Below are 57,671 nucleotides of genomic sequence, written 5' to 3'. Positions count from 1 at the left end.
TTCTGATTCCTAATCGCTACATTGCTAACTTTATAGCGATCGCAGTCGCAACTATTTGGAATTTCTGGGTGAACCTGCAATTAAGCTGGCGGGTAACTGAAGTTAAATAAACAGTAAATCAATCAGCCTGAATTCTGCTGTATCAGTTATTGATTCTGACTTTCTAAACTTCTCCTGGCCAATTTCCCTATAATGGTGATGGGCATTGTATCATGGGGGATGGTGTCTTTAATTAGATTAGGGAATTCATGGCAAAGAAGAGCATGATTGAGCGCGAGAAAAAACGCGCTAAGTTGGTGGAACAGTATGCTGACAAGCGAGAAGCACTACTAGACGAGTTCAAAAGTGCTGACTCTCCCCTAGATAAGCTGGAAATCCACCGCAAAATTCAACAACTACCTCGTAACAGTGCGCCTAACCGCCGTCGTAATCGTTGCTGGGTAACAGGTCGTCCTAGAGGAGTATACCGGGATTTTGGACTATCTCGGAACGTACTGCGCGAATGGGCGCACGAAGGTCTTTTACCTGGTGTTGTTAAGTCTAGCTGGTAGCCAGTGGTCAGTAGTCATTAGTCCTTAGTCATTTACTGTCAACTAATGACCAACGACCAATGACCAATGACCAAATCAATTATTGACCACAACAACGATCAATTCCCAGACTTTCTAAGAGTAGATCGCTAACGGCGTTGGCGATCGCAAACTCTCCATAGAAGCTTTTAGAAAAATCAAATAACTGCATCTCTGTGACAATAGCAATTACCAGAGATCCCAAGTCATTTTCTCCTTCCATCCTTTGTCGCACAAAAATTTGTGCTGCACGCTGGGCAATATTTTGATTAACTACTTCTGGAAGAAATTCTGCATCTAACCACCCTAGTAGTCGTTGTTGTAACCATTCCCCTTCTAGCTGGGGATTTTTAGACGGTGGCAGAGTAATAGCTGGAATTGGCTCAGTCATCTTTGTATATCTTAATATAGATTTTGTTATCTAGGGTAATCTCAGAAAAACGCAAACAGGGCTGATTGCAGCAATTTGCGGTTTTCTGAGTCTTTTTGTGATGATTTTTTGAACTATGGAATATGATGTCGCTGCTATTATTCGAGGTTATGCTCAAGGTTATTTTCTCATGGCTGATGAGAGTGATAACTTAGGATGGTATGGAAGTAAAGAACGAACGTTGATTCCCTTGAATGAGAACTTCCGCTACCCCAAGTCATTGCAGCGGGTTCTCAACCAAGAGAGGTTCACAGTGGCAGTTAACCGTGACTTTCTGGGTGTAGTAGCTGGATGTGCTAACCGCGAAACCACTTGGATTTCCCCAGAATTACAAAAGATTTATTGGCTACTTTACCAGACTGGTTATGCTTATAGTTTTGAAACTTGGCAAGGTGATGAACTAGCAGGAGGAATTTTAGGGATTGCGATTGGTGGCCTGTTTATTGGTGAATCGATGTTTTACCAAATTCCCGAAGGTTCTAAGGTAGCGATGGTTAAGTTGGTAGAAAGATTGCGCCAAAAAAAATTTATGTTGTTCGATGCACAAATGATGAATCCCCATTTGGCCAGATTTGGTGCTTATATAGTCAGTAATAAAGAATATGAGATATTACTCCAGCAGGCTTTACAACTTCCCTGTTCCTTTGAGTAATATCCTATCTGATTAAATGCTGATCATTAGGGACAACGCGGGGACGCGGAAGAAGACACGGAGACACGGAGACACGGAGACGCGGAGAGATTTTAATAATAAATATTTGATGTTTGAAATATATGTAGGGTGGGCAATGCCCACCTTAAGAGGATGTTTGACAAGTATTGCATGAAACCAATCAACCCCAAAAACCTAACCCCCCTTCCCTGACAAGGGTAGGTTTTTAATATTATCTGTTAAGGCAGGACTAGGAAGACAAGGAGGGAAAGTAGACAAGGAAGATTTTCTCCGCACAATGGTCTTTTTGTTACTAAAAAAATATGATTTTGTACGTGTTTCCTCCCTTGTCCACTGTCCTTCCTTGTCCCCCAAGTCTTGCCCTCACGACAATGTAAAATACCTACCCTTGTGAGACCCCCCTTCCCCCCTCTCACAAGGGTAGGTTTTTAATATTATCTGTGAAGGCAGGACTTGGAAGACAAGGAGGGAAGGTAGACAAGGAAGATTTTATACGCACAATGGTCTTTTGACGGACTGTTCTTGTTACCAAGAGAATATGATTTTGTACGGTTTTCCTCCCTTGTCCACTGTCCTTCCTTGTCCACCAAGTCTAGCCCTCACGACAATGTAAAATACCTACCCTTGTGAGAGGGGTAGGAGAGAGGTTTGGAGAGAGGTTTTTCAGTAAATTTTTAGACTTCTCAAACAACCTCTAAGAGAATTAAAATCTTTCACAGATATCATTGATGATTTTTACATAACCAATTAAACAATTGAAACTTCAAAATATGAATTCCGCAGAAAAACTTATAGAAGCGGGGAACGTAAACCCCCTGAATTAGTTAAATTCTCAATGAAAAGTAACGCGATTTTCTGTCACCAGGGTGAGGCTAATCCATGCACCTTTATCATCATAGTTACGGATTAAACGTTGGCGTAAGGTTGGTGTAATTAACCAACCAACTTCTAAAAATAAAGGTTGACGTAACTGTGCTTGTAAAGGGAAAGTTGCAGAAGCACCATTAGGTAAAAGTAATACTTGCACTTGCTTTTGGGGATTTTGATCAAAGAGGATAATTGAATCTTTGATAGTAGCAGTGGAGGTAATATTTTGTTCGCCAAAATTTATATTTTGAATTAATTTCCCAGTGGCATTAAGTTGTAGTTTTAAGGTTGTAGAAAAGGTAATGGGTGAACGCCAATCAGGGTAGATAGTAACGGCTTCACCCTGCCATTCTCCCAATAAATCATTTATGTGCAAGGGTGGATTTTCTACTGCTTCCGTACCAGCTAAATGCTCACGAATCAAGGTGAGACTTTCTATTTTTCCATTTTTATCAAACAATTCCACTAAACGTAAGCGACGATTTTCATGAATTAAACCGAGTTCTGCACCAAATTCAGAAAATGGACCTAGCTGCATGGAACCTTGAGAAAATGCCCCATTTTCAAAAAACAGTACACTTCTTGCTAGAGAACTATATTCTAAAACTTGTTCAGTGTTTCCTTGGCGAATTGTTTGACGCACTGTTTGATTATTGTTCAAGCCTTCTATAGAAACTACACTTTTGATATCTTCTAAAAGTGTACCTTGAGGTGAATAACGAGTAAATGAACCTTGCCATTCACCGAGATTTTGCAATAAGCATTCCCATTGTTTAGTCATTTTTAAATTTTTTATTGTTTAATTATTTGATTATTTAGCAAATCGGTGAACAGCGAATAAACTACCCATTAATCCGACAATTGCACCAAAGCCTAAAAGGATAAGAGGTAAGAGTAAAGTTTGCGCTGTTGTGAGTTGTACACCGTGGCTAATAAATTTGATCAACTCAGGTTGATTAGCTAGTAAACGGTTGAGAAATTGTTGAGTTAGAGAAATGAAACTCCAAGCGATCGCACCACCCAGCAAACCAAAAGAAATTCCTTGTAAAATAAATGGTAGGTAAATCCAAGCAGAAGTGGCTCCCACCAGTTGCATGATTTCAATTTCCCGCCGTCGTGCCATGACAATTAGACGAATGGTGGTGGTTGTCACAGCGATCGCTGTTAAAGTCAGAATGATCGTAATTGTTAAAGTAATCCAGTTTAGCCCTTGGTGCAACTGAGCGATGCGTTTTACAGCTTCATCTACGTACTGCACCACATCCACTCCCTGCAACTTCGCTAACTCTGTCGCTAAAGAAGGTACAACTTGGGGATTTAAAGCTTTTACTTTCATTTCGTCAACTAGCGGATTATCCCCTAGCTGCTGAGTAGCAGAGTCAATATCAGCAATACCCAGTTCTTTAACTAACTTGATCCAAGCTTGTTCTTTGGTAATTACTTGCACCCCAACCACTGCTGGTATTTTCGCCACCAGAGGTTCAATGTTCACAGCTTGAATACCAGATTCCAGATAAACCGATAATTCCAACTGACTACCAAACTGGTTGAGGAGTTTTTCTACTTGCCAAGAAGTTTGCAGACTTAAGCCAAACAGAAATAATAACACTGTCACCGTACTAACAGCCGCCCAATTCATCCATCCTCCCCGCAGCAATCCCAGGAAAGTTTCTTTGAGCAGGTAGTCTAGTTTTGTGAAAAACTTAAACATTAGAAATAGTCATTGCTGATTGGTAATGGGTACAAACTAAAATTATTACCACTTTCTGTCAACTGTTTTCTATAGTCTGTTCTCTGTCACCTCCCAACTGACGATAGAATTGAATTAGTAAGACATTAATCATCAAGCCGTCAACAATCATGCCCTCTGACATTGCTGTAGAGAAGAAAAAGTTAAAAAATCCACCTTTGCGACTTCATTATTTAGGCGATCGCGTTTTGCGTCAACCCGCAAAGCGTGTCACCAAAATAGATGACGAACTCCGTCAACTGGTGCGCGAAATGCTGCAAACTATGTACAGTGAGGATGGCATTGGTTTAGCTGCGCCCCAAGTTGGAATTAATAAACAACTCATTGTCATCGATTGTGAACCAGACAAACCAGAGCATCCTCCACTTGTATTAATTAACCCTGTCATTAAACAGGTTAGCAGTGAACTCTGCGTTGCTCAAGAAGGTTGTCTGAGCATTCCTAAAGTTTATCTAGATGTCAAACGCCCCCAAGTGGTAGAAATTGCCTATAAAGATGAATATGGCCGTCCCCAGACATTAAAAGCTGGTGACTTACTCGGACGCTGTATTCTACACGAAATGGATCACCTCAACGGTGTGGTATTTGTAGACAGAGTAGAAAATTCCTTGACTTTAGCCCAGGAGCTATCTAAAAATGGCTTCTCGTATCAAGCAGTGAAACCAGTAGCATAGGGTGACAGATTCGTGTATTTAACTCCAAAAAGCGGTTTGTTTTTAGGCGGTGCTTGTGTAAGTGCGATCGCAGCGGTAGGTTCTGTATTTGAACTCAGTTATGGACAACCAGATTTAGGTGTCCAAACCACCGCAATTATCCTAGCTTTGAGTATTCCCATCACCGTATTATTTTTCTTGGCCGCAGTGAGAGATGCACGGGCTAACATGAAATAAGCATCAAGGATACAAAGAAAGGTAGAGGGATGAAAAAAAAATGCAAAATTCATTCTTTTACCTTTTATTTTTCCCAATATGTCAGTAATAGAAGAATGCTATCAACTTCTACTCAACTATTGCGACTTTCCCAAGGACATCTCAACTTACTTGCAGCTTGTCCCCGCAAATTTCAGCATACCTATTTAGAACAACTCACCACGCCCGCAGATCCCCAACATGAAGAATATCAAACTTTAGGTAGTCGCTTTCACCTGCTCATGCAGCAGCAAGAAATGGGTTTACCAATTAATAGTTTTCTGCAAACAGATGCTCAACTGCAAAATTGGATGACTGCTTTTGCTAAAGTTGCACCTGAAATTCTCACACCTGACACAAATAACCAAACCTTTCGGGAAAGTGAACACTATCGCACTTTACAAATTCAAGATTTTTTATTGACAGTAATTTATGATTTATTAATTGCCGATCATCAGCAAGCACAAATTCTCGACTGGAAAACCTATCGCCAACCACCCAATAAAACCTCTTTAGCTAAAAATTGGCAAACACGTCTTTATCTATATGTTCTGGCAGAAACAAGCGAATATTTACCCGAAAACATATCTATGACTTATTGGTTTGTCCAAGCTCAAGGAAAACCACAAAATATTAAATTCAACTATAATCAACAACAACATCAAAAAACAGAACAGGATTTAAATCAACTATTAAATTATTTAAATGATTGGTTACAAAAATATCAACAAAACCAGCCATTTCCCCAAGTAGCCGAATTTAAAAAAGCTTGTAAATTTTGTCAGTATGCTGTTAAATGTGAACGTCAAAAAAATAATCAAACAGAGATAATTACAAATTCTTTGCCAAAGTTTGAGAACATTCAAGAAATATCAATTTGATATTTATAGCAATTATGAAAACCTTTGATGAAACAGATGCTATTTATGTCCGGGAATTAGGAATTGATGATATCGCTCCTGTTTATCACCTAGGTGAACAACTATTTACTAGCGAGTTATATCCTTACTTATACCGCACCTGGGATGAATGGGAAGTAATTGGACTTTACAACACAGATCCAGAATATTGCCTAGTTGCGGAAACAGAAGGTGAACTTTCAGGATTTATTTTGGGAACTATTATTACTAAAGCATCTTGGAATTACGGTTACATTTTGTGGTTAGGTGTAAATCCCAAATTTCAACGTCGAGGTGTAGCAGATATATTAGTTGATAAAGTCGTTGCTAGAATGATTGAAGATGGAGCGCGGTTTATGTTAGTAGATACAGATCCTACTAATACCCCAGCCGTGAAATTTTTTAACCGCAAGGGTTTTGGTAATATCCGCCAGCATATTTTCCTATCAATGAATTTAAGTAAGCATCCATATTATGGCAAACTAATTGATTATGAACATCAAAAAGCAGAAAGAGCAGGTTATAGACGTACACGCCCTGCTATTCGTCCTCGCAAATCAGAAGGAGTTGCCGGTGAAGTAGTTCTTAATCCCTTAGTTAGTGAATCTACAAATGATGTAATTAGCGATAATGATTTATAAACTTTGAATTTAGAATTTGGAATTTTGAATTGATAAAATGCAGTGGATTCTGGCAACAACTGAACAACCCCCTGAATGGTTCATCCAGACAGTTAAACATTATACACCCCTATCTAGTGGAATTTTTGCCGCCCAATTACTTTGGCAACGAGGTATACAAACTGAATTACAACTAGCAGCATTTGTAAACTATCAAACTTATCAACCAGCTAGTGCCTTTGAATTTGGGCAAGAAATGTATTTAGCGGTAAACCGTCTCAAAAAAGCCGCCCAAGCTGCTGAAAAAGTAGCCATTTGGGGAGATTTTGACGCTGACGGTATTACCTCAACTGCTGTATTGTGGGATGGTTTAGGACAGTTTTTTGAACAAGATAAAAAATTAACTTATTACATTCCCAACCGCTTAAAAGAATCCCACGGACTAAATCAATCAGGAATTGATAATTTAGCTCAACAAGGTTGTAAATTAATTGTCACTTGTGACACAGGTAGCACAAATATTGCAGAAATTATTTATGCACAACAATTAGGTATAGATGTCATCGTTACAGACCATCATACTTTACCTCCCGAACGTCCTCCAGTCAATGCAATTATTAACCCGCGTTATTTACCCAAAGAACATCCATTATTTCATCTTTCTGGAGTTGCAGTAGCTTACAAACTGGTGGAAGCATTATATGAAACTTTGCCAGATGTACCCCAACATCCATTAACTGATTTATTAGATTTAGTAGCGATAGGTTTAATTGCAGATTTGGTACAATTAACTGGTGACTGTCGTTATTTAGCACAATTGGGAATTCAACAATTACACAGAGATCATAAAAAAACAGTTACAGAAAAACGACGACCAGGAGTAGGAAAATTATTAGAATTATGTCAGAAAAATGGCGACCGTCCCACAGATATCTCCTTCGGTTTAGGTCCAAGAATCAACGCTGTTAGTCGCATTCATGGTGATGCTAGTTTTTGTGTAGAATTACTAACTAGTCGAGATATTCAACGCTGTCATCAATTAGCAGAAGAAACAGAATTAGCCAATTCTCGTCGTAAGTCTTTACAAAAAGATGTCCAAGCCCAAGTAGCAAAAAAACTGACTCAATTAGACTTATCAACTACCAACGTCATTGTTTTAGAAGATCCGCAATGGGCTGTAGGTGTCTTGGGTTTAGTTGCTGGACAGATAGCACAGGAAACAGGCCGCCCGACAATTTTGTTAAGTACAGAAAACGCACTTTCTGACTCAGAAACTTCTGACAACTCAGCACTTTTAGCCCGTGGTTCAGCACGTTCGATTAATTCTGTTGATTTATATCAATTAGTTAAAGAACAAGCACATTTATTACATCGTTTTGGTGGACATCCTTTTGCAGCAGGTTTGAGTTTGTTAGTTGAAAATATTCCTTTATTTACAGATGCAATTAATCAAAAGTTACGACAATCTTTAGGAGGAACAAATCTCGTACCCACAGTCCAAGCAGATTTAGTAGTAACTGTTGCAGATTTGGGGAAAGATTTATTTTTAGAACTCAAAGTTTTAGAACCATGTGGAATGGGAAATCCAATTCCTAAATTATTAATTAAAAACTGTTGGTTTGAAAATTCTTGGCATCGCAATCAGCAAGATTTCCAAGGTAATAAAATACAATATATTAAAGCGGAGTTCGATATTCGGGATGATTCGAGTAACAGTCCTTTTCCTGGTATTTGGTGGGGACATTATAAAGACGATTTACCTATAGGTAAATGTGATTGTATAGCCGAAATAGATTACAACAGCTATAAAAAACGCTATGAAATTAGATTAATCGCTGTGCGTCCCTGTGTTGATTCAGAACTGAAAACTCAAAACTCAGCAATTATTTTAGACTGGCGTAATCAAGATTATTCAGAATTCAGTAATAAAAACTCAGCGCTGATTATTAAAGATTGTCCCACTAATTGGGATGATTTGCGTGCATGGTTGAGAAAGTCGGTTTATAATCAACAACAATTAGTTATTGCTTGGTCGAAACCCCACAACCCGCCACCTAGTGAAGTTTGGCTGAATCTGGTAGGAATTGCTAAATATCTCAGCCGCACAAATCAACCAGTTACCCGCATACAACTTTTAGAAAAACTCAGGGTTAGCGACCAAACATTACATTTAGGATTTAAAGCTTTAAAATATTTAGGGTTTACAATTCAACGTCAAGATCGTAATTTCCAAATTACCTGGAATACTAATAACGCTTCAGAAACTCTTGTTGATAATGCGGTTAAGCAATTTTTATCCGCTGTCAAAGAAGAACAATTTCAGCGAGAATATTTCGCCACAGTTCCTCTATCTATTATTCAAAACAACGCCTTTTAAAATAATTCGTAATTCGTAATTCGTAATTCGTAATTCGTAATTCGTAATTCGGTTATTTATCTCCGTGTTTCCGCGTCTCCGTGTCCCCGCGTCCCCCTGCACTAATGATCACTTCCAGACACGATATTGCTTCTTTTATTAGTCTGCATATGTCTGTAAATAGCGGCAATATTCCTAGCATCATCAATACCCCGGTGATGTGTACCTTGTAATTCCATGTTTAAATGTTTAAGGGCTTGTGCCATACCAAACTTATGAGATACACCCAAATATTCTGAAAATTCATTTTTAATATTTCTGTGTTCAGAACCAAACGGATAGGGAACATGATGAAATTTACAATCTTGTAAAAATTGGGATTTGTCGTAATTACCCCAAGAACAGAAGATATAATTAGGAAAAGAATTCATCCATTCTATCAATTTTGACATCACCTCTGGAAAATGAGGTGCTGCGTCAACTTGTTGCTGAGAAATACTAGTTAATTCTGTACAAAAAGCTGTAAGTTGAGGATTTATTACAGGTTGAATAAAGTGTTGAAACTCAGAATCAAGTTCCCAGGTTTTTCTATTCAACATTACCGCCCCAATTTCGATAATTTCCATTTCGTGACGGGGAATGCTACGTTCATTACAACAAGTAGCTTCAAGATCAATGATGAGAAAATAGTGATTCATAAATAATTTAAAATTCAAAATTCAAAATTCAAAAGTAATTAGTGAATTTCTGGTTATGGCAAAGACTTTAAGTTGAAGAAAAAGGTTTAAGCCAACCAAGTAGGATAGCAGTATCGAGAACAAAAGCAGCAACAGCAAAGGATAATATACTTTCTCCCGATAATGTTAAAAAAGGCAGAATCGTACCAGTATAATTCCAACCAACTTCTATCTGAGTTAATCCCCGCACCAAGCCAAAAGCAAAGATACCACCAGTATTAAGGTGAGGATTTGTATCAGTGCGGATAATATAGCGATATGTTATACCAAATAGCAAACCAGAAAAGCCCGCTATGGCGCTACTCAGTAAAAATTGTAAATTAACTAGATTAGATTTATCCAGAATCAGTATGGGAAAATACTTACCCAGCACCAAACTATTAATAACACTGCTGAAGAGAAAAGCTACTCCCACAGATAAACCGCCGATAATGCCTGCTTTTACCGATTCTACGCGTTCCGCCATTAGTTCCATAAACTTAGCAAGTTCCTCAAAATATAGTTAACAAATCAACTGCCTTTTCCCGGTATGATAGGTATTAGAGACGTTTTGTAATTATTTGAAAAGTGGAACTATGATTTTGACACTGGGTTGGGTATCACTGTTAGTTGTGTTCACTTGGTCGATTTCAATGGTAGTTTGGGGACGCAACGGACTATAGAGGAATCGTGGAAAATCCATTCCTGAGTATTTTGGCTTTGGTTGCCGTAGTGCTGCTAGTATCAGTTACAGGCGGTGTCGTTTATTTAACACTCGCTGATTGGCGCGATCGCCGTCGTCGAGAAGACGAAACACGCGAACTCCGACGCAGCACTGCCAAGCGAAGATGATTCTATTGCAGCCCATAGAGCGCTGTTTTCTGCTGTCATAAATATTTCGGTAGGGATGCGATCATATCGTGTCCCTATACTATATGAGTACTTCAGCAAAGTTAATTATACATTTTGCCAAAAAATAAAAATCTCTGTATTCCTTTACTGTTCCCTATTTCCTATTCCCTCCCCTAAATATGCAATTTATTTTGCACGATTACTTGTATACACTTAACAGATACCAACATTTATTGTTACCTTAGAGAAGATAGTGGACTATATTTAAGAATCATGTGGGAAATGGAGAATTTTTTGATCATGGAACTGATACAACCAACTTCCCAAACAGAATATCAGCTAGATATGAAATTTTCTCTGGATCAAGGAGAAAAACAAAAAGCTTTGTCTAGAGTAATTGCCCACATTCGTGAATCTCTAGATATAGATACTATCTTTAAAATTACAGTTACCGAAGTACGTCAGTTGCTCAATACAGATCGGGTTGGGGTGTTTCGGTTTCATCCTGAATCGGCATGGGAAGGGGAATTTATCTATGAGGATGTAGGAACAGAATGGGTTCCAGCCTTGGCTACCAAACTGAGAGATTGCTGCTTTGCAGTAAATTTTGCTGATATCTCTCAGGAAGAGAAAATCAGGGCAATATTTGACATTTGTCAAGATAATACCACTGATTGCCATCTTCAGATGTTAGAAAAATTTCAAGTCCGTGCAAATATAGCTGTCCCCTTAATCAAATGCAAGGATTTATGGGGATTGCTGTGTATTCATCATTGTAGTAGACCCCGACAATGGGAAGCATCAGAAATTGAATTTGTACAATTAATTGCCGAACATTTAGGAGTTGCTTTACAGCAAGCAGATTACATAGAACAAATGAAACTACAATCTGCACAACTTGCACAAGCGAAAGCTAGAGAAAAAGCAGCAGAATGGCAAAAAACCATAGCTAGAACTATCGAAAAAATTCGCCAGTCCCTTGATTTAGAAAGCATTTTCCGCACCACCACAGAAGAACTCAGACAACTACTGAATAGCGATCGCGCCGCTATTTATCGCTTCAATCCCGATTGGAGTGGTGAATTCGTGTTTGAATCTGTAACTCAAGGTTGGGTTACACTCATGCAAGAACAGTTACAACGACCAGAGTTAGGTGACAACATCAGCGAATGTAAATTAAAAGAAATAGTGGAACCTCTCACCGATACCTATCTACAAGATACAGGAGGTGGTCGCTTCGCTAAAGGTGAAGTATACCGTGTTTGTAATGATATTTATAATGCCGGATTTAGCGATTGTTACATCAAAGTTTTAGAAAGTTATCAAGCCAGGGCTTATGTAATCGTGGCTATTCTTTATAATCATAAAATTTGGGGTTTATTGGCAGTTTACCAAAACACAGGAACCCGCGATTGGCAAGAAGATGAAGTCTACTTACTCACCCAAGTTGGTTCACAATTGGGTGTAGCTTTGCAGCAAGCCGAATATTTGCAAAAAATGCAGAAACAAGCCGCAGAAATTAGCAAAGCAGCAGAACGGCAACGGGCATTAGTGAATACTGTCGATAAAATTCGTCAGTCTTTGGATATTGACACCATCTTTAAAACCACTACTCAAGAAGTTAGAGGACTCTTAGAAGTAGAAAGAGTGGCAATTTATCGCTTCTACCCTGACTGGAGTGGGGAATTTGTAGCTGATTCCATTTTAGATGACTGGACACCAATCATTAAGCCTCAACCTGTGAATGAAGGTGTTTTCTTACAAGGAACACAAGCTGGAAAGTATGCGCGAAATGAAGTTTTTGTCCCCATTTCCCAAGGTGAAAAGCTGTGGGGATTATTGGTAGCTTATCAAAATTCTCAACCCCGTTATTGGCAAGATGAAGAAATTAACTTGCTGGCACAAGTTGGTGTGCAATTAGGTGTGGCATTACAGCAAGCTGAGTCTTTACAACAGGTGCAAATTCAAGCCGAGAAATTGGCTAAAGCTGCCGAACGAGAACGGAAAGCGGCAGAAAGGGAAAAAGCTTTAGCCGCAACGGTGGAGAAAATTCGCCAATCTCTTGATCTGAATACTATTTTTGCTACTAGTACTCAAGAAGTTCTACGACTATTAGAAGTTGATCGAGTGACAATTTACCGCTTTCAGCCTGATGGAAGTGGCGAATTTGTAGCGGAATCCTTGGCTTATGGTTGGACACCAATATGGGAACTTGTGCCTGTAATTACCGATAATTTCCTGCAAAAAACCCAAGGAGGAGAATACATTAATGGTAAAATTATTGTTGTTAAAGATACCTCTAACATAACTGATTCTAACCGTCATCTTGCCCTAATTACACCTACAGAAGCCAGAGCATATATGATTGTGCCAATTTTTCAAGGAGAGCAACTCTGGGGATTATTGGCAGCTTATCAAAATACTGAACCTCGTGATTGGCAAGAAGATGAAGTAGATTTGTTGGTGCAGATTGGCTCTCAATTAGGGGTAGGACTCCAGCAAGCTGAATTACTCGAACGGACACAACGTCAAAAAGAAGAAATTACCCAAACTCTCAAGGAATTGCAGCAAACTCAGAGCCAGTTAATTCAAAGTGAAAAAATGGCTGGCTTAGGGCAGTTAGTTGCTGGAGTCGCTCATGAAATTAATAACCCAATTAGTTTTATTTACGGTAATATACCCTACGTTTCTAACCACACCGAAGATTTATTAACATTGCTGCGCCTTTATCAAAAAAACTATCCCCAGCCCATAGAAGAAATTCAAAACCAAGTAGCAGATGTAGATTTAGATTTTATCGCTGATGATTTGCCTAAAATTCTCAGTTCCATGATGAGCGGAGCAGATCGTATTCGTCAATTAGTGCTTTCTTTACGGACTTTTTCTCGCCTTGATGAAGCCGAAAAAAAGCCAATTAATTTGCATGAAGGCATCGATAGCACGCTTTTAATTTTGCAAAATCGGCTGCAACCACAGACTAATTTTCCAGCTATTGAGATAGTTAAAAAATATGGTAATTTGCCTCCGGTATTTTGCTATGCAGCCCAGATGAATCAGGTGTTTATGAATATTATTAATAACGCGATTTGGGGGATAGAACAATCATTAGCAGCGGGAAAATTAACTGACAATCCTAAAATTTGCATTTGTACAGAAGTGACAAATAAAAATTCTGTTGTGATTCGTATTGCTGATAATGGTTGTGGGATTCCTCAAGGTATGGAATCGCGTATTTTTGACCCTTTCTTTACTACTAAGGAACCTGGACAAGGTACTGGTTTAGGATTATCTGTCAGTTATCAAATTATTGTGGAAAAGCACGGTGGTCAAATTAAGTGTTCTTCTGAACCTGGTAATGGTGCTGAGTTTTGCATTGAAATTCCCATGAATCGCTAGGTATGAATCCTAGCTCAGGATCTTCTGGTACTTTAGTGCGTATCAAAAAAATTCTGCTATTCCTAAGTAGTTAACTAGCTAAAAAATTATATTTTGTATAATTTAAAAACAAGTACCTCAGCAAAATTATTTACACATTTTGCCAAAAAATAGAAACCCTTGTAATCTTGTTCTGTTCCCTGTTAAGAATTCCCTTCTCAAAATGTGCAATTTATTTTGCACCACTACTTATCTATATCAATTAGCATTTGCGAGTATTTTGTTACTATACTGAATATTGACGAGTAACTTATTTTTTTATATAAATGAACTAAATAAGAAAGAATTAATGTAGCTCACTGGAAGTATCGCTTGTTAGCTTTTAGAAAGCTTTAGCATGAGGGAGTTTAAAGATGAAACGGTATATGCCTTTTATACTCATTGGCTTTTTGTTGTTTGTGGCGGCAGGAGATAAAGTGTTTACTGGTTCATTAGGGCAAGCCAGCACTCATACGCGCCTAGCCATGAACAAATTTTTTATTGGCTTGTTTCCTTCTTGGAGGCCGAAGACAGACCCCTACGCACGGACAGAGAAGCAACTGCGAGAAACGGAAGAAAAAAAGTAGCTTGTTGGCTTAAAATGGGGTTCGATTATTCTGACTCATTAGGTAACAAAAGTACAAATTTTGATAAACTTCACTATCACCTATTGATGCAGGAAATTTTTAGTTTATTAGCTTCACAACTAAAATCGCAAAATGAAGCAGGTATTAACAATAAATTTCGCCTCGTGATAAATGTAATATCTCTCTGATAAACCTCTACCCTAACAGTAGAGAGGCTTTGATTCACCGTTTCCTACTAGAAAAGGGAGTTGGGTCTATTTGATGTTTTTTAAGCTTGACTTACTTATAGCAGGTGACAGAGCTAAAAGTCTTTTGGTGTCTAAGTTTTAGCATTGGTTGATGTCCTAACAGCCTTGTCCGTTGCTATACCTTAATTCTGTCTTCTTTAGACATCAACCTTTCTTTAAATATGCTTTATTCAGAAACCTTGTAGCCCACCTTCCATGTTCCCTGTTAAGAGTTCCCTGCTGTAGAAAGGCTATAGTTTTGGTAAACTGCTGCCTTTTATTTCACCTGAATCGTAAAAGTAAGATAATTAGAGCAAAAGCCGCATAGTCCTGAAAGTTTGACTATCGGCTGATGTGCTGACAAATATTAGATTTTTTAAATGGCTCAGGTCAGATTTGAACTGACGACCCCAGGCTTATGAGTCCCGTACTCTAACCAACTGAGCTACTGAGCCGTGTTGTTTCATCAACTTCTATTAAGATAGCATACAATTTTAGCGATCGCAATTCCTATTTATAAAAATCTCCTCTCAAAAAATCAAAGAGGGAGTATATCTCCCTCAACGAACAAGGCAATGCCTGAGTTAAAAACAGCTAGTCATTACAGCCGTGCTGGTAAGAAAGCAATGGGGTTAACTGCACCTTTACCTGATGGATGAACTTCAAAGTGGCTGTGAGGGCCAGTGCTGAAACCAGTGCTGCCCATAGCGGCGATTGTTTGCCCTTGTTCTACTTGTTGACCGACTTGTACCAAAACTCGGCTGTTGTGAGCATAACGAGTCATGCTACCATCGGCATGGCGGATTTCAACTAAAATGCCATAACCACCGTTATTCCAGCCTGCTTTTTCTACTACACCAGGAGCCGATGCGTAGATTGGTGTACCAACGCCGTTAGCAATATCAATACCCCTGTGCATTCTACCCCAACGCCAGCCATAACCAGAGGAAAGAACTCCCTTTGCTGGCCAAATATAACCTGTGGAAGAAGTAGATGGGGAATTAGTATTTGGGTCAACAGATCTAGGTAAGTATATATCCACAGATGCCAAAGGTGGCAAGGTGGGAGACACCCTAGTTCCTCGCAATTTACCTAAAGACTCAGTAGCGGTAACACCTGCGGGAGGTACTGCTAACCTAATGCCAGATGAATTACGATTGGAATATTTCGGGGCTGCTGTTTGATTTGACAGAAATTCTGGGTTAATTGGCTCGTTAGTGGGACGAGTAGCACGGAATAGAGGCTTAACAGGTTTTTCGCTGTAACTGGGTAGTATGGGTTGAGGTACAGGAATCGCCACTGAATTGAGTTGGGAATTAACCGTTACAGCGGAGACATTCTTGTTTCTCTGCACAGCAATCGGTCGGGCTGAATTATCAGTTTCCGTGACTGTTGGCACAGTTACAGTAGACTCTTGAGACATACCTGATTGTTGAGCGCGGTATTTTTCGCGTAGTCTCTCAATTTCTGCTTGTAAACTGGTGAGACGCTCATTACCTTTAGCCTTGGCTAACTTTCGAGGTGGTTTTTGAGCAGTTTGAGTTGTCGTCGCACGATTGCGTATTGGAGTATCACCACCCACACCATAAGATCTGGGGGGAGTAGCTTCAGTATCTGGAGTTGGAAGCTGATTCTCCCTAGCTGCTGGTACGGGGATGGTAATACTGTTGGTGATAGCAGGAGTGTTTACCGACAGCTGATTCTCCCTAGCTGCTGGAATGGGAATAGCAACGCTGTTGTTGTTAGCAAATACTGGTGATTGTGAACCAACAGTCAGATTGGTATCTAATTTAGGCTTACTCACAGGAGAACTAGCAACTGTGGGCATACTGCTAGGCTGGACAAAATTGGGCTGAATTGCTACAGTCGGCTGGTCAAAGAGGCTACGCTCCGCTTTAACAGCAGGGATAATCAGTTTTTGACTGATTTGCAGTTCATTGGGATTGTTGAGATTATTAGCTTTGACTAGTTCTGAGACTGATGTACCGTAATTGGTAGCAATTTCGGCTAATGTATCTCCTGGTTTAACCTCGTAGGTGAAGAGAGGTAATTGAGCGACAACTGTAGGTGCTGCTGGTGCAGGTGTCATTACCTTCTGCTCTAGCGCACTTGTGTTTTTATCCTCTTTTAGCTTGGATATCAGATCGACTTGCTTGGGTTTAGTCAAATCTTCTGACTGTACTGCCACAGTTTGATCAGCTACGGTTGTTGGCTGTGCCTGTTCAATACCCGATTGTGATAAATTGTTGGCCTCCTCAGACCGCAACTCCGCCAGACTATTTCTTAAACGGTTCGATTTTTCCTGTAAGCGGTTGAGAGCAAACTCTTGCTGCGCTTTCAGTTGGACATTCACATCATTACTGATTGTGTTCTCTGTTTGTACAGTTACAGGTGTAGGTTGGCTGCCAACAACACTGGGATTGGCTGCAAATTGTTGTGATGTCTGAGGCAGCTGGTTAGCTGTTTGTAATGTGGATTGAACTGAGTTATTTCTCAATTCCGGTGCTATTTGGGGTTGTAAGTAGATAGCATTTTTGTCGGCTTCTGAGACCGGAATTTTGACAGCCTTTTCTTTGGCTGTAATTGGCCATTTAGCTTCAAGCCCAGGCACTTGCGAAACTGCTGTTGGTTCCACGATGACAGGATTTTCAGGCACGCTCGCTGATGAGACGGCTTGGGACTCCAGCTTTGTGGCTACAAACTTTATCTCAGTCTCAGCAGCAGCCGGAATTGTTGAGGCTGCTTTTTGACTGCCAACAGGAGCCGCTGCTTGGGCTTGATCGCTTTGTCGAGTCACCAAAAGGCTGGTTGCGCCCATTGAGATTGCCAAGCCAATCATAGCGGCTTGGGTTCGCGTCCGGCGGGTTGCTTTGGGGTTAGCCTCATTTAACTGCTCTACCGGGGCATCATCACTGTTAGGGGTATTGTTCAACACAGCCTTTACTCTCTTTTTCAATGCTCGTTTCAAAGACGACCTCCTATGATCACGCTTCGCTTAACTGACCTTGATTTTTCAAGTTGGATATTAATCCATGATTGAGATCACATCAAACGATATATCAAGATCACATTCATCAGAGATACTTAGGCAAGATTAACCTGCTTCTCTGATTTAAACAAGTTCATACTTGTTAGTAAACCTTAAAATTTGTGTGCTGACTTGTTTGTTACCACTCCTCCTAAACCCAGGAATGTTCATTCTTGACAGTTATCTTGCTGATTTTGCTATGGCGGGGGCTAGACAAATTATGATAGCTTTGCTGAGTCCACGAGCGCTGTTAGCGGTTGATCTGCTGCGACTTCTGGAAAGACGATTATCCTGCTGTAGATATTTTCAAGATTTTTTTATCCAATCAGTCTTATCAACACGAGACTTTACGTCGTTTATTCCCTAAAAAACAACCGTACAAATTCGCAGCAAGATAGGAGTTATATGATTGTGTCACCTGATACAAATAGCTAAGATGCTCTCTAGTAAATGGTTTTGCCAATTTTATCTTTCATATTGATGTAATTTAAATTTACTAAAATCTATCATTGAGAATGGGTAAGGACTCAAAGTTAATATACAAATTTCTTATATTAGCTTTGCTAATCTGAAAGACATTTTTTTTATATGGGTTGAGAGATGATTTAAATTTTGATTTAACTGCTTATTTTTTAAGTAAATTCACGCATTTAATTACTTTATGACGCTCTTTTTTTTTGAAAAAAGTCAGTTTTTATACTTAAAAATTCATTAACTATTGTAAATAGCCTAACTGACGGCGGGATTCAAACAAGCTGATAGCTACACTTACGGATAAATTCAAGCTACGAACTCCAGGTTCAGTCATGGGAATGTGGAGAATGGAGTCACAGGTGGAGAGAACAGTTGGTGGTAAGCCTTGGGTTTCACTACCAAACAGCAGCCAATCATCGGCTTGAAATTGGAACTGGGTATAGTTAACACTGCCACGAACGCTAAAACCTAAGAGTCTGCCCCCACGCTGATTATGGATGATTTGGAATGCTTCTAAGGATTCGTGATAGTGGAGTTTGACATAAGGCCAGTAATCTAAACCGGCTCTTTTGAGGTAGCGATCGCTAATTTCAAATCCTAAAGGTCCTACTAAGTGTAATTCTGTGGCTGTAGCGGCGCAAGTACGGGCAATATTACCTGTATTAGGAGGAATTTGTGGGTTAACTAGAACTACCTGAGGCATGGTCACGAAAAGTTAAGAATTCTATAGGATACTGTAGCGCAGGTAGGAAATCTACCGATAGATAGAGATAGATTACCTATAGGTTTTGTTAATACCCCGGAAACAATCACCAAGGATTAGATTTTTAAAACGAAGAAAATGGGGGATTGGGGAGATGGGGAGATGGGGAGATGGGGAGACGCGGTGAGAAAGAGAGATTATCTTCTGACAGTCAACTCTTTCCCCCTATTCCCGTGTTTTCTTTTCCCATATCTCCATATCTCCGTGTCTCCGTGTCTCCGTGTCCTCTTGTCCCTGTTCCCTGAGAAATCAAGCCAATAGAGAAGAACACAACTTGTTTTCTAGTTCCTGTTCCCGTTCTTGGGTGGCAATAATTGCCTGGGTTATGACTTGCTGAGAATCAACACCGACTTTGTGTAACTGTAACCACTGTTGGGCTTCATTACCTTCGCGGAGGATTTTTTGCAAAGGGGAAAGGAAACAGCTGAAGCCTTGTTGTTTAGCTATTCCCCAAACTCCTTGATATAGTTTCGCAATCCAATCTCTAGCGAGAATGTTACTACCATCTTGCCAATGTTGCAACTGAGCATCAAGACTCGCTGTGGCGGCTGCCATTTCATTTTTGGCAGTTAGGGCGATCAATTCTACAGGGGATAAGCTGCTTTGGGTTAAAGGATCGATGTTGGGGTTGTCGATGATTTGTAACAATCGGGCTTCCAGTAAAGCGGTAATTGCTAACAAGGAAATGGGATCTGTGACTAAATCACAAATTCGCAGTTCTAGACGATTTAAATCGTAAGGACGGCGATCGCCATTTGGCCGCACTGATGTCCACAAATGCCGCACGTTTTGCATTGTCCCCGCTGCTAGTTGTTCACCCACCCACTGAATGTGATGGGCGTGGCTGGAAAATAAGGGTACATAAGCAGGGGTTTGGGGGAAGAGTCCCCAACGGGTGGAATGATAGCCTGTGGCTTTCCCATTTAGGAAAGGAGAGGAGGCGCTGAGGGCAAGGAAGAGGGGTGCTTCGAGGCGGATGACTCGACAGGCACGCATTAATATTTCTGGGTCACTGATGCCAATATTGATGTGTACGCTGGCGGTGACTACTTTTGTGCCATAGGTTTGCTCAATGTAGTCATGATAGGGGTTGGTGGGGTCGGAACGGTAAAAGCGATCGCTCCCACTCAAAGATAGAGTGCTTCCTGGAATTAAGGTATAGTCGCCTAGGCGTTGCAGGTAGTTACGCAAATCTCGTCGGGGACGCAGCAAGCCACACAATTGATTTTCGTAATTACTGGATGGTTGGGTTATGTATTCTACGTTGCGGCTATCTGGCTCCCGCATAAATCCATCTAAGTCTCTGATAATTTGGTCGGAGAGTCCGACGATCTTACCTTGAGGTGTGCCAGTGTATATCTCAATCTCAAAGCCTTTTGTTAAGACCATTTTTTTTCCTCGGCTCTCCTAACTTTGGATAAATTGTATCAAATTTGACGGTTTTGTGCATCGCTGTAATTGGTGAAGTTAAGGATGAGATTTATTAACAGCAGATCAACGCAGATAAGCTTTGGTGATTAGTTGGGGTCTATTTTTTGGGTTTTGGGTGATTTCTTTTCTGGATTTTGAGGTGTTATCTGTGGCAATATAGCTGTTTCTAATAAATCTTGATTTTGGAATTTTTTGAGAAATTCTTCACGTTTTATCTTGATGGCTTCATCTGATAATCCACATAAGGTTTCTAAGGATAATTTACTTTCTTTTATTAGTGATTCTATTTTGTTAGTAGCTGCTTCTAAAATTTGCTTACCACTACTGATTTGAATAATGAATTTATCTTCTAAGGCATTGAATATAACAAATAGTGAGATTGGTTTCCAAATTATTTTACTTGCAGCTAGTACCCGAAAATCAGTAATCATTTTTCCCGCTTCTGGTACATGAATTGCTAAACCTGAATCCTGAAGCATTTGCTGTATTTCTTCAAGTGAGAATGTAGAAATTTTGTGAATATTATGATCAATATTTACAAATTTTCCTAAATCAGGTAAATTAATTGTAACATCATCTAAAGTTTCAGATTGAAAGGTAATTGTTTCAGCTAAAGAGTCGCTAATAGCATAAATTTGGATGGTATAAGGCGGTTTGGGTACGGTTCCTTTTTCATAGAATAAACGCCCTTCTGTAGTAACTGTAATTGGTGTTGTTACCGCCAAGGTTTGTAATGTCTGAAGAGTTGAAATTGTACTTTTTACAAATACAGCATCAAGCCCAAGTACCGAGGCTAATTCATCTGCGGTAGGTGGTGGTTCAAATTCAATAGCCGCACGGATAATAAATTCTTCTAGGACATTAAATTGTCGTGGTTCTTTGATAGTTAATTCTACAATACTTTGACGCAAACTATAGCGAAATTGACGGGCTGTGAAAACTGCTAAATTAGCATTTTGGGCTTCAATTTTTTCTACCGCATTTTTAAGAATTTCATCAATAGGTTTAGACGTGGAAGCAAGAAACATCAATAAAACCTCTATAACAACTGACAATATTTGCAACTTCAGAATACATACCGCCGACTGTACCTGATTTACTGGTAAATAAATCGTGACAACCAACAATTACTAGTAATTCTTGAGCGCGGGAAAAAGCAACATTAACCCGTTCTGGTTTTTTTGCAAATCCCACATCTCCTTGACTATTATTGCGAACCATACTCACAATTACAACTGCTCGTTCCATTCCTTGAAATCTATCAACTGTACCTGTTCTAATTTGCAAAGAAGGGAAAAGCTCAGATTGTAAACGTTCATCAATTTTTCTCAATTGAGCGCCATAAAATGTAATTACAGCTATTTCTTTTTTGGGTTCACCATTAGCAACTTTCTCAGCCCAAGCCTTCTCAAATTGCAGACATATATTTTCTATGACATCAATTTCGGGAATATTTAAAAATGAAGTTCCCTGACGTTCTTCTTGAAACTCTTTTTCTCTGGGCATTTTTACCCAAATTAAATGCTGATTTTCTTGAATTATTTCCCCCGCTAAATTATGAGCGCGTTTTGTATCAGGTTCTAAAATACCACATTCTAATTTACCATCATAAAATTGATTAATTGCTCCCATGATGTTTGGGTGCATTCGATATTGGGTATTGAGCATTTCTTTAATGCTTTTATCCGCAGTTTCAAACTGAATTTTAAATAATGATTCTTCTAAAAATTGCAATTCTTCTCTGGTATTGCCAATTTTTTTAGCAACTTCTTCAACAGTGCTAGTGTCAAGCATTGGTGGTAACTGTCGATGATCTCCTACCATGACTAATTTTTTACCCTTCAAAGCTGGTATTAGTAATTCTGGTGGAGTACATTTACTAACTTCATCAATAATCACAACATCAAAAGATTGAAATTCTTCAGAAAAATTGTAATTTGCAGCTTGAACACAGGTAATACCAACAACGTTAGCGTTATCTAAATAAATTTTTCTTAAATCATTACTATCTCTTTCTGAAGGTTGACGTAATTTTGTAATCCAATCTTGAACAAAGTTTTGATATTTATGGAGATAATTTTCTTCATTCTGTCGTTGTTTTGTCCAACTTTTAAACTTCTTTCTAAAGTTGCGTAAAAAATCTAAATTAAATAATTCATTTTCAGTAATTTCTAGTTTAAATTTATCCGGTATATTTTGCCATTCTTGTGTCCACCAATGGCGATATGTGATTAACTCTTCTGATATCTTTAATTCTTGTCTTTGTTCTAATTCCTGTAGCTTTGCTTGCAAGGTTTCCAGTTTTTGCAGAGAAATGGCAGTTTCTGCTTGTAATGTTGAAAGTTTTTCATCTAAAGAATTTTTAATTATTTCTAGTATCACCAGAGGTTTTAATGATGGAATTAAAGTCTCAAGTTGAATTATGCGACTTTCACAAAAACTTACTTGATTGGCAAATTCTTGGGTTTGTTCCCAAATATTTGATTGTTTAGCTAAATATTTGTCTGCTAAAATCCGTAATGAATTAGGTATATTTATTTTTTTACTAATTTCCTCCAAGCCATTTACAACTTGTACAAGTTTCACATTAGCATCTTGGCTATATTTTTCTACCTGAAATTGAACTTCCGATATTTGTTCTTTAGTAATTCCATTATTGGGTAGTTCATTTAATTGCTTTTGTTGTTTTTTTAAAATAGTCAGCTGTTGTTCAGCTTCTGTTTTAATTTTCACAACACACTGACGGGCATTTGCAAGAATTATGTCTAGTAATTCTTGGGTAATGCGGCTAAGAGTAGAGTTGATGTGATCCAATTCATAAGATGCACCATAAGTTTTTTGGAGTTTAATTAAAAAAGATTGCGTATTTTCAACCAGTGTTTTACGCTGTTTAGGGTTCAGAAGTTGATAATCATTTAACTCTTGATAAGTTACTTGCCATTGAGTGCGATCGCTTTTTGATAGTACTATGGGAATTTGACTAAAATGTTCCTGTAAGAAATAACTAAAATTATGTTCTTTCCCCCGTCTGTCAGTAAATTTGCCTTGAATTTCGTAAGATATTGCTTTTGTCAATAACTTCCAATCTGGTAAACTAATTTTATAATTTTTTGGTACAAGTGGTAATTTTAAATTTTTGGCAAACATCAATAAACCTAGTGGTAAATCTACCATATTATCTGTTAATGGTAAATCTGATTGCTGACAATTTTTCAATACTTGATATAGATGGTTATAAGCTGTAGATTTCCATTCTATAACTGCTTCAATAATATAATCTATTTCGCGTTGGCGATTTTCCCATATTTGAATTGTTGGTTGTAGACTTTGATCTTTATTTATAAATTGCTCATACCCTGTTTGTAACTGGTGTAAATATGTAGAACTCTGTTTGAAAGCCTGTACCAATGTAGATAATTCTGACATGGCTATATTCACATCATTAGCATAATTTAATCCTGTTTTAAATTCAGAAATTTCCGGTGCTACTGTTTCACGTAACCAAACTGCTAAACCAAATGCACCACGGTTAGGACGAACCAAGCCCAGTTCATCTGTATAAGCTATGGCTTGACGAACATTTTCACGAAAATTTTCTACTTGATGATTATCTTTTATATATGGTTGAAGACAGGGTAAAAAATCTTTGACTTCTGCTAAATCCCAATTTATTGGTAGATTTTTGAGGAGATTATTCAATCCAGAAAATAGATTTTCTATTTTATTTTGATTGGCTAATGTTTCATGATAATATATTTCTTGATTTTTACATATTTCCTTTAATTTCTCTATTTCTGCTTTTGATTCAGTTTGTTTTTGATTAAATTCTTCCTCTAATTTGAAATAAGCTACAAAACGTGGTAATAATGCTAATAATTGATTAATAAGTGTAATATTTTCCTGACGTTGAGCAAGATTATTTTCGCAGTCATTGGCAGTATTTTCTAACCATGTGCCAATTACTTGATCTTCTAAAAATGGCTGTCCTTCTTCTCCAACTTTTTCGGATCTGCCCTTTCTCACAGCCCGAATTACTGGGTTATGAACTAATCGACTCAGAGCGTTATCAACTGCTAAATTGGCTTGAGAGGTAATTAATGTGCGTCCACCTCGCAAAGCAACCTGATAGCAAATTTCCGCAATTACGGTAGTTTTACCAGTACCTGGTGGCCCTTGAATTAAAACTAAATCTTCGGCTGCAAGTACCATTTCCACAGATGCTTTTTGTCCTGCATTTGCAGAAGATAATAATAAATCTTTTGCTTGCAGTTTGATTGTTTTTTTAATCGGTCTTGCTTGGGAAGCATCAAATAAAAAGTTACCTAAATATGGATTTTGAGTGCGTCCTTGTTTTAATTGTTCTAAAGCTTTTTCTTTACGTTCAATCTGTTTAATATCCCCAGCAGCATCAAAAAACAAATATCCAGTCGTGGGAAGTTGATAATTTCCTGCTGCTATATATTCAACTAAATCGCGTTCTAATCTAATTTGAATAATATTAGATTTTGGTTCGATTTTATCAATGGTTCCTAATTGACGACTGCTGCGACGATTTTTCTCTGTAGGTACAGTATCAGAAAACTTAATATCTTGGTTTTTTGCCTGTTTTACCCGTTCCCAAAAGTTTTCTACATTTAAGTGATGTTCATCATAACCATCAAGTGTAGCTGAATTGATATTAATTTCAAAAATAATTTGTTTATGATTAAGACTATATTTATAATTTATAAAAAGCACACAAAACTGACGTGCTTTAGCTATACGTTCTTCAACTTTCAAAAAGGCTTTCCATGCTTGCAGTTGATCTTCTGTAGGTACATGATTACCACAAACTGGCATGGTTGCTATCTGTGCTAATGCCTTTGGAGGAATACCAATACGGTGTTCATGATTAGGTAATAAACATAAACAATAAGGTGCAGCATAGGCATCAGATTGTCCACGTGAAGGCTGTAGTAAATAAACTGAAAGTAGCTTTAAACCGCCAGAGCCATTTTTTTGTACTGCTGCTCTAAATCCTAAAATTTTATTCAATTCTTTAAGTCTTTTAGGTAATAAAAAATCACTTTTATCTGTAGCTATTGTCAAATCCCAAATTTCTTCTCCTGCTTCTTTTCCATTACCATGACGACGAATATAAAACCAGCAAGGTTTTTGACCAAAGCATTCAAACATTAACTCATGAGCGCGTTCTCTTCTTTCTCGAAATTCTGGATATAATTCAGCGGCTGATTGACCTTCAAAATTCTTGATTAAACTATCAATTGTGGAATTTATGAAAGTATAACCCCAAGTTTCTGATTTGGTTTTATTTGCTAATTTTGGCATAGATACTCCTGAATTTTTGAGCGAAAAGACGCGCAGATCAACACATGAAAGTATTCTTGAGTTAAAGTCGAAATTGTTGATAAACTTGACTTGCGGCTCGATGTAATAGAGAGTGTCTCCAAACGAGGGATTTCATATCATCTGCATAACCTCCACCGATGACGCACGCAACTGGATAGCCTGCACTTACACAGGTATTTAAAACCAGCATTTCTCTGCGGAAAATGCCTGTGTCAGTTAAGGCTAATTTACCAAGTTTATCAGCTATATGGGTGTCCACTCCTGCATCATAAAAAACTAAATCTGGCTTGACTTGTGATAGTACGTCTGGTAAGTAGTGAGCTAGTACTTGCAAATAAATATCATCTTCTATTCCTACTGGTAAAGGAATATCTAAATCACTTTTTTGTTTTGTATCCGGAAAGTTGACTTCGCAATGCATGGAAAATGTGAAAACGCTATCGTCATTTTGAAAAATAAATGCTGTTCCATCTCCTTGATGTACGTCTAAATCTACAATCAAGATTTTTTGAGCAAGTCCTAATTTCTGCACAACGCGAGATGCAACTGCTAAATCGTTGAAAATACAAAAACCAGATCCATAACTTGGAAAGGCATGATGAGTTCCACCAGCAGTATTGCAAGCTAAACCATGACTTATTGCTAATTTGGCGGTGAGGATGGTTCCACCGACTGCGACACAGGTACGATTTGCTAAAGCTGGACTCCAAGGTAAACCAATGCGTCGCTGTGCTTTGGGTTCTAAGGTTCCGTCACAGTAACTTTGGACGTAGCTGGGGGTGTGAATTAATTCAATTAATTCTTGCGGTGGACGTTCAGGAATGTGAATCTGTTCTGAGTATGCTACCTCGTCTGCTAACAGTAATTCATACAGCTGTCGAAATTTTGACATCGGGAAGCGATGCCCTGGGGGTAGAGGAGCAATATAATCTTTATGATAAATAATTGGCAAATTCATTGTTTATCGGCAAATTTTCAAGTCAATCATTACTCAAGATAAGTAAGAAAAATCTGTCTTACGCTAGATTGATATCCAGTGGAACTTACTTGTTAGATTTTTTCAGTCATTAACATAATCTAATCAGATAAGTAATCCTACTATCGCAAATGCGTCAAAATTTTCTTGTAAATTACTAGTATATATAAATTCTAGTGGAAACTTGAAATTTTTCCCATCTGATTTGATACAATGTCTAAAAAATTGTCTCCATCAAATTCTACGCCTAATAACAAGGTAAAATTTAGCCAGCATCATTCACTAATTCTAAATAGGCACATTTAAAGTTCTTAATTCTCGAATAGTTATGACACAATGGATTATACCAATTGTATTTGTTTTGACTGGTTTACTAGGTGGAATAATTGGTGAAAAATATGTTTTCCAAAAACTGAAAATATTTGTCGCTAATAAACAAGTGCCTGGAAATCAGATTATATTTCAATCTCTGCACAGAATGACCTTTATTTGGTTTGTTGTTGCAGGCTTTTTTTGGGCAATTATTAGTTCTCCTCTCAAGCCAGATATTATTAATGTTCTGCAAAAACTTCTAACCATTATTGTCTTGTATTCAGTCACTTTAGTCTTGGCTAGATTGACTGCTGGTTTTGTAAATTTATTTATTCGTCGCACGGAAGGAGTTTCTACATCACTAATTTCTAACTTGGCTAAAGTTGGCGTTTTGATTTTGGGAACATTAATTTTATTGCAAACGGTGGGGATTGAAATTACACCCATTATTACAACTTTAGGAATTGGTGGTTTGGCGGTTGGTTTAGCACTACAAGATACTCTGACTAATTTATTTTCTGGTTTTTATCTACTTATCTCTAAGCAGGTAAGAACTGGAGATTATGTGAAATTGGATGATGGGAATCAAGGGTATGTCACGGATATTACATGGCGGAATACGACGATCAAAGAAATTTCCAATAATGTGATCATTGTTCCTAATTCTAAGCTGGCTTCGGCAATTTTTACTAATTATCATTTACCAGCCAAAGAAATTACTTTAACAATGAATGTGGGTGTTAGTTATGATAGCGATTTGGAACTGGTGGAAAGAGTGACTGTGGAAGTTGCCAAAGAAGTGATGCAAGAAATTGCCCCAAAGTTAATTGAAAATGAGCCATATCTGAGATTTCATACTTTTAATGATTTTAGTATTGATTTTACTCTTTATATGCGTGTTAGTGAATTCTTTGACCAACGAATTGGAAAACATTTGTTTGTCAAAAAATTACACAAACGTTATCAAAAAGAAGGAATTCAAATTCCTTTTCCTGTCAGAGATATTTATATGCCATAAGTAGGTTGGCGTTAAAAATTGTCGTTATGACAAGGGAACAGGGAACAGAGAAGAGTTTTACTTTTTGTTACATATTACTCTCCGAAAAGCCGCTCCGCGTCTACGGTTTTTTCCCGTCACCTACTTAACAAGAATGGGATAACAGTTAGAAATGTTGAGTTTTGAATTTTGAATTGTTTAAGTATTATTCCTCGTTATCTTTTTTGAGTGTGGGTTTAATTGTGTATTTAGAGGCGAAATCTGCTACTTCACCAGCGCTAACCATAGCTCTGTAAAGTAAAGCACAAACTTCTGCTCTGGTGGCAACTTTTTTACCATTGAGCAATTTTATATTCGGATAGTTGACAACTACTCCATTTTCTGTAATGGCAGCGATGAAATCACGATGTTCATTTCTAATGCTAGAAGCATCGTTGTAAATTGAGAGGATTTTGGTTGTGGAACCGGTGGATTTATAATTTAATCCTTTTGCCAATGTGATCAAAACATCTAGGCGAGAAAGCTTTTGTGTGGGGTTAAAGTTTCTGCTGCCCAGGATGGTGAAAAACCCCATTTCATAGGTTTCGCGGATGGCATCATAAGCCCAATATCGGCTAGAAACATCTCGAAATGCGATCGCTTGCCGGACTTTACTTTTGATAAAGACTTTTTGCAACAGGGCAGCAAATTCAGCGCGTGTTACCGGTGCATTAGGACGAAAAGAACCATCGGGAAAACCGCCGATAATTTCCATTGCTGCCAATTCGGCAATATAATCTTTAGCCCAGTAGTCTTTGGAGATATCTGAAAATGATGTTTGGATATCCTTCGCTACACCTACGGGACGATACTTGCTTAATAATTGACTGAGTTCAAAGTTGGAGTTTTGCCCAATTGCAGTCAACTGTACCAAACTGCCAGGGGCAGCTGTTAAGGCTTTGGCTAAGTTAGAATTAGAAACGCTAATGGATTTACCGACTAAAGCAAAATCACCTTCGCTAAATGATACCGGATACACACCAGTTGACGCAACTTTGGCAAAGCCGGCGGCTTGGTACTGAGTAATATTGATATTGTCAGAACTTTCCAGGAAAGTCACTTTTTGGTTACTAACTTGGGTGAAGTAGTCGTAAGCGGTAGTATCAGTGTCAACAATGCTATCTTCATTGTCATCCACACCATAAAAGACACGAACTACTTGATATTCTCTCGGATTGGCAGATAAAATCAAGTTGACTGCTGTATGACCAGGTAAACACGCAAATTCGGTGTAGCCAATGAAGCGGTTTGTGGTATCATATAATCTGACGACGATGCGATCGCCCAATTTAAATCCCTTCACAAACTTGGCTTTCTGCTTGATTTTGTATCTGTAATCTCCTATAAACCGTTCTTGATAATATTTATTGCCATGTTTACCCTTAATAGAAACACGGGCGATTATTTCCGAAATGTTAGCACCTGGTTGCCAAATAGCTAAAGTAAATCCTGATTTTTCCCTTTTTACAGAACTCGTAGTCACAGTTTCCTGTTTGCTGCGGGTTGTGCTGTCTGTTTCTACATCTTCAGGAGGAGTTTTTTGGGCTAAAAGCGGCTGAATATAATTGCTATGTTGTGATGCGACTGTAGCAAATAAATTTGATACTGCCAAAGTAGGATGTGTTGGCGACAAGACTATTACAGCGACTGAGGCAATAGCTGCTTTCCTAAAATGGGTTAATCTACTTAGAATCATTGTATTTATTTCACGCCGTATCTATTCACCTAGAATGTTCAGTAGGTAATAAGCTTACTTAACTGATTAATGTTTTGATGCTAGGTGAAACTTACAGGTGATAGTGTACGCCATATATAGCTTTTTCCATAATTTTTTGTCAAGATAGCCAGGAGGATTACCATAAAGAAATAATACTTTAGGAATCTTAACTAATGTCGATATCAACCCAGCCGTCACCAACATTTGAAAAACAAGTTTGGATTTGGCGAGATTACAAAATTCAGTACACTGTCATGGGTGTAGGAAAGCCGCTGCTGCTAATTCACGGTTTTGGTGCTTCCATTGGTCACTGGCGCAAAAATATCCCGGTTTTAGCTGATGCTGGTTATCGGGTTTTTGCTGTGGATTTATTGGGTTTTGGTGGTTCTGATAAAGCAGCTATAGATTATAGCATGGAAGTCTGGGCAGAACTATTAAAAGATTTCTGGAATGCACATATTCAAGAACCAACGGTATTGATAGGAAATTCCATTGGCGCACTTTTGAGTTTAATGGTTCTCACCAAATACCCGGAAATTGCGGCTGGGGGTGTGTTAATTAACTCTGCGGGGGGTTTGAGTCACCGTGCCCATGAATTGAACCCAGTTCTACGAGTTGTTATGGGGACTTTTAACAAGTTGGTAGCTAACCCCATAACTGGTAAATTCCTCTTTAACCGCATTCGCCAAAAATCACAGATTCGTCGCACATTGTATCAAGTTTATGGCGATCGCAATGCTGTAACCGATGAACTTGTTGATTTACTTTATACTCCATCCTGTGATCCAGGCGCACAACAAGTTTTTGCTTCTATCCTCACAGCACCTCCCGGGCCTTCCCCAGAAGAGCTATTGCCTAAGTTAGAATGTCCTTTACTAGTAATTTGGGGTGCAAATGATCCCTGGATACCAATTACAGGGGCCAAGATTTACGAAGAGGCGTGTGAAAATGGCAAAGACATCAAAATTGTTCCCATTCCCGGTGCCGGTCATTGTCCCCATGATGAAGTTCCAGGTGTTGTCAATGTTCAGATTATTGATTGGTTAGCGCAAAAAAGATAATTTATTTCTCACCAAGACCCATTGCAAATATTTGCGTCTTGGTGTAGTTAGGGTAAAACACAAAAACCTTCTGGAATTGGTGATGGGCAATAGGTAATTGGTAATTAGAGAAAAAATTATCCATTACTTATAGGGATGATATTTTTTTCAATTTATATATTGACAATATTCTCCTGATATGAGTTGTATGATTGACCTTGACATAAGTCATGAATATGAAGGGACAATTCCCTGTAATTATCATCCAGATTTTTCCGCAGCAGGCTATCAAGTAATTAGAGAATTGGGACGTAACCTAGAAGGAGGACGCATTACTTACTTAGCAAAGGAAATTAACTCTCAAAAAAAAGTAGTAATTAAAGAATTTTGTTGTGCAAATACGACTGCTGACTGGTCGGGAGTGAAAGCTTATGAACGGGAAATTCAAATACTTCAACAACTGAATCATCCCCGCATCCCCCGTTATATAGATTGTTTTGAAAAACCGGGTTTTTTTTGTCTGATACTAGAATATAAAGATGCTCCATCTTTAGGATTAAAACGTAGATTTAACCCGCAAGAAATCAAGAAAATTTCTTTGTCGATTTTAGAAATTTTGGTTTATCTACAACAGCAAGTTTCTCCTATTATTCATCGGGATATAAAACCTGATAATATTTTGGTAGATGAGCATTTAAATGCTTATTTAGTTGATTTTGGTTTAGCAAGGTTACAAAATACCAAGATAGATTTCAGTACTTTAGTTGCAGGTACTCCCGGTTTTATGCCACCAGAAGAACAATGTGGTCATGAGTTAACAGCAGCTTCAGATTTATATAGTTTAGGTGCAACTCTCATTTGCTTATTCACAAATACTCGTTCTGTGGATATCGGTCAATTAATTGATGATAACTATCGCTTTAATTTTCAGAAATTACTTCCCCAGATAAGTTCACAGTTTAGGCTATGGTTAAAGAAAATGGTAGAACCTAACCGCAAGCGTCGTTATGCTAATGCCTCTGTTGCTTTACAAGCACTTGAACCAATTCGAGTAATTGGTTCAAGGAAAAAGAGAGATTATTTAGTTGCCGCAATGCAACCGAAAAAAAATATAATAATATTAGGTTTGGTAACTTTAGCAATAATATTAGCTGTGTTGGCAATAACTTTGATAGTTTCTCAACCTGGTGATGCTGCTAATTCAATAGAAATACAAAATTTTACTAATGTAGAAGAACCAAGTAGGAGTAATTAGTTGCCAACGACATAGCATTTCCTAGTCTAATGAAGTACAAAATTATCTGCGTACCCTGCGGGAAGCAAGCTATATCTGCGTCCATCTGCGTTTAATCTTTGAATAGTTGCTTCCACTTCCTCGCGAATTTTTAAACGTGGACTTACAAAATCTACCATTTGGGAGATGATATCTAAACCATCTTCACCTCTTAACCAACCTTGTAAATTATTTTTTTCAGGATCATAGATATAATATTCTTCTACCCCATAACGGTCATAGAAAAGTAATTTTTTCTCCATTTCCGTTTTCGTGTTAATAGGAGAAAGAATTTCAAACACGATTTGGGGAGGGATACCCGCTTCTTTCCATTGCATATAGGAAAGTCTATCGCCTTTTGGTCTACCCAAAACAACCAAGACATCAGGAGCGTTAACGATGGTATTTTTTCCCTCAACGGGATACCAAAATCAATCTCCCGCAACAAACACATTTGGGTCATCAGCAAACAGCCAATCTAAATTTTGCTGAATTTCTACAAGAATGCGAAACTGAATCGTATTATTAATCAGGATAAATGACTTCTGGCTGGGCTGGTGCGGTAATTTGCGAAACCATAACTCTATCCTCAGCAAGATTTTCTGTAATTATCTAGCAAATTTAGGAAATATTAGGGACATACTTTTGTAGCATAACCTGAATAAAAATAGTATTATGAAGAACTGTTTCACTGTGCAACATTCCTTCAGCCTGTCAATATGTCAGAAAACCTAGCAGCATCTTTAAACGGTAGTCTTCCGTATCCAAACAACAGCCAGAATACTATTCGCATTCGCGGTGCTAGGCAGCATAATCTGAAAAATATTGATTTGGAGTTGCCACGCGATCGCTTGATTGTCTTTACAGGCGTTTCTGGTTCGGGTAAATCTTCTTTGGCGTTTGATACCATTTTCGCCGAAGGACAGCGGCGTTATGTGGAATCTCTGAGCGCCTATGCCAGACAATTTTTGGGTCAGTTGGATAAACCGGATGTGGAAGCAATTGAAGGTTTAAGTCCGGCAATTTCCATTGACCAAAAATCAACTTCCCATAATCCTCGTTCTACCGTGGGGACGGTGACGGAAATTTATGATTATCTGCGATTGTTGTTTGGTCGGGCTGGTGAACCTCATTGTCCCATGTGCGATCGCTGTATTGCTCCCCAAACCATTGACCAGATGTGCGATCGGATCATGGAATTGAGCGATCGCACCCGGTTCCAAATTCTCGCTCCTGTCGTCCGAGGTAAAAAGGGGACTCACCGCAAACTTTTATCTGGTTTATCGTCCCAAGGATTTACGCGCGTGAGGGTAAATGGAGAGGTTCGAGAGCTATCAGATTCCATCGAATTAGATAAAAATATCACACATACTATAGAACTGGTTATTGACCGTTTAGTTAAAAAAGCTGGAATTCAAGAGCGTTTAGTCGATTCTCTTTCTACTTGTCTTAAGCAATCTCACGGTATTGCTATAATTGAAGTATTAAATGACACAGTTAATAAGGCAGCGCTAGAGCGGTCTGATAGTAAGTATATAGCAACCCCAGGAGAAAATCAAGGTATTTCCGAACAAGAATCACCTGTAGAAATGGTGTTTTCAGAAAACTTTGCTTGTCCAGAACATGGTGCGGTAATGGAAGAATTATCACCACGTTTGTTTTCTTTTAATTCACCTTATGGTGCTTGTCCCCATTGTCACGGTATTGGCACCTTAAAAAGATTTTCCCAGGAATTGGTCGTACCTAACCCAGATGCGCCCATGTATGCGGCAATTGCCCCTTGGTCAGAAAAGGAAAACTCCTATTATTTGGAGTTGCTTTATAGTCTGGGACAAACTTATGGGTTTGAGTTGCAGACACAATGGGGTAAGTTGACACCGGAACAGCAAAAAATTGTCTTGTATGGGGAAGAAGACAAGAAAACCCCAGAAGGGAAAAAGCAGATTTTCAAAGGTGTAATTCCCATTTTGCAACGCCAATATGAAGGCGGAACCGAGTTAGTTAAGCAGAAGTTAGAAGAATATTTAATTGACCAACCTTGTGAAGTGTGTGGAGGAAAAAGATTAAAACCCGAAGCCTTAGCAGTGAAGTTAGGACAATTTGGAATTTTAGATTTAACCAGCGTTTCCATTCGGCAATGTCGAGAAAGAGTAGAAAATTTAGAATTGAGTCCGCGCCAAACGCAAATTGCTGATTTAGTTCTCCGAGAAGTTAAAGCCAGATTACAATTTTTATTAGATGTCGGCTTAGATTATCTCACCTTAGATCGTCCCGCCATGACATTATCAGGCGGAGAAGCTCAACGCATTCGTCTCGCCACACAAATCGGTTCGGGACTAACAGGAGTTCTTTACGTTTTAGACGAACCCAGCATTGGTTTACATCAAAGAGATAACGGCAGATTGCTGAAAACATTAACCAAATTACGCGATTTAGGAAATACATTAATAGTCGTTGAACATGACGAAGAAACTATTCGCGCAGCTAACTATATAGTTGATATCGGTCCTGGTGCTGGAATTCATGGGGGAAATATTATTTCTCAAGGGAGTTTAGAGAACTTACTCAATGCCGAAGATTCTTTAACCGGTGCTTACTTATCAGGAAGAAGAGTCATAAATACCCCAGCAGAACGAAGGGAAGGAAACGGACGGACTTTAACTATTAGAAATGCTCGTCGCAACAACTTACAAAATATCGATGTCGAAATTCCCTTAGGGAAACTTGTCTCTGTTACTGGTGTTTCTGGTTCGGGAAAATCTACCTTAATTAACGAATTACTTTATCCAGCATTACAACATCATTTACTGAAAAAAGCTCCTTTACCTAAAGATATCGATGAAATCAAAGGTTTAAACTCCGTTGATAAAGCGATCGTTATCGACCAATCACCCATTGGCAGAACTCCCCGCTCTAACCCCGCAACTTACACAGGTGTGTTCGATATCATCCGCGATGTCTTTTCCCAAACTATCGAAGCCAAAACCAGAGGTTATAAACCTGGACAATTTTCTTTCAACGTTAAAGGTGGACGTTGCGAAGCTTGTAGCGGACAAGGTGTGAATGTCATTGAAATGAACTTTCTCCCTGACGTTTATGTGCAGTGTGAAATTTGTAAAGGTGCGAGATATAACCGGGAAACCTTACAAGTTAAATATAAGGATAAATCAATTTCTGATGTTTTGAATATGACGGTTGAAGAAGCATTAGAATTTTGTCAAAACATTCCCAAAGCAGTGACGAGATTACAAACTTTAGTTGATGTTGGTTTAGGTTATGTGCAGTTAGGACAACCAGCCACAACATTATCGGGTGGAGAAGCCCAACGGGTGAAATTAGCAACAGAATTATCTCGACGTGCCACAGGGAAGACTTTATATTTAATAGATGAACCAACCACAGGTTTATCTTTTTATGATGTCCACAAATTATTAGATGTTTTACAAAGATTGGTGGATAAAGGAAATTCGATTTTAGTAATTGAACATAATTTAGATGTGATTCGTTGTTCTGACTGGGTAATAGATTTGGGGCCAGAAGGTGGAGATAAGGGAGGAGAAATAATCGCAGTAGGAACGCCAGAAGATGTGGCGAAGAATCAGCGATCATATACTGGGCAATATTTACAGCAGGTGTTGAAGCAATATCCGGCAGTTGTTTGAATGATCTCGTTCCCAGTCTCCAGACTGGGAATGCCTTCTTTGAGGTTCTACCTCCTGTATTTTAGAGGCAGAGCCTCTAGATATGCATTCCCACGCAGAGCATGGGAACGAGTGAAATTTTGATTAAGATAATGTTGAAGATTTTTATGTCTCACGCAAAGGCGCAAAGGCGCAAACGAAGAAAGAAGTTAATTTATAATATAAATGCTCGGTGAAAGAGTGGCAGACTATGGAAGAATTATTGACTTTAAAGGAATTGTTGCATGAGGGGAAGATTTCAGAAGCTTTGGAATTGGTAGAAGAGTTGGAGGAAATGAGTAAGTCGGATAAATTAAATAAGATTTTTAGTTATGGGATGATTGTTTTATTGCACTTGATTAAACAAGCGGCTGAAAAACGTTCTACTAGGTCTTGGGAAACTTCTATTTTTAATTCTGTTAAGCAAATTCAACGCACTAATCAACGCCCAAAGGCTAAGGGTTGTTATTTGACGGAAGATGAGTTATTGGAAACTTTGCAAGATGCTTATGAGTCGGCTTTGAGAAAAGCGGCTTTGGAGGCTTTTGAAGGGAGATATGCAGCAGATGAATTGGGGAATTTAGTAAATCAGGATGAGGTGATTCGGGAAGCTATGGTTTTGATTTTGGGAGGAGAGAATTAATTTTATTTCGCGCAAAGAAAAAAGCGTAGGGATTTTGCAAAAAGTGATTTTTTACAGGTTGCGTGTTAGGCTGATATGGATACGCACTATACTGTAAGCATCTCTTAGGAAATTACCAAAAAATGAATATGCGTGATTTATTCCCTGGCTATTATCAACCCACAGAGGAAGAGTTTGCTGAACTATGGGAAAAATGTATTTTTTCATTCGATACAAATGTTTTATTACATATTTATCGTTACTCTCCTAAAACAAGAGAAAGATTGTTTGATATTCTCCAAAAGTTTCAGGAAAGAATCTGGATTCCACATCAGGTAGCTTACGAGATTCATAAGAATCGCTTAACCGTAATATCTGATCAGTCAGGAGCTTACAAAGAAATTCAAACTATCTTGGATAAAAATCTAGCTATAGGAGCATTAAAAGATCCGCTATTCAAGAATTTTAAAAGACATCCTTTTATTGATGTAAATAAAATTATAGAAGATATTGAACTAGTGATTAAAAAAATTGAAGATGATTTACAAGTTAAGAAGCAAGCACATCCAAATTATCTTGAAAGTGATGATCTATGGGATAAATTAATAGCCATTATAAATGGCAAGATTGGTCAACCATATATTAAAGACAAATTAAAAGAAATTCATAAAGATGCTGAACAAAGATTTAAAGATTCAGTACCTCCAGGATATGAAGATGCTAAAGAAAAACCAGCACCTGATAAATATGGTGATGTTGTGATTTGGCGACAATTGATTGATTATGCCAAATCTGAGAAAAAATCTCTAATCTTTGTGACAGATGATAACAAACAAGACTGGTGGCTAAAACATGATAGAAAAACTGTCAGCCCAAGACCGGAGTTAGTAGAAGAAATGCGAACTGAAGCTGGCGTTAGATTTTATATGTATTCAGCTGATAGATTTTTAGATTACGCTCAGAAATTTCTAAATCTTTCAGAACAGCCAGAAGTAATTGAGGAAGCTAGAGAAATTAGGGGACAGGATTTAGAATCGAAACCATTACTTACAGAACAAAACTTGTCTACTAAAGAAGAACTAAAAAAAGAACTGCAAATAGTAAAAGAAGATCAAGCTTTACTTCAAATCAAACTAAAAAAATTACAGTTTCCTTTTCATAAATCTATTTTTGGCAAAATGGAAGAGTATGACATTGAAGAAAAACTCATAAATTTGCAAAGAGCGCAACGTCTTGCTGAAGAAAAACTAGCGGCATTAGAGTAAAGTAAGCAAGCCAAAAATTTAAAATTCTGATTTTTGGCTTTGGACAGTATTGTTTACAATTTTTCTTCTTCCTCTCTTTCTTCGCGCCCTATGCCTACGGCACACTCCGTGAACGCGTCTTCGTGGTTCAATCACCACCCACCCCCAAGACCAACGCAAAATCACTCCCACTTTCCTATCCCAAGTATCAATATGCTCATCAATCAAACCCTCATTATTCTCTCGTCACTTCTACCTCACCATTAATCACCATCTCACTCATTCTGGTAAAAACTCAGCATCTAATATTTGTGTAATTGAATAATTACAACTTTCTGGGAAGGTTTCATAAACTAAATTGGTCTCTTTAACAGCTAAGTTAATCCCATCTTCATAACTTAATTGAAAAGCTTCTTCTAAATAAGATTTTAAACTCGGACTATCTGCTAATAGTCGCATTACTTGACTGCGTTGTTCTCGGATAGTTGCTAACCAACTATTACTGCGTTTGTCTGGTTGATACTGCCATTTAAGTAAATGCGCCAATAACAATCCTAAACGGTTAACTAACTCCCTTCGTTCTTGTCTTCCCAAAGCTTCTATCTCCTCAATTAAGTTTAGCTTATCTACTGTTTCCCATTTTTCCTCTCGTAGTAATTGTGCTTGTTCTTTTGTCCACCCGTAAAAGTCAGAATTGTAGAGTGTATTCATTGGTTTTATCCTGAGCGTTATTCATCAATTTTACAATCTTTGCATTTTGTTCGTCTATGGGTGAAACTAAGCCCCCTTCCTAAAAAACTGCCTTAAAATCTCCCCCGGTTCCCTATCCCAAGTATCAATATGCTCATAAATCAAACCCTCATCATTCAACTTATAAGTCGAATAGCCATTAAAAAACAAACGCGCTTTCCAAGGAACCCGCAAAACCCCGCGCACAGTCCACTTTGCTAAAATCGTATCTTCCTCAGACTGAGAAACATCATGTAAATCAAAAGCAATTTCCGTAAAAAATAACTGCGCGTGAAACCGCAAAGTCCAAAAAATAATCCGATAATTAAACTTACCCTTAAATTTATTTACCGGGTCACGAAAAAAGATATCTTGTGTATAGATATCATAAGAAATATCTGACTCAAACAATGTCGGTAAATCCTGTTTGAGAGTTGTAATTATCCTTTCAATTTGAAATTTCACCACTGATTCTATACCTTAAGAATTTTTCTAGACACCACAGATTTATACTTTACTCATTTACACCATAACTTTTAATAGATGTTTTTCTAAAAAATGCTCTGTATAATCGCTTTGGCTAACAATTTCAGTAATTTAGTTAAATTCTATGTCTATTATCGAAAATTCTTGGACACACGCCTATATAACCACCAACGGCATCAAACTGCACTACGTTACTCAAGGGGAAGGCCCCTTAATGTTAATGCTACATGGTTTTCCTGAGTTTTGGTATTCTTGGCGACATCAAATTCCCGAATTTTCTCAAAATTATCAAGTTGTTGCTGTTGATTTACGTGGCTATAACGACAGCGATAAACCCCAAGCAAAATCAGCTTATGTCATGGATGAATTTGTCAAAGACATTGAGGGAGTAATTCGGGGATTAGGATACGAAAGTTGTATTTTAGTTGCTCACGATTGGGGTGGTGCGATCGCTTGGAATTTTGCCTACGCTCACTCAGATATGGTAGAAAAATTAATTATACTCAACCTCCCCCATCCCGCCAAATTTTCCCAAGGCTTAAGTACACCCCAGCAACTATTACGCAGCTACTACATTTTCCTATTTCAATTCCCTTTGATTCCCGAACTACTCCTTCAAGCCTCAGACTATGAAGCCATAGCCAAAGCTATTCAAGGTACAGCTTTCAATAAAAATGCCTTCACAACAGCAGATATTGAAGCTTATAAAGATGCTGCTGCTAAACGTGGCGCACTCACAGCGATGTTGAACTATTATCGCAATCTGTTTTCTCAGTTAAAACCACATAAAAATTGGACTATTCTCGAAGTTCCCACTTTGATGATTTGGGGAGAACATGACACCGCACTGGGTAAAGAACTAACCTATGGAACAGAAGAATATGTCAGGAATTTACAAATCAAATATATTCCTAATTCTGGTCATTGGGTACAGCAAGAACAGCCAGAATTAGTGACAGAGTATATGCAAGAATTTCTGCGGCAAAAAAATAGTACTAACTCTTAAATAAAAAAGCTTTTTCATAGGATAAAATACTCATTTACTACTCAAGCTAAACTATGCTATGTAAATCAACTTCAAAATATTTAACACTAAATTTAATAGAGGTAATTTACCTAAAATCAGGAATTAAACATAGCTCAAACCTAAGCACCATAATAGTTTTAGCCTTAATAGCCAATTTGTGAAACATCACATCTATATTGTGAAGTAAATCAGCATCCCTCAGCCATTTAGTGAGATAATAAAGTAGTGAGGGAAAGAACGGATGCTACTCCATACCAAAAGGGGGAAAAAATTATGAAACGCCAGCTATTAGCAGTTATAGCCTTAGTCGCTCCCCTATTTTTAGCTAACTCAGTTCAAGCTGGGAATACGCAAGATTTACAGAAGCTATTGTCAACTAGGGAATGCATCAAGTGCAATTTATCAGGAGTAAATCTCAGTGGCGCTCATTTAATTGGTGCAGATTTACGAGGAGCAAATCTCCAAGGAGCTAACTTAACAGACGCTAACCTTGAAGGTGCTGACCTGACTGGAGCAAATTTAGCCGGTGCTAATTTAACATCAGCTTTTGTCACTAACGTGAATTTGAAGCAAGCCAATCTCAATGGTGTAAATCTCACCAGTGCGACTATCAATGATTCCAACGTCTATCAAGCATCAATGAATAACTTAACCATCACTGATGCTGAAATATATAACACTGGCATCGGTATTGGTGGAGAAGACGCTGTAATTCCTGACTGGGATTAACAGTTATCAGTTTCCTGACAGGATTTAAGTTCTGCACCATATGCTTGATAAGCATTCACAGAGTCAAAACTCAATCATATTTTCCAGGTTCTGCTTCCTGGTAGCTAGTACAACGTAGCGGAAATAAAGCTACCATTAAAAATTCCTAAAAAGCTTGTGTAATCTGCTTTTTTAATTTTTAATTCCCAGAAAGCGGTACTAGCTGCTATAGCAATCATCACTACTAAAAAAACCTCTGCTTGATAGTTATAAAAGCAGAGGTTTTCTAATATCAAGGGTGATGAAAATGAGGTCAGAGATTCAAATTACCAATCACCTCAAGTGATCACATTTTAAGTTAATGCCTGAGCAACAACTTCGGAAAGTAACTTATTAGCGGCTTGCTTCAATAAATCCACCTTGTCAGTACGTTCCCAAGGTAAATCCAAATCACTACGTCCCAAGTGACCATAAGCTGCGATGTCCTGATAAAAACGTCCGCCTCTTTCACTTGGTAAGTTGCGTAAATTGAAAGCATGGATAATGCCTGCTGGACGCAGTTCAAAGTTGTCTTTGACTAATGCCAACAAGATGTCATCATCCACTTTGCCTGTACCAAAGGTATCCACAAAAATGCTGACCGGTCGCGCTACACCAATGGCATAACTTAACTGGACTTCACATTTTTCTGCTAACCCAGCAGCCACAATATTTTTCGCCGCATAGCGAGCAGCATAAGCAGCGGAACGGTCTACCTTCGTGGGGTCTTTACCAGAAAAAGCACCACCACCATGTCGTGAATAACCACCATAGGTATCGACAATGATTTTTCGTCCAGTCAGACCAGAATCACCTTGTGGTCCACCGATGACAAATTTACCTGTAGGGTTAACGAGAAAACGTGTACCCTGATCTGGCTTAACGTCAATATCACCAAACACAGGTTCCACAACTGCTGTCCACAGGTCTTCTTTAATCTTGGCTTGTACCCCTGCCTCATCCGTAATATCCCCAATATTAGGTGTATGCTGGGTAGAAATCAAGATTGTGTCTATACCTACGGGTTTTCCATCTTCATAGACTACGGTAACTTGGGTTTTTCCGTCAGGACGCAGGTATGGTAAATCACCTGTTTTTCTCACTGCTGCCAATCTCCGGGCAATGCGGTGAGCTAAACTAATAGGCAAGGGCATCAATTCTGGTGTTTCGTTGCAAGCAAAACCAAACATGATACCTTGATCACCAGCGCCGATTTTGTCGAATAGTTCTTCACTATCCTCAGTGCGGGTTTCTTGAGCAGTATTTACACCTTGAGCGATATCAGGAGACTGTTCATCTAAAGCTACCAAGACACTGGCGCTATTAGCAGAAAAGCCGTTGACTGCATCAGTGTAGCCAATTTCCGCGATCTTCTTCCGAGCTAAATTGACAAAATTGACATTGGCTTTGGTAGTAATTTCTCCAGTAATTAGTACTAAGCCCGTATTAACAACCACTTCGGCTGCAACCCGGCTACTGGGGTCTTGTGTTAATAAAGCATCCAGAATAGTATCGGAAATTTGATCACAGATTTTATCTGGATGGCCTTCGGTGACTGACTCGGAGGTAAATAGATAGCGTCGAGACAAAGGAAATTCCTCCTTAACTAATTTTGCTCACTGACTAAAGAATGAGTATTTAGTTCAGCTACTAATTTATGAAATAATAACAATATTTACACACTTACTGATAAAGTTTCGCTGTTCATCTGCAAACTCATGATCTCAGGTTCGCTTAATTACTTATAAAAAGAAAGTTCCGTGTTATCGCGTCCGCCCTGATTATAAGTCTTTAAGCAAACACGATAAGAGGTTACACAAAAAAAGGGGGTACACCCAGTAGATGTCCCCCTTTTTCGTTCACAAACATTGCTTGCTTTAGACTTGAACCGCTAACTTTGCTTCTTTAGCTGTCAATCGCTCATAAGCAGCACGCATTTTCAAACCTGTCAGCACTTGGAATAAACCAGTACCGTTGTTGGAACCAGGATATTCGCGGTGTTGGAGTAACAAGTGAGTCATCTCACCTTGGTAGGTGGTGGATGTATTGCTCAAATGAGTTTCGATGTAAATTACTTCTTCTAAATTGTCAAATTGACCGTCTACTTCTAACACGGTAACGTAACGACCGTAGTAAACATCGGAACCGTAGTATAGTTGCATTCCAGGGTAGGAACAAGTCAGTTTCCGTCCACAGGGGGTCCACTGAATTGTTGAACCTTCATCAAAGAGGTAGGTTGGCTCAAAGCCTTCCTTACCTTCTCTTTGCAGCATACGTACGCGTAAAACTTTGCGCTCGGTATCGTTTTTGATCAAGTTTGTCGGCAGTACTTGCAAAACCACATCGGCAAATTCTCTTTGTGGTTCGATAAACTTTTCAAAGTCCGGTTTACGAGAGTTAATTTGTGCGAGAACATCTTCGTAGCGATGGCCTCGTTCTGCCATATCGCGTTGAATCTTCCAGGCAATTTTCACTTCATCGCTGATGTCAAAATAGACACTGAAGTCGAGAAGCGATCGCACGCGCTCATCATATAAAGGATGTAACCCCTCCACTACTATGATGTGGTTTGGCTCAATCCGTTCTGGAGGATCGATCATGCCGGTTTCGTGGTTGTAAATCGGCTTATCAATCGCTTGACCTTCTTTGAGCGCTTTAATTTGCTCATACATGAGGTCAAAATTGTTCGCCCTGGGGTCAAGTGCAGTTATCCCCGTTTCTTTGCGTTGTTTACGATCCAGACAATGATAGTCATCCAAACAGATAACTGTCATGAAATCTTCACCAAATAAATCGATTAACCGACGCAAAAACGTAGATTTACCGCACCCGGAGTCTCCTGCTACTCCTATCAGTACCACGCGTTCCGGCTTACTTGTCATAAATCTCCTCTAAATACTAAAAAAGATGTGTCAATCAATATTTTTTTTTCACACAGCAGATTTTTTTTGAATCCAGGAGTTTACCCCAATGGTGTGATCCTGCGTTCTTGCTATCCAGCACGGGAATAGCATACCAGACTAGTAAGCAACACAGTTATCTTTGTTACTTGTTAAACTATCCTGATATCTTGGCTGGTAAGTATTTAATCTTAGTGATATATTAGATTTTAACAGAAAGATGCATTTTGTAACAAGATTTGCTGTCAGGAATAATATTTTAGTGTACCAATCAAATTTTTGACTTCTTGAGTTATTCATAGCTCTAAACTTAGATATTAAGCTAATTTTGTCAATAAGTAAAAATACTTAAAAATTGACTAACTGTAGAATCTCTATCTTTTGAGGTGTGGGCATTTACTGATCGAAACAATCAGGTCTAAAACCGGACTTCGTCCCAAGTTTTTGGAGCGGGGTATAAATAATCCCGGTTACAAAAACCGCCTCCTGCCCCCTGCCTTCGTTAATGGACTAGATCCCGTTCTTGGTCAAATCAACCTACGGATAGAGGTTGACATATTTTTCACATCACGTAAAACTTGTTATGTTGGTTAGTCATAACATCTGTTGTTGCAGTGAACTAACTTCCCAAAAGAAGTATATAGTTCACGAAAAAAAGATTAAATTGATTCACTATTAACATTCTGTCCAAGGCTTATCCTCTACTTTAGAAGGTGAGCAGGTGTGTTCTTTACCATACCTATATGTCTTGGCCGAGTGTACTTAGCAAGGCATCATGACAATGATGCCGTTTTCCCAGACGGCCAGTTTTGTGCAACGAAAATCCGGTAAACTAAAGCTGGCATAGGATGGGAATGATTTTTTTGATAAACGGTTAAGTAAATATCGGAGTGGTAGAAAGAATGTACAATCAAGGTGCTGTTGAGGGTGCTGCCAGTATAGAATCAGGTAGCCGCGTCTTCGTTTACGAAGTGGTTGGTCTGCGTCAGAACGAAGAAACTGATCAAACAAACTACCCAATTCGTAAAAGTGGCAGTGTGTTCATCAGAGTGCCTTACAACCGCATGAATCAAGAAATGCGACGGATCACTCGTCTAGGCGGCAAAATTGTTAGTATTCACCCTATAACAGTTCTAGAACCAGTTAATGGTAAAGCTGCTGTGGAAAGTGCTAACAGCGAATTCAGCGAGTTAGTTACACCAGTGAGCGCTAACAGCGAAGTCAGCGAGTTAGTCACGCCAGTGAATGCTAACAGTGAGGAAAATGGTAAAGCCACACCTGTGAATACGAATAGTGAAGTCAAAGGCTTCGCTAAATCACCTGCTAAGGAAAAAAAAGGCAACACCATGACTCAAGGGAAAGCCAAACACGCTGATGTTCCTGTAAACACTTACCGTCCTAACGCTCCGTTTATTGGTAAGTGTATCTCCAATGAACCTTTAGTTAAAGAAGACGGCATTGGTATTGTTCAGCACCTGAAGTTTGACCTTTCTACTGGTAATTTAAAGTATATCGAAGGTCAAAGTATTGGTATTATTCCCCCAGGTGTTGACAAAAACGGTAAGCCTGAAAAACTCAGACTTTACTCGATTGCTTCAACTCGTCATGGCGATGATGTAGATGATAAAACAATCTCACTATGTGTTCGCCAATTAGAGTACAAACACCCAGAAAGTGGTGAAACAATCTATGGTGTTTGCTCTACTTATCTGACTCAGCTTAAACCAGGTGATGATGTAAAAATCACAGGGCCTGTAGGTAAAGAAATGTTGTTACCTGAAGATCCTGAAGCTAATGTAATCATGTTAGCAACAGGAACAGGTATCGCTCCTATGCGGGCTTATCTGTGGCGGATGTTTAAGGATAATGAAAGAGCAGCTAATCCAGAATACCAATTTAAGGGATTCTCTTGGTTGTTGTTTGGAGTACCCACATCTCCCAACATTCTTTACAAGGAAGAACTGGAAGAAATGCAACAAAAGTATCCAGAAAACTTCCGCCTCACCTATGCTATCAGCCGGGAACAGAAAAACCCCGCAGGTGGCAGAATGTATATCCAAGACCGTGTAGCAGAACACGCTGATGAACTGTGGCAATTGATTAAAAATGAAAAGACCCACACTTACATCTGCGGTTTACGCGGTATGGAAGATGGTATTGATGCAGCTTTGACTGCTGCTGCTGCTAAGGAAGGTGTGACTTGGAGTAGTTACCAGAAGGATCTCAAGAAAGCACACCGCTGGCACGTAGAAACATACTAAGTACTGAGTATCAAGTACCGAGTGCTGAGTTTTCAATTCTCAGTTATAAATGAGTAGGGTGGGCAGTGCCTACCCTACAATTGTTTTATATAAATGTAGATAGCTGAGGAAAGAGGACTCAGTTCTGGGGGGTAAAGTATTAAATACTTTTGACTACTCAGCACTCTAAGCCGAGGCACTTAAAAATGAATTGGATGCAAAATCTGTGGGTGTAAAACTAGGAATATTAGGTTTAGGGACTGTGGGAACGGGTACTGTACAACTGTTGCAAGATACAGCAGGTCGTCACCCACTATTAAAAGAGATAGAAATATATCGAGTGGGAGTGCGATCGCTTGATCAACCCCGTCAAATACAATTGTCTACAGGAGTATTAACAACTGATTTAGAAGCAATTGTCAATGATCCAGAGATAGATATAATTGTTGAAGTCATGGGGGGATTGGAACCAGCCAGAACACTTATCCTCACAGCTATTAAAAATGGTAAGCACGTAGTCACAGCCAATAAAGCCGCAATTTCAAGATTTGGGGCAGAAATATTTACCGCAGCCAATCAAGCTGGGGTCTATGTGATGCTAGAAGCCGCTGTTGGTGGTGGTATTCCTGTAATTCAACCGCTCAAGCAATCGTTAAGTGTCAACCGGATTAATGCCGTCACTGGGATTGTGAACGGTACAACTAACTACATCCTCACCAGGATGCAAACAGAGGGTAGCGACTTCAATGATGTTTTAGCTGATGCTCAACGCTTGGGTTATGCTGAGGCTGACCCCACAGCTGATATTGATGGCTTAGATGCCGCAGATAAAATTGCCATCTTGGCATCTTTAGGCTTTGATGGCCGCATCAACTTACAAGATGTCTATTGTGAGGGAATCCGTCAAGTCAGCAAGACAGATATTAGCTACGCTGCCAAATTGGGATTTGTGATTAAATTATTAGCAATTGCCAAACATCAAACTAGTGATTACTCTCAGCTATCAGTCAGAGTTCATCCTACCCTAGTGCCGCAAACTCATCCTTTAGCTAGTATTAACGGTGTGTACAATGCCATTCTTGTTGAAGGAGAACCCATTGGACAGGTGATGTTTTTTGGGCCTGGTGCAGGTGCAGGTGCTACAGCTAGTGCTGTCTGTTCTGATATCTTGAATCTTGTCGCTACTCTGAAAACTAATACCCCCAAATCAAATCCCCTGTTAGCCTGTAGGCATGAAAATTACCTGCAAATTTCGCCAATTTCTGAACTTGTAACCCGATTTTATGCTCGATTCTTAACAAAAGACCAACCAAGCGTGATTGGTAAATTGGGTACTTGCTTTGGTAAATTTGGCGTAAGCTTAGAGTCTGTTGTTCAAACTGGTTTTCAGGAACAACTAGCAGAGATTGTGGTTGTTACCCACGATGTGCGAGAAGGAGACTTTAGGCAAGCTTTAGCTGAAATTCAAACCTTGGAAGCAATAGATAGTATTCCTAGCATCTTCAGAGTGCTTTGAGGAGGCAGGGAGCAGGGGAGGAAGTCAGTATATAGCGATGAGTAACGAGTAATGAGTAGGAAGGAGAGTCAACGACTCGGTACTCGGTACTCGGTACTCACAACTCTTCTGACTCCTTAAAAATTAAGATTCTGAAGTTTCTTGGCCAACAACCTGTGATTTGAGAGTTGTAATTTCACTAGTTAACTCTTGCCGAGTTGAAGCTTTGAGTAAATAGCGATAAACAAACCAGGCAGAATAACCAATACCAATCAACTCAAAGGTAGGTGCTACCAAAGGAATATCATTGAGAGAATCTAGAACAGCCAACAGTACCTTAACAGCTACAATTGTTGTGATCAATAATCCCAGAGTAACTACAGGCTGCTTGTATTGATTAAAGAAATTGCCTATATAGTCAGGTAATGTACCTAAAAAGCCAGAAACTTGCTGTCCATATTTCAGCCATTGCTCTTGAGACTGTACAGGAGGCTGAAGTTTGGTAATACTTCCTGTTTGGCTGTTGATATCTGGAATTGTTGTTTCTTTTGACTTGGTGTCTGTGTATTCCGGTTCTTGCATTTTCACTTCCATAATTTTGACATTTGAGTTTTTTATCCGCACAATTCCAACCATAAGGTTGTTGAGTAGGTAATTGATCCTAGCATCAGTACGATTGGGTTGAGCTTACAAAAGGGTTTTAGTGTCCTATAACCATAATTGCCCCATTACCTCTACTGCATCAACTACAGGGTAGAACGTCAGTATGAGGATAGAAGTTAAAAGGCAACAGGATGTATTAACATCAGCTTTCTGAGTTCTGTTTTGTAAATTAACTGGAATTCTCAGGTTGTGATTATCCCATGCCATGTAATTTGCTCATCGAAGCACAAATCATGCAAAAATCAGTCCACCTCTCACTCATACAAGTCTAAACGCTGATTTTATCTGATATTAAAGCTATCTTTAGCCGCATTCGTCAATTAAGTTTTTCATATTGATACTAATATGTAACAATTTGATTGTCTGTTCATAGAGACTAGACATAAAAGTGACTTTATGATATGCAGTGCATTTTAGCTAAAAAATTTTTCCACACTATAGTAGAAAATTCTTAACAAAATTGCATGAAAGTCTTTCTGTGTCTGAGTTGTATAAATAGAGTATGAGAATTACCCGATTCGGCAACCCCTCTATCAATTCCCCATAGGTAAATTTAAAGTATAAGTCTATTCTATAAAATAGATAAAAATGATTTACTCCTATTATCAAAGAAAATAAAGTCAATCTTCATGAGATTAGCAATGATGATAAAGGCTAGACTTGATGGGTGATATTTTGGGATTGATCAACTCTGATCTTGCACCATCATCTTATTGCTAAAATTCCCACCCAAAAACCTAATAATTTCGTAAAGTGAGTAATGTTCACTGTAATTTATTGAGAATTGTGCAAGAAGATGTTAGTAAAGAGATTGCCAGGATGCCAAATCAAAAGCCCACCCTTGTTGACAAAAGTTTACAAAGCAAAAAAGTGTCAACTGAAGAGCCAATAACAGATGAATTACCGACTATAGAATTTCCCTCCCGTGGGAAACTCAAAGCCAGTTCTTGGCGCATCCATCAAAAAATTGGCTATGGATACTTTGTGGCTATTGGCATTGGCTTTTTTGGCTCCCTGACTGGATTGGTACTGGCCAACTATTACCGGGGAAGAGAAGTCAGACAATTTAATCAAGCCAACGAGCAAGGACAATTACTAAATAATTATAAAAATGCGGTAGTTGGGGCGCAATTGCATAGCTCTAACTTAGTAGCTGTTTTAGAAGATACACCAAAACTACGTAAGAAAAAGGCAGCATTTCTCTATTCTGTTTCTCAAGCTCAGAAATTAGAGCAAAATATTGCTGGCTATATAAATAGTAAGCCTCAGACATTAGCCGCAACTAGTGCAACTTTAGAGAATTTATTGCAGGATTACTCAATTAACTTAAAATCCTATATTAATCAAATTGATGTTGTTTTGCAGCAACTTGAGGCTCAAGAGGTAAAGCCCCAACAAATTACCTCAGCCAGAGAGCAGTTACTGACAATTATGCGTGGTGAAACGGCCATGCAGCTAGAGAATTTGTCAGAAAAATTGACTAATATTCTCCGCACTGCTCAAATGCAAGCGCAGGAGCGACAGAGAGATGTAGAGCAAGCTAGATTTGTGGAGAGATTAATTGTCATCGTCAGTATGCTCGTATCAGTGGCTATAGCTGCTGTTGTGGCATGGCGTACTAGTCGAGCGATCGCAGAACCTGTAATCACAGTAACTCAAGTAGCTGAACAGGTGGCCAGAAAATCTAATTTTGATTTACGCGCTCCTATCACCACTGATGATGAAATTGGCTTACTTGCTAAATCTCTAAATCGCTTAATTGAGAGAGTATCTGAGCGAACTAAACAACTACAACAAGCAAAAGAATTAGCGGAAGCTGCCAGTAAAGCCAAAAGCCAATTTCTGGCCAATGTCAGCCATGAGTTACGCACACCCCTAAATGCAGTCATTGGTTTAAGTCAATTGTTACAAGATGACGCTGGTGATATTGGTGTATCTGCGGACTTTATCGCTGATTTAGAAACTATTAATTCGGCTGGGAGACATTTACTAGAACTAATTAACGATATCCTCGACTTGTCGAAAATTGAAGCGGGGAAAATGACTCTCTACCCAGAGACCTTTGAAATCATAACTTTGATTAACAACGTTGTTCACACAGTTAAACCAGCTATCGAAAAAAATGGTAACACCTTAGTCATAGATTGCGATGAACCACTAGGGATGATGTACGCTGATCAAACAAGGATGCGGCAGGTGTTATTAAATTTACTCAGTAATGCTGCCAAGTTTACCACCAACGGTAAAGTGACGCTGACTGTTAAGAATGAGAAAACAAACCTGCTGAAAGAAACCGCTTTAGGTGTGATTAGTTTTACTGTGACTGATACAGGTATTGGACTGTCACCTGGTCAAGAGCAGCATTTGTTTCAACCCTTTATACAAGGGGATACCTCAACTACGAAAAAATACGGTGGTACTGGCTTGGGATTAGCAATTAGCCGTCATTTTTGCCAGATGATGGGAGGTGAAATTATTGTCAAGAGTCAGCTTGGTGTTGGTTCTACTTTTACTATTCGTCTACCGTTGACAGTACAGGAATAAGCAGGACAACAAGAAGGGTGTAGGGAAAAATTAGTGGAGGCTATGACACCAAAATGGTTTGGGGGTTTCAAGATGCGATCGCAGCCAAGGGAAGAATTTTAATAACTATAGAAAAAATATTTTATACCTGCATTTAGCAATACTTAGTTTTTCTTAGCTTTGCAATATCTAGACAAAAAATTGATTTTATGATAAATTTGCTACATACAGTTATCACAAATCACTTCTAAGAAATCTGAATTATTGTTAGTATCTCCAGGACTTATCTATGCAAATTTTAGTAGTCTAAAATAACATTCTTAAAATTATGAATATAAATGAAATTAATAATCAAAATAAAAAGGTAATTTCTAGCATCAACCAAGACCAAAAACTACCTGTTTTATTAGAAGAAATATCACTCCCTCAGGAATTACCACCAATTGTTCTCCTCGCCTTTACTCGTCCAGATCTTCTCCAACAATTTCTTCCGGCTATAGCTCAACAAACTTTGCGTCCATCACAGATTTTGGCTTTCATTGATGGACCACGTAATGCTAAAGATCAGCCTCTCATTGCAGAGTGCATTAGTTTATTAACAGAATTTTCTCAGACTATTCCTGTTAAAATTATTAACCAGCAAGATAACTTAGGTTGTGATGCCCACGCTATCTATGCAATTACAGAGGCTTTATCCCATTATCCTGCTGTCATTTACTTAGAAGATGATACTCTTCCCAATCCTTATTTTTACGATCGGATGTGTCGGCTATTAGAAGCTTATCGTCACTGTCCTCAAGTATTTTCAATCACAGCTTATGCCAATTTTCCGAGTCAAATACGTGAACTGATATCAGATGATTTTATGGTATCAAAACGTGTATTTGCTTATGGTTTAGGAATTTGGGCAGATCGTTGGCAAAACTTAAATCTTGCTCATCATCCCCAAGGTTATAATCCTTTTGGTCATTTCTATCAAATTCCTGCAACCATACAAACAAAATATACAATTATTAATCAATTTTTTATAGAAACAGAAAACAAACAAGATTGGGTTATTACTCTCACTGTAGCGGCGCTACATCAGGGATACATACACATAACACCCATGGTATCTTTAGTACATAATATAGGATTTGGACATCCTGAAGCTAAAACATACAACCAAGGTGGAGAACCAAGTTGGGCAAACGCCCATAGTAATTCATCTACCTGTCCGAACACATTACCTTCTAGCTTGGAACTGATTGATGCTTTAGCAGATCCTCTTGATGGAGTTGAGTTGGCTAGACATTTAGAAAATTGTCAGGGTTTATGGCTTTCTCCATCAGGTATGTGGTATTTATTGGGGAAATACAGTGATTGGCGCAGTCGAATCGCTTTTTTGAAACTTTTCTTTTCTAGAATACTGATTCTAATTAGACGTTGGCGTTCTGGAAAACCAATTTGAAGAATAAGGTAACTTTTATTCTGCTACACGAATTTGTTGTTGAGTCTCCTGATATTGATCATGAAAACCTGCTACTTCTGAGTACGTTTTTTTGTGCCTTTCTACTTACTCGACTTTGATTTTCATTTAATAAACCAGAACTCTTGGTAAAAACAGCCAGTCCGCAACTAGCACTAATACCTATAATTAAGTTAGGATAATATAGCAACAGACAGGGCGGTTAGGACACCAACTGATTATAAAACCTAGACACCAAAAGACTTTTCAAACTGTCACCTGTCACCTGTTCTCTGTCACCTGCTATACCAGATATACCGTAACTCGCCAAAAGTTTTCCTTGATTTTTACAGGACTTCTTTAGCTACAGTCTTTCAACAGACTACAGAAATTTGCAGACATGGACTTTTTGAGAACAGCTGTGATGTCTTCATCTTGCTCAATTTAGTCTAAAAAACAACTAAGCATACTTTATTGACCAATTTTTCATAGGAAAAAGTATTGAAAGGATGTTTTAAAATTGATGTTACCCCTTCAGCCAATATACTTTGGGGTGTAAGTCTCAAAGATCGCGCTTTCATCTCTATGACGACAAGTATTGATTTCCTCAGTCACCTCAACCCCAGCCAACGTCAAGCCGTCGAACACTACTGCGGACCATTATTAGTGGTAGCTGGTGCTGGTTCCGGTAAAACCCGTGCGCTGACTTATCGGATTGCGAATTTGATTATCAAACACCGTGTAAATCCTGAAAATATCCTGGCTGTGACTTTCACCAACAAAGCCGCACGGGAAATGAAGGATAGAATTCAAAGGCTATTTGCGGAACAATTAGCAATTAACCAATACGGTAAAAAGTTGGATTTATTACCAGAATACGAACAAACCCAGTTAAAATCAAAGGTTTACCGCACCTATATCAAAGATATGTGGTGTGGCACTTTCCACAGTTTATTTTCTCGGATTCTTCGCTTTGATATCGAAAAATACCAAGACGAAAAAGGACGACGTTGGAATAAAAACTTTTCTATCTTTGATGAATCTGATGTTCAAAGCTTAATCAAAGAAATAGTCACTAAAGATTTAAATCTCGATAGTAAAAAATTTGAACCTAAATCAGTCCGTTACGCGATCAGTAACGCTAAAAACCAAGGTTTTTCACCCCAAGAATTTGAGCGTGAACAACCCAACTATCGCGGACGAGTAATTGCTGACGTTTACAATCGTTATCAAGATAAATTATCCCAAAATAACGCTCTTGATTTTGATGATTTAATTCTTGTTCCTACTAGACTATTTCAACAAAATGAGCAAGTGTTAGGTTATTGGCATCGTAAATTCTGCCATATTCTTGTCGATGAATATCAAGATACAAACCGCACTCAATACGATTTAATTCAGCTTTTGGTAACAAACGGTGAAGAGCGTAAACATGAATGGAATTGGCAAAATCGCTCAGTGTTTGTTGTCGGTGATGCTGACCAGTCAATTTACAGTTTTAGAATGGCAGATTTCACTATTTTGTTAGAGTTTCAAGAAAACTTTGGGGATGGTTTAGCAGATGACGACACCCGCTCAATGGTGAAATTAGAAGAAAACTATCGTTCTTGTGAAAATATTCTCCAAGCTGCTAATGAACTGATTGAAAACAATACCCAACGTATTGATAAAATTCTTAAAGCCACAAGAGATACAGGTGAAAAAATATATTTCCATAAAGCCGATGAAGAAATGGCAGAGGCTGCATTTGTTATTAATCAAATCCGTACATTAGAACATCAAAATCCTGAATTAAGTTGGGGTAGTTTTGCCATACTTTATCGCACTAACGCTCAATCTAGACCTTTTGAAGACTTGTTAGTTAAATATCAAATTCCTTATACAGTAGTAGGAGGAATGAAGTTTTATGACCGCAAAGAAATCAAAGATGTTGTCGCTTATTTAAGAGCAATTAATAATCCAGCCGATACAGTTAGTTTATTAAGAGTTATTAATACCCCTCGTCGGGGCATTGGTAAAGCTACTATTGATGCTTTGATGAATGCTTCCCAGCAATTAGGGACAACTTTGTGGGAAATATTAAGTGATGAAACATCAGTAAATACCTTAGCAGGACGTTCTGCAAAATCTGTAAATAGCTTTGGTAAATTGATTCAAAAATGGCAAGAACAAATTTCCCAAGTTCCGGTTACTGAGATTGTCCAAGGAGTATTAGAAGATTCTGGTTATGTCCAAGACTTGCTAAATCAAGGTACAGATGAAGCTAGTGATAGAGTCAAAAACGTTCAGGAACTTTACAATGCTGCACTGCAATTTCAAGAAGAAAATGAAGGTGAAGATATTTCCTTACAAGCATTTTTGCAAAGTGCAGCCCTGAGTTCTGATTTAGATAATTTAAAGGAAGGAAAAACAGTAGTTTCCTTAATGACATTACACGCTTCCAAAGGGTTAGAATTTCCGGTAGTATTTTTAGTAGGTTTAGAACAAGGGTTATTCCCTGGTTATCGTTCTCTACAAGATCCGTCATTATTGGAAGAAGAACGCCGTCTGTGTTATGTGGGTATTACTCGCGCTCAAGAACGTTTGTTTTTATCCCACGCGAGAGAACGACGTTTGTATGGTTCCAGAGAACCCGCAATGCGATCGCAATTTCTCGACGAATTACCAGCAGAATTATTAACTACTCAAAACCAAGTTAGCCGATCTTTTACTAAAACTACACCTGCAAAAACTAGTACCCAAAATGCTACAGGAAATTGGCAAGTAGGAGAAAGAGTATTACATAAATCCTTTGGAATTGGGGAAATAACCCACGTTTTTGGAGCAGGAAATAAGATATCTGTGGCGATTAAATTCGCTAGTTTAGGACAGAAAATTATTGACCCCAGAGTAGCACAATTGCAAAGAGTGGAGTAGAAATTTTTTATCTCACGCAGAGACGCAGAGACGCAGAGAGGAATCAAGATTGTTAGCTAATACAGTTCGATTAAGTATTTTTCTTCTCTCTGTGTCCTCTGTGGTTTGTTAAACTAAAACTTGCGTTTTTTCCTCTTCCAGTTTTACCTGCGCTTCTGCTTTCAGAAACTCAGCCACTTGAGCCTCAATTTCATCACGCACAATCTGACGATATTCCAAGAAATGCTCAATTTGAGCGCAAACAGCTAAATAACTACTGATACCACCTGGATTATGCTTGTACATATTCCACAAATTACGCCAAAATTGCCAACGGGTATTACGTAATAAACCTTGTCGCCAGCAAATAGTCAAAAACGCCCGTAATACCTTCCAATTCACTTGTTTTTTAGCACCTTTGCCCTTTTTCGGATAGGTTGCTTCGCCCAAAATGCGGTAGTGACGATAAGCACGATCTAAAAACCGTGATGGTTCGTATAATTCCCAAAACGCTTCTACATATTCACTAGCAATTTCTTCTAAAGGCCGGGTGGGGACAAAATTCATCAATGTAGTTTGATTGATATTCGCCGATTTACTGCGGAGTCGGTTCTCCTTTGCTAATCTATGCCACAATGCTGTATCAGGAAGGGCTTGGAGCATACTAAACAAAGCGGTGGGAATTGATGTCTGTTCCACAAACTTCACAATTCTCGCCCCAGCGCCTGTTTTTTCGCCATCAAAGCCAATGATAAAACCTGCCATAACTCGCAACCCGGAACGCGTAATTTTATGTACCGCTTCGCTGAGGGAATCTCTTGTATTTTGGAATTTTTGAGTAAAAGCGAGGCTTTCTTCGTCGGGGGTTTCAATACCTAAGAAAACAGAACCGAAATTACACCTTACCATTGCATCCATCAATTCTTGATCTTGGGCTAAATCAACGGAAGCCTCAGTCGCAAAAGAGAAAGGATACTGATGTGCAACCATCCAAGGTTCTAGTTCTTTCAAGAATAATTTGACGTTGCGTTTATTACCAATGAAGTTATCATCTACCATAAAAATACTGCGTCGCCAACCTAATTCGTAGAGATAATCAAGTTCTGCGAGGAGTTGCGCTGGTGTCTTGGTGCGAGGTTTACGCCCATAGAGAACGATAATATCGCAGAATTCGCACTGGAAGGGACAGCCACGGGAAAACTGCACCGACATTTCCGCATAAGCATCAAATTCCAGCAAGTCAAAACGAGGAATAGGAGTATGGGTTACATCTGGTTTTTCACCACCAGAACGAAACATCCCTGAAGATTCACCACGGGAAATTGCATCTATAAATAATGGTAAGGTAATTTCTCCCTCGTCCAAGATCAAATAATCTGCACCCACATCTGTGACTTCGTTGGGTAACGCTGTCGGATAAGGGCCACCCACCGCCACACGCTTACCACGACGCTTCGCTTCCTGAATCTGTGCGAGTAAATCCTCTTTTTGGACAATCATTGCTGACAAAATCACCAAATCAGCCCAAGCCCATTCTGCTTCCGTAATTTGGCGAATATTCCGGTCTACGAGCTTAAAATTCCATTCTTGGGGTAAAATTGCAGCTACTGTCACCAAACCCAAAGGTGGTAACATCGCCTTACGGTCTAGCAGAGCCAGTGTTTTTTCAAAAGACCAAAAACTTTTTGGAAACAGAGGATATATAAGTAAAACATTCATTATCTTAATTGCAAACCCTGAATTTTGCTTGTAGGTTTATTTCAAACAAAGACGGAAATAGAGAAATATTGTTCACGCTTCTTGATCTGAATTATAGAATAATTACTGATATCTTTGTTTTTGATCTCCTTTTTTGATAAATTTTTGGATTTAAAAATATTCAATTTCAACAGATAGATATTTTTTATAAACAGGATATTATCATAAAATCGATCATTATATTGACTCTAAATTTCTTCAAAATGTTCAACAGTAGGAAATGGTTCATAAAAATTGTGAAGAAGCTTCTTCCACTCTTGATACTCAGCAGAACCCCTAAATCCCACAGTATGATCTTCTAAAGTTTGCCATTTAACAAGTAATAAATATTTGCCTTTGACTTCTATACACTTATGAATTTCATGGGATAAATATCCATGCATTGATGAAATAATAGCAGCAGCCTTTTTAAAAGTAGATTCAAAATCAGACTCCATTCCCGGTTTAACATTTAGCATCACAGCTTCAAGAATCATGAGATTTTCCTGGAAATTATAAGATTTTATATAACACGACAAGCACACTATACTAGACTAGATTAAAAATAACTCTTAAGGATATAGATAATTGCAGAACAAAATGGCGTATATTTTCCAGTTGAATCAGGTAATTCATAACCCAAAGCTAATCGCTGTACTTCTTCCTCGCTTAAATTTTCTAAATCGAATAATGCTGCCTCAATTGCAGCCTTACGCAAATTTCGTAGCTTGTCAATATCAAGTGCAAGATTTTTTATTGTTGTTTCAGCAGCATCTTTTTTATCTAAATCATCTGTTGGAAGAATTTCACCAGAAGCAGGATATTTAAAAAAATCTGCACAATTTGGTTCTAATGGTGAAACCATTAGATTTTCGTCATACCACTCCTTTTTTTGATGTCCACAATGCACGGGAACAGTAGGTTCATCCTCATCTTCTCCTTGACATGAAGCCATGAAGTTTGTATATT

47 protein-coding genes and 1 tRNA gene (2 of these 48 running past the window's edge) are annotated in these 57,671 nt (G+C 38.6%); 25 read left to right on the top strand and 23 right to left on the bottom strand.

Annotation, left to right across the window (positions count from 1 at the left end; all coding sequences use genetic code 11):
• Both H6G59_RS03020 and rpsN read left to right on the top strand, forming a co-directional pair.
• Window positions 1-110 carry the 3' end of a glycosyltransferase gene (locus H6G59_RS03020; RefSeq protein ID WP_190711689.1) on the top strand. The gene continues 1,132 nt to the left of window position 1, outside the view, so only the last 110 of its 1,242 coding nucleotides appear in the window; its start codon lies beyond the left edge, outside the window; its stop codon occupies window positions 108-110.
• A 138-nt stretch (window positions 111-248) separates the two neighbouring features.
• Window positions 249-551: a 30S ribosomal protein S14 gene (rpsN, locus tag H6G59_RS03015; protein WP_190711688.1), complete on the top strand. Its 303-nt coding sequence runs from the start codon at window positions 249-251 to the stop codon at window positions 549-551.
• A gap of 79 nt (window positions 552-630) precedes the next feature.
• Here the strand turns inward: rpsN and H6G59_RS03010 are convergent, their stop codons facing one another.
• Window positions 631-960 carry a hypothetical protein gene (locus H6G59_RS03010; RefSeq protein ID WP_190711687.1) on the bottom strand — a complete coding sequence of 110 codons (330 nt, stop codon included), beginning with the start codon at window positions 958-960 and terminating at the stop codon, window positions 631-633.
• 115 nt (window positions 961-1,075) lie between these two features.
• On the opposite strand from H6G59_RS03010, the gene aat reads away from it, so the two are divergent.
• Window positions 1,076-1,651 carry a leucyl/phenylalanyl-tRNA--protein transferase gene (gene aat / locus H6G59_RS03005; RefSeq protein ID WP_190711686.1) on the top strand — a complete coding sequence of 192 codons (576 nt, stop codon included), beginning with the start codon at window positions 1,076-1,078 and terminating at the stop codon, window positions 1,649-1,651.
• Between the two features lie 853 nt (window positions 1,652-2,504).
• On the opposite strand, the gene H6G59_RS03000 is transcribed toward aat, so the two are convergent.
• On the bottom strand, window positions 2,505-3,320 hold the full coding sequence (locus H6G59_RS03000; RefSeq protein ID WP_190711685.1) for a DUF3598 family protein: 816 nt from the start codon (window positions 3,318-3,320) through the stop codon (window positions 2,505-2,507).
• Between the two features lie 30 nt (window positions 3,321-3,350).
• Complete coding sequence (locus H6G59_RS02995; protein WP_190711684.1) at window positions 3,351-4,250, bottom strand: cell division protein FtsX; 900 nt, start codon at window positions 4,248-4,250, stop codon at window positions 3,351-3,353.
• Window positions 4,251-4,399: 149 nt separating this feature from the next.
• Between H6G59_RS02995 and def the strand changes: the two genes are divergently transcribed.
• From def to recJ, 5 genes are all read left to right on the top strand, one after another.
• Window positions 4,400-4,963, top strand: coding sequence for a peptide deformylase (gene def / locus H6G59_RS02990; protein ID WP_190711683.1), 564 nt, complete (start codon window positions 4,400-4,402; stop codon window positions 4,961-4,963).
• Window positions 4,964-4,975: 12 nt separating this feature from the next.
• Complete coding sequence (locus tag H6G59_RS02985) at window positions 4,976-5,179, top strand: hypothetical protein (RefSeq protein WP_190711682.1); 204 nt, start codon at window positions 4,976-4,978, stop codon at window positions 5,177-5,179.
• 95 nt (window positions 5,180-5,274) lie between these two features.
• Complete coding sequence (locus tag H6G59_RS02980) at window positions 5,275-6,078, top strand: PD-(D/E)XK nuclease family protein (RefSeq protein ID WP_190711681.1); 804 nt, start codon at window positions 5,275-5,277, stop codon at window positions 6,076-6,078.
• A 14-nt stretch (window positions 6,079-6,092) separates the two neighbouring features.
• Window positions 6,093-6,737: a GNAT family N-acetyltransferase gene (locus H6G59_RS02975; protein WP_190711680.1), complete on the top strand. Its 645-nt coding sequence runs from the start codon at window positions 6,093-6,095 to the stop codon at window positions 6,735-6,737.
• Window positions 6,738-6,774: 37 nt separating this feature from the next.
• Window positions 6,775-9,093, top strand: coding sequence for a single-stranded-DNA-specific exonuclease RecJ (recJ, locus tag H6G59_RS02970; RefSeq protein WP_190711679.1), 2,319 nt, complete (start codon window positions 6,775-6,777; stop codon window positions 9,091-9,093).
• A gap of 101 nt (window positions 9,094-9,194) precedes the next feature.
• On the opposite strand, the gene H6G59_RS02965 is transcribed toward recJ, so the two are convergent.
• Entirely contained in the window at window positions 9,195-9,770 is a 576-nt protein-coding gene (locus tag H6G59_RS02965; RefSeq protein WP_190711678.1) for a 3'-5' exonuclease, read from the bottom strand.
• A 67-nt stretch (window positions 9,771-9,837) separates the two neighbouring features.
• The gene (locus H6G59_RS02960) at window positions 9,838-10,284 is read right to left on the bottom strand and encodes a hypothetical protein (RefSeq protein ID WP_190711677.1); all 447 of its coding nucleotides are present in this window, start codon (window positions 10,282-10,284) and stop codon (window positions 9,838-9,840) included.
• 100 nt (window positions 10,285-10,384) lie between these two features.
• Between H6G59_RS02960 and petN the strand changes: the two genes are divergently transcribed.
• The 4 genes from petN to H6G59_RS02940 all read left to right on the top strand — a co-directional run bounded on the left by petN (window position 10,385) and on the right by H6G59_RS02940 (window position 14,641).
• Window positions 10,385-10,471, top strand: coding sequence for a cytochrome b6-f complex subunit PetN (gene petN / locus H6G59_RS02955; protein WP_013189847.1), 87 nt, complete (start codon window positions 10,385-10,387; stop codon window positions 10,469-10,471).
• A 7-nt stretch (window positions 10,472-10,478) separates the two neighbouring features.
• Window positions 10,479-10,640 carry a hypothetical protein gene (locus H6G59_RS02950; RefSeq protein WP_016951251.1) on the top strand — a complete coding sequence of 54 codons (162 nt, stop codon included), beginning with the start codon at window positions 10,479-10,481 and terminating at the stop codon, window positions 10,638-10,640.
• 300 nt (window positions 10,641-10,940) lie between these two features.
• Window positions 10,941-14,036, top strand: a complete 3,096-nt coding sequence (locus tag H6G59_RS02945) for a GAF domain-containing protein (RefSeq protein WP_242038765.1) — start codon at window positions 10,941-10,943, stop codon at window positions 14,034-14,036.
• A 392-nt stretch (window positions 14,037-14,428) separates the two neighbouring features.
• Complete coding sequence (locus tag H6G59_RS02940; RefSeq protein WP_190711675.1) at window positions 14,429-14,641, top strand: hypothetical protein; 213 nt, start codon at window positions 14,429-14,431, stop codon at window positions 14,639-14,641.
• A gap of 608 nt (window positions 14,642-15,249) precedes the next feature.
• Here the strand turns inward: H6G59_RS02940 and H6G59_RS02935 are convergent.
• The 7 genes from H6G59_RS02935 to H6G59_RS02905 form a co-directional block, all read right to left on the bottom strand.
• Window positions 15,250-15,323, bottom strand: a tRNA-Met gene (locus H6G59_RS02935).
• A 146-nt stretch (window positions 15,324-15,469) separates the two neighbouring features.
• Window positions 15,470-17,803 carry a peptidoglycan DD-metalloendopeptidase family protein gene (locus H6G59_RS02930; RefSeq protein ID WP_339327916.1) on the bottom strand — a complete coding sequence of 778 codons (2,334 nt, stop codon included), beginning with the start codon at window positions 17,801-17,803 and terminating at the stop codon, window positions 15,470-15,472.
• A gap of 808 nt (window positions 17,804-18,611) precedes the next feature.
• Window positions 18,612-19,073, bottom strand: a complete 462-nt coding sequence (locus H6G59_RS02925; protein ID WP_190711673.1) for a tRNA (cytidine(34)-2'-O)-methyltransferase — start codon at window positions 19,071-19,073, stop codon at window positions 18,612-18,614.
• Window positions 19,074-19,382: 309 nt separating this feature from the next.
• Entirely contained in the window at window positions 19,383-20,522 is a 1,140-nt protein-coding gene (gene gshA, locus H6G59_RS02920; RefSeq protein WP_190711672.1) for a glutamate--cysteine ligase, read from the bottom strand.
• Window positions 20,523-20,650: 128 nt separating this feature from the next.
• Window positions 20,651-21,592 (bottom strand): hypothetical protein, encoded by a 942-nt coding sequence (locus H6G59_RS02915; RefSeq protein WP_190711671.1) that lies wholly within the window; start codon window positions 21,590-21,592, stop codon window positions 20,651-20,653.
• On the bottom strand, window positions 21,570-25,892 hold the full coding sequence (locus H6G59_RS02910; protein ID WP_190711670.1) for an AAA domain-containing protein: 4,323 nt from the start codon (window positions 25,890-25,892) through the stop codon (window positions 21,570-21,572). Before H6G59_RS02910 ends, H6G59_RS02915 begins: the two co-directional genes overlap by 23 nt.
• A 61-nt stretch (window positions 25,893-25,953) precedes the next feature.
• Window positions 25,954-26,871: a histone deacetylase family protein gene (locus H6G59_RS02905; protein WP_190711669.1), complete on the bottom strand. Its 918-nt coding sequence runs from the start codon at window positions 26,869-26,871 to the stop codon at window positions 25,954-25,956.
• 346 nt (window positions 26,872-27,217) lie between these two features.
• Here H6G59_RS02905 and H6G59_RS02900 point away from each other — a divergent pair, with 346 nt between their 5' ends.
• Window positions 27,218-28,219, top strand: coding sequence for a mechanosensitive ion channel family protein (locus H6G59_RS02900; protein WP_190711668.1), 1,002 nt, complete (start codon window positions 27,218-27,220; stop codon window positions 28,217-28,219).
• Between the two features lie 184 nt (window positions 28,220-28,403).
• On the opposite strand, the gene H6G59_RS02895 is transcribed toward H6G59_RS02900, so the two are convergent.
• The gene (locus H6G59_RS02895) at window positions 28,404-29,933 is read right to left on the bottom strand and encodes an S-layer homology domain-containing protein (RefSeq protein ID WP_190711667.1); all 1,530 of its coding nucleotides are present in this window, start codon (window positions 29,931-29,933) and stop codon (window positions 28,404-28,406) included.
• A 194-nt stretch (window positions 29,934-30,127) separates the two neighbouring features.
• Here H6G59_RS02895 and H6G59_RS02890 point away from each other — a divergent pair, with 194 nt between their 5' ends.
• Window positions 30,128-31,015 carry an alpha/beta fold hydrolase gene (locus H6G59_RS02890; protein WP_190711666.1) on the top strand — a complete coding sequence of 296 codons (888 nt, stop codon included), beginning with the start codon at window positions 30,128-30,130 and terminating at the stop codon, window positions 31,013-31,015.
• A 190-nt stretch (window positions 31,016-31,205) separates the two neighbouring features.
• Window positions 31,206-32,249 carry a serine/threonine protein kinase gene (locus tag H6G59_RS02885; protein WP_339327922.1) on the top strand — a complete coding sequence of 348 codons (1,044 nt, stop codon included), beginning with the start codon at window positions 31,206-31,208 and terminating at the stop codon, window positions 32,247-32,249.
• 26 nt (window positions 32,250-32,275) lie between these two features.
• Here the strand turns inward: H6G59_RS02885 and H6G59_RS27215 are convergent, their stop codons facing one another.
• Window positions 32,276-32,605 (bottom strand): Uma2 family endonuclease, encoded by a 330-nt coding sequence (locus tag H6G59_RS27215; protein ID WP_242038764.1) that lies wholly within the window; start codon window positions 32,603-32,605, stop codon window positions 32,276-32,278.
• 93 nt (window positions 32,606-32,698) lie between these two features.
• A complete protein-coding gene (locus tag H6G59_RS27210) occupies window positions 32,699-32,863 on the bottom strand; it encodes a hypothetical protein (protein ID WP_242038763.1) in 165 nt (54 codons plus the stop codon).
• A 123-nt stretch (window positions 32,864-32,986) separates the two neighbouring features.
• On the opposite strand from H6G59_RS27210, the gene uvrA reads away from it, so the two are divergent.
• The 3 genes from uvrA to H6G59_RS02865 all read left to right on the top strand — a co-directional run bounded on the left by uvrA (window position 32,987) and on the right by H6G59_RS02865 (window position 37,834).
• Window positions 32,987-35,929: an excinuclease ABC subunit UvrA gene (gene uvrA / locus H6G59_RS02875; RefSeq protein WP_190711664.1), complete on the top strand. Its 2,943-nt coding sequence runs from the start codon at window positions 32,987-32,989 to the stop codon at window positions 35,927-35,929.
• Window positions 35,930-36,158: 229 nt separating this feature from the next.
• The gene (locus H6G59_RS02870; RefSeq protein ID WP_190711663.1) at window positions 36,159-36,590 is read left to right on the top strand and encodes a DUF29 family protein; all 432 of its coding nucleotides are present in this window, start codon (window positions 36,159-36,161) and stop codon (window positions 36,588-36,590) included.
• 122 nt (window positions 36,591-36,712) lie between these two features.
• On the top strand, window positions 36,713-37,834 hold the full coding sequence (locus H6G59_RS02865) for a PIN domain-containing protein (RefSeq protein ID WP_242038762.1): 1,122 nt from the start codon (window positions 36,713-36,715) through the stop codon (window positions 37,832-37,834).
• A gap of 258 nt (window positions 37,835-38,092) precedes the next feature.
• Here the strand turns inward: H6G59_RS02865 and H6G59_RS02860 are convergent, their stop codons facing one another.
• The gene (locus H6G59_RS02860; RefSeq protein WP_190711662.1) at window positions 38,093-38,524 is read right to left on the bottom strand and encodes a DUF29 domain-containing protein; all 432 of its coding nucleotides are present in this window, start codon (window positions 38,522-38,524) and stop codon (window positions 38,093-38,095) included.
• 66 nt (window positions 38,525-38,590) lie between these two features.
• Window positions 38,591-39,007 (bottom strand): C6orf136 family protein, encoded by a 417-nt coding sequence (locus tag H6G59_RS02855; protein ID WP_339327921.1) that lies wholly within the window; start codon window positions 39,005-39,007, stop codon window positions 38,591-38,593.
• 145 nt (window positions 39,008-39,152) lie between these two features.
• Here H6G59_RS02855 and H6G59_RS02850 point away from each other — a divergent pair, with 145 nt between their 5' ends.
• Together H6G59_RS02850 and H6G59_RS02845 are read left to right on the top strand one after the other, a co-directional pair.
• Window positions 39,153-40,034, top strand: a complete 882-nt coding sequence (locus H6G59_RS02850; protein WP_190711660.1) for an alpha/beta fold hydrolase — start codon at window positions 39,153-39,155, stop codon at window positions 40,032-40,034.
• Window positions 40,035-40,328: 294 nt separating this feature from the next.
• A complete protein-coding gene (locus H6G59_RS02845; RefSeq protein WP_190711659.1) occupies window positions 40,329-40,784 on the top strand; it encodes a pentapeptide repeat-containing protein in 456 nt (151 codons plus the stop codon).
• A 332-nt stretch (window positions 40,785-41,116) separates the two neighbouring features.
• Here the strand turns inward: H6G59_RS02845 and metK are convergent, their stop codons facing one another.
• Window positions 41,117-42,391 (bottom strand): methionine adenosyltransferase, encoded by a 1,275-nt coding sequence (metK, locus tag H6G59_RS02840; protein ID WP_190711658.1) that lies wholly within the window; start codon window positions 42,389-42,391, stop codon window positions 41,117-41,119.
• Window positions 42,392-42,679: 288 nt separating this feature from the next.
• Window positions 42,680-43,684 (bottom strand): phosphoribulokinase, encoded by a 1,005-nt coding sequence (locus tag H6G59_RS02835; RefSeq protein ID WP_190711657.1) that lies wholly within the window; start codon window positions 43,682-43,684, stop codon window positions 42,680-42,682.
• Between the two features lie 920 nt (window positions 43,685-44,604).
• On the opposite strand from H6G59_RS02835, the gene petH reads away from it, so the two are divergent.
• On the top strand, window positions 44,605-45,963 hold the full coding sequence (gene petH / locus H6G59_RS02830) for a ferredoxin--NADP reductase (RefSeq protein WP_190711656.1): 1,359 nt from the start codon (window positions 44,605-44,607) through the stop codon (window positions 45,961-45,963).
• A 205-nt stretch (window positions 45,964-46,168) separates the two neighbouring features.
• On the top strand, window positions 46,169-47,458 hold the full coding sequence (locus H6G59_RS02825) for a homoserine dehydrogenase (protein ID WP_190711655.1): 1,290 nt from the start codon (window positions 46,169-46,171) through the stop codon (window positions 47,456-47,458).
• A 123-nt stretch (window positions 47,459-47,581) separates the two neighbouring features.
• Here the strand turns inward: H6G59_RS02825 and H6G59_RS02820 are convergent, their stop codons facing one another.
• A complete protein-coding gene (locus H6G59_RS02820; protein WP_190711918.1) occupies window positions 47,582-48,019 on the bottom strand; it encodes a CAAD domain-containing protein in 438 nt (145 codons plus the stop codon).
• A gap of 900 nt (window positions 48,020-48,919) precedes the next feature.
• On the opposite strand from H6G59_RS02820, the gene H6G59_RS02815 reads away from it, so the two are divergent.
• From H6G59_RS02815 to pcrA, 3 genes are all read left to right on the top strand, one after another.
• Window positions 48,920-50,644, top strand: coding sequence for a sensor histidine kinase (locus H6G59_RS02815; RefSeq protein WP_190711654.1), 1,725 nt, complete (start codon window positions 48,920-48,922; stop codon window positions 50,642-50,644).
• A 307-nt stretch (window positions 50,645-50,951) separates the two neighbouring features.
• Complete coding sequence (locus H6G59_RS02810; RefSeq protein WP_199331902.1) at window positions 50,952-52,073, top strand: glycosyltransferase family 2 protein; 1,122 nt, start codon at window positions 50,952-50,954, stop codon at window positions 52,071-52,073.
• Between the two features lie 582 nt (window positions 52,074-52,655).
• A complete protein-coding gene (gene pcrA, locus H6G59_RS02805; RefSeq protein WP_190711916.1) occupies window positions 52,656-54,986 on the top strand; it encodes a DNA helicase PcrA in 2,331 nt (776 codons plus the stop codon).
• Between the two features lie 108 nt (window positions 54,987-55,094).
• On the opposite strand, the gene H6G59_RS02800 is transcribed toward pcrA, so the two are convergent.
• From H6G59_RS02800 to H6G59_RS02790, 3 genes are all read right to left on the bottom strand, one after another.
• On the bottom strand, window positions 55,095-56,684 hold the full coding sequence (locus tag H6G59_RS02800) for a B12-binding domain-containing radical SAM protein (RefSeq protein ID WP_190711653.1): 1,590 nt from the start codon (window positions 56,682-56,684) through the stop codon (window positions 55,095-55,097).
• A 227-nt stretch (window positions 56,685-56,911) separates the two neighbouring features.
• Window positions 56,912-57,199, bottom strand: a complete 288-nt coding sequence (locus H6G59_RS02795) for an antibiotic biosynthesis monooxygenase family protein (protein ID WP_190711652.1) — start codon at window positions 57,197-57,199, stop codon at window positions 56,912-56,914.
• A gap of 62 nt (window positions 57,200-57,261) precedes the next feature.
• Window positions 57,262-57,671, bottom strand: the 3' portion of a protein-coding gene (locus H6G59_RS02790) for a retron system putative HNH endonuclease (protein ID WP_190711651.1). The gene runs 250 nt beyond the window's last position; the window shows 410 of its 660 coding nt (coding positions 251-660); the start codon falls outside the window, past its right edge — the gene reads right to left on this strand; it ends in the stop codon at window positions 57,262-57,264.

Source organism: Anabaena lutea FACHB-196, from assembly GCF_014698305.1.
In the GTDB taxonomy this organism is placed as follows: Bacteria; Cyanobacteriota; Cyanobacteriia; order Cyanobacteriales; family Nostocaceae; genus Anabaena; species Anabaena lutea.
Note: the sequence above shows the minus strand (reverse complement) of the source record. Positions and strands in the feature narration are given on the sequence as shown.

Bases quoted from the DNA above. Each gene is read 5' to 3' on its own strand.
- rpsN (WP_190711688.1), top strand. From the start codon at position 249: ATGGCAAAGAAGAGCATGATTGAGCGCGAGAAAAAACGCGCTAAGTTG.
- H6G59_RS03010 (WP_190711687.1), bottom strand. From the start codon at position 960: ATGACTGAGCCAATTCCAGCTATTACTCTGCCACCGTCTAAAAATCCC.
- aat (WP_190711686.1), top strand. From the start codon at position 1,076: ATGGAATATGATGTCGCTGCTATTATTCGAGGTTATGCTCAAGGTTAT.
- H6G59_RS03000 (WP_190711685.1), bottom strand. From the start codon at position 3,320: ATGACTAAACAATGGGAATGCTTATTGCAAAATCTCGGTGAATGGCAA.
- H6G59_RS02995 (WP_190711684.1), bottom strand. From the start codon at position 4,250: ATGTTTAAGTTTTTCACAAAACTAGACTACCTGCTCAAAGAAACTTTC.
- def (WP_190711683.1), top strand. From the start codon at position 4,400: ATGCCCTCTGACATTGCTGTAGAGAAGAAAAAGTTAAAAAATCCACCT.
- H6G59_RS02980 (WP_190711681.1), top strand. From the start codon at position 5,275: ATGCTATCAACTTCTACTCAACTATTGCGACTTTCCCAAGGACATCTC.
- H6G59_RS02975 (WP_190711680.1), top strand. From the start codon at position 6,093: ATGAAAACCTTTGATGAAACAGATGCTATTTATGTCCGGGAATTAGGA.
- recJ (WP_190711679.1), top strand. From the start codon at position 6,775: ATGCAGTGGATTCTGGCAACAACTGAACAACCCCCTGAATGGTTCATC.
- H6G59_RS02965 (WP_190711678.1), bottom strand. From the start codon at position 9,770: ATGAATCACTATTTTCTCATCATTGATCTTGAAGCTACTTGTTGTAAT.
- H6G59_RS02960 (WP_190711677.1), bottom strand. From the start codon at position 10,284: ATGGAACTAATGGCGGAACGCGTAGAATCGGTAAAAGCAGGCATTATC.
- petN (WP_013189847.1), top strand. From the start codon at position 10,385: ATGATTTTGACACTGGGTTGGGTATCACTGTTAGTTGTGTTCACTTGG.
- H6G59_RS02945 (WP_242038765.1), top strand. From the start codon at position 10,941: ATGGAACTGATACAACCAACTTCCCAAACAGAATATCAGCTAGATATG.
- H6G59_RS02940 (WP_190711675.1), top strand. From the start codon at position 14,429: ATGAAACGGTATATGCCTTTTATACTCATTGGCTTTTTGTTGTTTGTG.
- H6G59_RS02925 (WP_190711673.1), bottom strand. From the start codon at position 19,073: ATGCCTCAGGTAGTTCTAGTTAACCCACAAATTCCTCCTAATACAGGT.
- gshA (WP_190711672.1), bottom strand. From the start codon at position 20,522: ATGGTCTTAACAAAAGGCTTTGAGATTGAGATATACACTGGCACACCT.
- H6G59_RS02915 (WP_190711671.1), bottom strand. From the start codon at position 21,592: ATGTTTCTTGCTTCCACGTCTAAACCTATTGATGAAATTCTTAAAAAT.
- H6G59_RS02910 (WP_190711670.1), bottom strand. From the start codon at position 25,892: ATGCCAAAATTAGCAAATAAAACCAAATCAGAAACTTGGGGTTATACT.
- H6G59_RS02905 (WP_190711669.1), bottom strand. From the start codon at position 26,871: ATGAATTTGCCAATTATTTATCATAAAGATTATATTGCTCCTCTACCC.
- H6G59_RS02900 (WP_190711668.1), top strand. From the start codon at position 27,218: ATGACACAATGGATTATACCAATTGTATTTGTTTTGACTGGTTTACTA.
- H6G59_RS02895 (WP_190711667.1), bottom strand. From the start codon at position 29,933: ATGATTCTAAGTAGATTAACCCATTTTAGGAAAGCAGCTATTGCCTCA.
- H6G59_RS02890 (WP_190711666.1), top strand. From the start codon at position 30,128: ATGTCGATATCAACCCAGCCGTCACCAACATTTGAAAAACAAGTTTGG.
- H6G59_RS27215 (WP_242038764.1), bottom strand. From the start codon at position 32,605: ATGCAATGGAAAGAAGCGGGTATCCCTCCCCAAATCGTGTTTGAAATT.
- uvrA (WP_190711664.1), top strand. From the start codon at position 32,987: ATGTCAGAAAACCTAGCAGCATCTTTAAACGGTAGTCTTCCGTATCCA.
- H6G59_RS02870 (WP_190711663.1), top strand. From the start codon at position 36,159: ATGGAAGAATTATTGACTTTAAAGGAATTGTTGCATGAGGGGAAGATT.
- H6G59_RS02865 (WP_242038762.1), top strand. From the start codon at position 36,713: ATGAATATGCGTGATTTATTCCCTGGCTATTATCAACCCACAGAGGAA.
- H6G59_RS02860 (WP_190711662.1), bottom strand. From the start codon at position 38,524: ATGAATACACTCTACAATTCTGACTTTTACGGGTGGACAAAAGAACAA.
- H6G59_RS02850 (WP_190711660.1), top strand. From the start codon at position 39,153: ATGTCTATTATCGAAAATTCTTGGACACACGCCTATATAACCACCAAC.
- H6G59_RS02845 (WP_190711659.1), top strand. From the start codon at position 40,329: ATGAAACGCCAGCTATTAGCAGTTATAGCCTTAGTCGCTCCCCTATTT.
- H6G59_RS02835 (WP_190711657.1), bottom strand. From the start codon at position 43,684: ATGACAAGTAAGCCGGAACGCGTGGTACTGATAGGAGTAGCAGGAGAC.
- petH (WP_190711656.1), top strand. From the start codon at position 44,605: ATGTACAATCAAGGTGCTGTTGAGGGTGCTGCCAGTATAGAATCAGGT.
- H6G59_RS02820 (WP_190711918.1), bottom strand. From the start codon at position 48,019: ATGCAAGAACCGGAATACACAGACACCAAGTCAAAAGAAACAACAATT.
- H6G59_RS02815 (WP_190711654.1), top strand. From the start codon at position 48,920: ATGCCAAATCAAAAGCCCACCCTTGTTGACAAAAGTTTACAAAGCAAA.
- H6G59_RS02810 (WP_199331902.1), top strand. From the start codon at position 50,952: ATGAATATAAATGAAATTAATAATCAAAATAAAAAGGTAATTTCTAGC.
- pcrA (WP_190711916.1), top strand. From the start codon at position 52,656: ATGACGACAAGTATTGATTTCCTCAGTCACCTCAACCCCAGCCAACGT.
- H6G59_RS02800 (WP_190711653.1), bottom strand. From the start codon at position 56,684: ATGAATGTTTTACTTATATATCCTCTGTTTCCAAAAAGTTTTTGGTCT.
- H6G59_RS02795 (WP_190711652.1), bottom strand. From the start codon at position 57,199: ATGATTCTTGAAGCTGTGATGCTAAATGTTAAACCGGGAATGGAGTCT.